This window comes from Blastococcus sp. SYSU D00922 (genome assembly GCF_054050495.1).
Window position 1 is genome coordinate 1 of sequence record NZ_JBJGZL010000009.1, and the last position, 54,686, is coordinate 54,686.

The 54,686-nt window shown below is 74.0% G+C and carries 55 protein-coding genes (1 of these 55 running past the window's edge); 28 read left to right on the forward strand and 27 right to left on the reverse strand.

What is annotated here, in order from left to right:
• Positions 1 to 102 precede the first annotated feature (102 nt).
• The gene (locus ACI78T_RS13885; RefSeq protein WP_456558695.1) at positions 103 to 882 is read right to left on the reverse strand and encodes a hypothetical protein; all 780 of its coding nucleotides are present in this window, start codon (positions 880 to 882) and stop codon (positions 103 to 105) included.
• Positions 879 to 1,808: an ABC transporter ATP-binding protein gene (locus ACI78T_RS13890; protein ID WP_456558696.1), complete on the reverse strand. Its 930-nt coding sequence runs from the start codon at positions 1,806 to 1,808 to the stop codon at positions 879 to 881. The genes ACI78T_RS13885 and ACI78T_RS13890 overlap by 4 nt, the downstream gene beginning before the upstream one ends.
• Positions 1,809 to 1,970: 162 nt before the next feature.
• Between ACI78T_RS13890 and ACI78T_RS13895 the strand changes: the two genes are divergently transcribed.
• On the forward strand, positions 1,971 to 3,251 hold the full coding sequence (locus tag ACI78T_RS13895; RefSeq protein ID WP_456558697.1) for a sensor domain-containing protein: 1,281 nt from the start codon (positions 1,971 to 1,973) through the stop codon (positions 3,249 to 3,251).
• Complete coding sequence (locus tag ACI78T_RS13900; protein WP_456558698.1) at positions 3,248 to 3,895, forward strand: response regulator; 648 nt, start codon at positions 3,248 to 3,250, stop codon at positions 3,893 to 3,895. The genes ACI78T_RS13895 and ACI78T_RS13900 overlap by 4 nt, the downstream gene beginning before the upstream one ends.
• On the opposite strand, the gene ACI78T_RS13905 is transcribed toward ACI78T_RS13900, so the two are convergent.
• Positions 3,892 to 7,104, reverse strand: a complete 3,213-nt coding sequence (locus ACI78T_RS13905) for a BTAD domain-containing putative transcriptional regulator (RefSeq protein ID WP_456558699.1) — start codon at positions 7,102 to 7,104, stop codon at positions 3,892 to 3,894. The genes ACI78T_RS13900 and ACI78T_RS13905 overlap by 4 nt on opposite strands.
• Positions 7,105 to 7,170: 66 nt before the next feature.
• On the opposite strand from ACI78T_RS13905, the gene ACI78T_RS13910 reads away from it, so the two are divergent.
• Positions 7,171 to 7,854: a maleylpyruvate isomerase family mycothiol-dependent enzyme gene (locus ACI78T_RS13910; RefSeq protein WP_456558700.1), complete on the forward strand. Its 684-nt coding sequence runs from the start codon at positions 7,171 to 7,173 to the stop codon at positions 7,852 to 7,854.
• Positions 7,855 to 7,935: 81 nt separating this feature from the next.
• Here the strand turns inward: ACI78T_RS13910 and ilvA are convergent, their stop codons facing one another.
• Positions 7,936 to 9,186 (reverse strand): threonine ammonia-lyase IlvA, encoded by a 1,251-nt coding sequence (ilvA, locus tag ACI78T_RS13915; protein WP_456558701.1) that lies wholly within the window; start codon positions 9,184 to 9,186, stop codon positions 7,936 to 7,938.
• A gap of 104 nt (positions 9,187 to 9,290) precedes the next feature.
• Here ilvA and ACI78T_RS13920 point away from each other — a divergent pair, with 104 nt between their 5' ends.
• Together ACI78T_RS13920 and ACI78T_RS13925 are read left to right on the forward strand one after the other, a co-directional pair.
• Complete coding sequence (locus tag ACI78T_RS13920; RefSeq protein WP_456558702.1) at positions 9,291 to 10,181, forward strand: bile acid:sodium symporter family protein; 891 nt, start codon at positions 9,291 to 9,293, stop codon at positions 10,179 to 10,181.
• A gap of 73 nt (positions 10,182 to 10,254) precedes the next feature.
• Positions 10,255 to 10,794, forward strand: a complete 540-nt coding sequence (locus ACI78T_RS13925) for a hypothetical protein (protein ID WP_456558703.1) — start codon at positions 10,255 to 10,257, stop codon at positions 10,792 to 10,794.
• A 1-nt stretch (position 10,795) separates the two neighbouring features.
• Here the strand turns inward: ACI78T_RS13925 and ACI78T_RS13930 are convergent, their stop codons facing one another.
• Positions 10,796 to 11,194, reverse strand: a complete 399-nt coding sequence (locus tag ACI78T_RS13930) for an ATP-binding protein (RefSeq protein ID WP_456558704.1) — start codon at positions 11,192 to 11,194, stop codon at positions 10,796 to 10,798.
• Positions 11,195 to 11,298: 104 nt separating this feature from the next.
• On the opposite strand from ACI78T_RS13930, the gene ACI78T_RS13935 reads away from it, so the two are divergent.
• The 4 genes from ACI78T_RS13935 (at position 11,299) to ACI78T_RS13950 (ending at position 15,906) form a co-directional block, all read left to right on the forward strand.
• Positions 11,299 to 11,658, forward strand: coding sequence for an STAS domain-containing protein (locus ACI78T_RS13935; RefSeq protein WP_456558705.1), 360 nt, complete (start codon positions 11,299 to 11,301; stop codon positions 11,656 to 11,658).
• A gap of 10 nt (positions 11,659 to 11,668) precedes the next feature.
• On the forward strand, positions 11,669 to 13,864 hold the full coding sequence (locus ACI78T_RS13940) for a SpoIIE family protein phosphatase (protein WP_456558706.1): 2,196 nt from the start codon (positions 11,669 to 11,671) through the stop codon (positions 13,862 to 13,864).
• A 128-nt stretch (positions 13,865 to 13,992) separates the two neighbouring features.
• Entirely contained in the window at positions 13,993 to 15,072 is a 1,080-nt protein-coding gene (locus ACI78T_RS13945; protein ID WP_456558707.1) for a DUF3048 domain-containing protein, read from the forward strand.
• A 72-nt stretch (positions 15,073 to 15,144) separates the two neighbouring features.
• On the forward strand, positions 15,145 to 15,906 hold the full coding sequence (locus ACI78T_RS13950) for a globin domain-containing protein (protein WP_456558708.1): 762 nt from the start codon (positions 15,145 to 15,147) through the stop codon (positions 15,904 to 15,906).
• Between the two features lie 42 nt (positions 15,907 to 15,948).
• On the opposite strand, the gene ACI78T_RS13955 is transcribed toward ACI78T_RS13950, so the two are convergent.
• The 4 genes from ACI78T_RS13955 to ACI78T_RS13970 form a co-directional block, all read right to left on the reverse strand.
• A complete protein-coding gene (locus ACI78T_RS13955; RefSeq protein ID WP_456558709.1) occupies positions 15,949 to 17,112 on the reverse strand; it encodes an RtcB family protein in 1,164 nt (387 codons plus the stop codon).
• A gap of 109 nt (positions 17,113 to 17,221) precedes the next feature.
• Positions 17,222 to 18,076 carry a hypothetical protein gene (locus ACI78T_RS13960; protein WP_456558710.1) on the reverse strand — a complete coding sequence of 285 codons (855 nt, stop codon included), beginning with the start codon at positions 18,074 to 18,076 and terminating at the stop codon, positions 17,222 to 17,224.
• On the reverse strand, positions 18,066 to 18,755 hold the full coding sequence (locus tag ACI78T_RS13965; protein WP_456558711.1) for a hypothetical protein: 690 nt from the start codon (positions 18,753 to 18,755) through the stop codon (positions 18,066 to 18,068). The genes ACI78T_RS13960 and ACI78T_RS13965 overlap by 11 nt, the downstream gene beginning before the upstream one ends.
• A gap of 175 nt (positions 18,756 to 18,930) precedes the next feature.
• On the reverse strand, positions 18,931 to 24,813 hold the full coding sequence (locus ACI78T_RS13970) for a DUF4011 domain-containing protein (protein WP_456558712.1): 5,883 nt from the start codon (positions 24,811 to 24,813) through the stop codon (positions 18,931 to 18,933).
• A gap of 232 nt (positions 24,814 to 25,045) precedes the next feature.
• Between ACI78T_RS13970 and ACI78T_RS13975 the strand changes: the two genes are divergently transcribed.
• The 4 genes from ACI78T_RS13975 to ACI78T_RS13990 all read left to right on the forward strand — a co-directional run bounded on the left by ACI78T_RS13975 (position 25,046) and on the right by ACI78T_RS13990 (position 28,669).
• Positions 25,046 to 25,795, forward strand: coding sequence for a DUF6884 domain-containing protein (locus ACI78T_RS13975; RefSeq protein WP_456558713.1), 750 nt, complete (start codon positions 25,046 to 25,048; stop codon positions 25,793 to 25,795).
• 122 nt (positions 25,796 to 25,917) lie between these two features.
• Positions 25,918 to 27,147, forward strand: coding sequence for a 3'-5' exonuclease (locus ACI78T_RS13980; protein WP_456558714.1), 1,230 nt, complete (start codon positions 25,918 to 25,920; stop codon positions 27,145 to 27,147).
• A gap of 77 nt (positions 27,148 to 27,224) precedes the next feature.
• A complete protein-coding gene (locus ACI78T_RS13985) occupies positions 27,225 to 27,836 on the forward strand; it encodes a DUF1707 domain-containing protein (RefSeq protein ID WP_456558715.1) in 612 nt (203 codons plus the stop codon).
• Between the two features lie 44 nt (positions 27,837 to 27,880).
• Positions 27,881 to 28,669 carry an enoyl-CoA hydratase/isomerase family protein gene (locus ACI78T_RS13990; protein WP_456558716.1) on the forward strand — a complete coding sequence of 263 codons (789 nt, stop codon included), beginning with the start codon at positions 27,881 to 27,883 and terminating at the stop codon, positions 28,667 to 28,669.
• A 4-nt stretch (positions 28,670 to 28,673) separates the two neighbouring features.
• On the opposite strand, the gene ACI78T_RS13995 is transcribed toward ACI78T_RS13990, so the two are convergent.
• Positions 28,674 to 29,930, reverse strand: a complete 1,257-nt coding sequence (locus ACI78T_RS13995) for a hypothetical protein (RefSeq protein WP_456558717.1) — start codon at positions 29,928 to 29,930, stop codon at positions 28,674 to 28,676.
• Between the two features lie 86 nt (positions 29,931 to 30,016).
• Here ACI78T_RS13995 and ACI78T_RS14000 point away from each other — a divergent pair, with 86 nt between their 5' ends.
• The 3 genes from ACI78T_RS14000 (at position 30,017) to ACI78T_RS14010 (ending at position 31,512) form a co-directional block, all read left to right on the forward strand.
• The gene (locus tag ACI78T_RS14000; RefSeq protein ID WP_456558718.1) at positions 30,017 to 30,598 is read left to right on the forward strand and encodes a DUF4234 domain-containing protein; all 582 of its coding nucleotides are present in this window, start codon (positions 30,017 to 30,019) and stop codon (positions 30,596 to 30,598) included.
• A gap of 92 nt (positions 30,599 to 30,690) precedes the next feature.
• Positions 30,691 to 31,158 carry an NUDIX domain-containing protein gene (locus ACI78T_RS14005; RefSeq protein ID WP_456558719.1) on the forward strand — a complete coding sequence of 156 codons (468 nt, stop codon included), beginning with the start codon at positions 30,691 to 30,693 and terminating at the stop codon, positions 31,156 to 31,158.
• Positions 31,159 to 31,308: 150 nt separating this feature from the next.
• Positions 31,309 to 31,512, forward strand: coding sequence for a hypothetical protein (locus ACI78T_RS14010; protein ID WP_456558720.1), 204 nt, complete (start codon positions 31,309 to 31,311; stop codon positions 31,510 to 31,512).
• Between the two features lie 48 nt (positions 31,513 to 31,560).
• Here ACI78T_RS14010 and ACI78T_RS14015 read toward each other — a convergent pair whose 3' ends face one another.
• Complete coding sequence (locus tag ACI78T_RS14015) at positions 31,561 to 33,759, reverse strand: MMPL family transporter (protein WP_456558721.1); 2,199 nt, start codon at positions 33,757 to 33,759, stop codon at positions 31,561 to 31,563.
• A gap of 103 nt (positions 33,760 to 33,862) precedes the next feature.
• Here ACI78T_RS14015 and ACI78T_RS14020 point away from each other — a divergent pair, with 103 nt between their 5' ends.
• From ACI78T_RS14020 to ACI78T_RS14030, 3 genes are all read left to right on the forward strand, one after another.
• A complete protein-coding gene (locus ACI78T_RS14020) occupies positions 33,863 to 34,618 on the forward strand; it encodes a TetR/AcrR family transcriptional regulator (protein ID WP_456558722.1) in 756 nt (251 codons plus the stop codon).
• A 196-nt stretch (positions 34,619 to 34,814) separates the two neighbouring features.
• Complete coding sequence (locus ACI78T_RS14025) at positions 34,815 to 35,789, forward strand: ferritin-like domain-containing protein (protein WP_456558723.1); 975 nt, start codon at positions 34,815 to 34,817, stop codon at positions 35,787 to 35,789.
• A 160-nt stretch (positions 35,790 to 35,949) separates the two neighbouring features.
• The gene (locus ACI78T_RS14030) at positions 35,950 to 36,360 is read left to right on the forward strand and encodes a hypothetical protein (RefSeq protein WP_456558724.1); all 411 of its coding nucleotides are present in this window, start codon (positions 35,950 to 35,952) and stop codon (positions 36,358 to 36,360) included.
• Between the two features lies 1 nt (position 36,361).
• Here ACI78T_RS14030 and ACI78T_RS14035 read toward each other — a convergent pair whose 3' ends face one another.
• The gene (locus ACI78T_RS14035; RefSeq protein ID WP_456558725.1) at positions 36,362 to 36,643 is read right to left on the reverse strand and encodes a DUF427 domain-containing protein; all 282 of its coding nucleotides are present in this window, start codon (positions 36,641 to 36,643) and stop codon (positions 36,362 to 36,364) included.
• A 35-nt stretch (positions 36,644 to 36,678) separates the two neighbouring features.
• Positions 36,679 to 37,062, reverse strand: coding sequence for a PaaI family thioesterase (locus ACI78T_RS14040; RefSeq protein WP_456558726.1), 384 nt, complete (start codon positions 37,060 to 37,062; stop codon positions 36,679 to 36,681).
• A gap of 174 nt (positions 37,063 to 37,236) precedes the next feature.
• Between ACI78T_RS14040 and ACI78T_RS14045 the strand changes: the two genes are divergently transcribed.
• The 3 genes from ACI78T_RS14045 to ACI78T_RS14055 all read left to right on the forward strand — a co-directional run bounded on the left by ACI78T_RS14045 (position 37,237) and on the right by ACI78T_RS14055 (position 39,585).
• Positions 37,237 to 37,683 (forward strand): hypothetical protein, encoded by a 447-nt coding sequence (locus ACI78T_RS14045; RefSeq protein WP_456558727.1) that lies wholly within the window; start codon positions 37,237 to 37,239, stop codon positions 37,681 to 37,683.
• A 193-nt stretch (positions 37,684 to 37,876) separates the two neighbouring features.
• A complete protein-coding gene (locus ACI78T_RS14050; protein ID WP_456558728.1) occupies positions 37,877 to 38,302 on the forward strand; it encodes a YciI family protein in 426 nt (141 codons plus the stop codon).
• Positions 38,299 to 39,585, forward strand: a complete 1,287-nt coding sequence (locus ACI78T_RS14055) for an RNA polymerase sigma factor (protein WP_456558729.1) — start codon at positions 38,299 to 38,301, stop codon at positions 39,583 to 39,585. The genes ACI78T_RS14050 and ACI78T_RS14055 overlap by 4 nt, the downstream gene beginning before the upstream one ends.
• A gap of 2 nt (positions 39,586 to 39,587) precedes the next feature.
• Here the strand turns inward: ACI78T_RS14055 and ACI78T_RS14060 are convergent, their stop codons facing one another.
• The 4 genes from ACI78T_RS14060 to ACI78T_RS14075 form a co-directional block, all read right to left on the reverse strand.
• Positions 39,588 to 39,944: a hypothetical protein gene (locus ACI78T_RS14060; protein ID WP_456558730.1), complete on the reverse strand. Its 357-nt coding sequence runs from the start codon at positions 39,942 to 39,944 to the stop codon at positions 39,588 to 39,590.
• 5 nt (positions 39,945 to 39,949) lie between these two features.
• A complete protein-coding gene (locus ACI78T_RS14065; RefSeq protein ID WP_456558731.1) occupies positions 39,950 to 40,459 on the reverse strand; it encodes an SRPBCC family protein in 510 nt (169 codons plus the stop codon).
• Positions 40,460 to 40,468: 9 nt separating this feature from the next.
• On the reverse strand, positions 40,469 to 41,065 hold the full coding sequence (locus ACI78T_RS14070; protein WP_456558732.1) for a TetR/AcrR family transcriptional regulator: 597 nt from the start codon (positions 41,063 to 41,065) through the stop codon (positions 40,469 to 40,471).
• Positions 41,066 to 41,135: 70 nt separating this feature from the next.
• Positions 41,136 to 41,564 carry a MarR family winged helix-turn-helix transcriptional regulator gene (locus tag ACI78T_RS14075; RefSeq protein WP_456558733.1) on the reverse strand — a complete coding sequence of 143 codons (429 nt, stop codon included), beginning with the start codon at positions 41,562 to 41,564 and terminating at the stop codon, positions 41,136 to 41,138.
• Positions 41,565 to 41,675: 111 nt separating this feature from the next.
• Here ACI78T_RS14075 and ACI78T_RS14080 point away from each other — a divergent pair, with 111 nt between their 5' ends.
• Complete coding sequence (locus tag ACI78T_RS14080; protein ID WP_456558734.1) at positions 41,676 to 42,188, forward strand: SigE family RNA polymerase sigma factor; 513 nt, start codon at positions 41,676 to 41,678, stop codon at positions 42,186 to 42,188.
• On the forward strand, positions 42,185 to 43,558 hold the full coding sequence (locus tag ACI78T_RS14085) for a hypothetical protein (RefSeq protein ID WP_456558735.1): 1,374 nt from the start codon (positions 42,185 to 42,187) through the stop codon (positions 43,556 to 43,558). The genes ACI78T_RS14080 and ACI78T_RS14085 overlap by 4 nt, the downstream gene beginning before the upstream one ends.
• Positions 43,559 to 43,562: 4 nt before the next feature.
• Here the strand turns inward: ACI78T_RS14085 and ACI78T_RS14090 are convergent, their stop codons facing one another.
• Positions 43,563 to 43,865 carry a hypothetical protein gene (locus ACI78T_RS14090; protein ID WP_456558736.1) on the reverse strand — a complete coding sequence of 101 codons (303 nt, stop codon included), beginning with the start codon at positions 43,863 to 43,865 and terminating at the stop codon, positions 43,563 to 43,565.
• Positions 43,862 to 44,314 carry a GNAT family N-acetyltransferase gene (locus ACI78T_RS14095; RefSeq protein ID WP_456558737.1) on the reverse strand — a complete coding sequence of 151 codons (453 nt, stop codon included), beginning with the start codon at positions 44,312 to 44,314 and terminating at the stop codon, positions 43,862 to 43,864. Before ACI78T_RS14095 ends, ACI78T_RS14090 begins: the two co-directional genes overlap by 4 nt.
• Positions 44,315 to 44,422: 108 nt before the next feature.
• Between ACI78T_RS14095 and ACI78T_RS14100 the strand changes: the two genes are divergently transcribed.
• Positions 44,423 to 45,082: a glycosyltransferase family 2 protein gene (locus ACI78T_RS14100; protein WP_456558849.1), complete on the forward strand. Its 660-nt coding sequence runs from the start codon at positions 44,423 to 44,425 to the stop codon at positions 45,080 to 45,082.
• A 4-nt stretch (positions 45,083 to 45,086) separates the two neighbouring features.
• On the opposite strand, the gene ACI78T_RS14105 is transcribed toward ACI78T_RS14100, so the two are convergent.
• The 5 genes from ACI78T_RS14105 to ACI78T_RS14125 form a co-directional block, all read right to left on the reverse strand.
• Positions 45,087 to 45,590: a DUF6328 family protein gene (locus ACI78T_RS14105; protein ID WP_456558738.1), complete on the reverse strand. Its 504-nt coding sequence runs from the start codon at positions 45,588 to 45,590 to the stop codon at positions 45,087 to 45,089.
• Between the two features lie 124 nt (positions 45,591 to 45,714).
• Complete coding sequence (locus ACI78T_RS14110) at positions 45,715 to 46,182, reverse strand: PGPGW domain-containing protein (RefSeq protein WP_456558739.1); 468 nt, start codon at positions 46,180 to 46,182, stop codon at positions 45,715 to 45,717.
• 45 nt (positions 46,183 to 46,227) lie between these two features.
• Positions 46,228 to 46,776: a hypothetical protein gene (locus tag ACI78T_RS14115; protein WP_456558740.1), complete on the reverse strand. Its 549-nt coding sequence runs from the start codon at positions 46,774 to 46,776 to the stop codon at positions 46,228 to 46,230.
• Between the two features lie 90 nt (positions 46,777 to 46,866).
• Positions 46,867 to 47,136, reverse strand: coding sequence for a DUF2277 domain-containing protein (locus tag ACI78T_RS14120; RefSeq protein WP_456558741.1), 270 nt, complete (start codon positions 47,134 to 47,136; stop codon positions 46,867 to 46,869).
• Between the two features lie 44 nt (positions 47,137 to 47,180).
• Positions 47,181 to 47,831 (reverse strand): hypothetical protein, encoded by a 651-nt coding sequence (locus tag ACI78T_RS14125; protein ID WP_456558742.1) that lies wholly within the window; start codon positions 47,829 to 47,831, stop codon positions 47,181 to 47,183.
• Positions 47,832 to 47,972: 141 nt separating this feature from the next.
• Here ACI78T_RS14125 and ACI78T_RS14130 point away from each other — a divergent pair, with 141 nt between their 5' ends.
• Complete coding sequence (locus ACI78T_RS14130) at positions 47,973 to 48,386, forward strand: hypothetical protein (RefSeq protein WP_456558743.1); 414 nt, start codon at positions 47,973 to 47,975, stop codon at positions 48,384 to 48,386.
• Positions 48,387 to 48,441: 55 nt separating this feature from the next.
• The gene (locus ACI78T_RS14135; RefSeq protein WP_456558744.1) at positions 48,442 to 49,341 is read left to right on the forward strand and encodes an SDR family NAD(P)-dependent oxidoreductase; all 900 of its coding nucleotides are present in this window, start codon (positions 48,442 to 48,444) and stop codon (positions 49,339 to 49,341) included.
• 4 nt (positions 49,342 to 49,345) lie between these two features.
• Here ACI78T_RS14135 and ACI78T_RS14140 read toward each other — a convergent pair whose 3' ends face one another.
• From ACI78T_RS14140 to ACI78T_RS14150, 3 genes are all read right to left on the reverse strand, one after another.
• Positions 49,346 to 50,128, reverse strand: coding sequence for a 3-oxoacyl-ACP reductase (locus ACI78T_RS14140; protein WP_456558745.1), 783 nt, complete (start codon positions 50,126 to 50,128; stop codon positions 49,346 to 49,348).
• Between the two features lie 2 nt (positions 50,129 to 50,130).
• On the reverse strand, positions 50,131 to 51,501 hold the full coding sequence (locus ACI78T_RS14145) for an aldehyde dehydrogenase family protein (protein ID WP_456558746.1): 1,371 nt from the start codon (positions 51,499 to 51,501) through the stop codon (positions 50,131 to 50,133).
• A gap of 79 nt (positions 51,502 to 51,580) precedes the next feature.
• Positions 51,581 to 52,939 carry a glutamine synthetase family protein gene (locus ACI78T_RS14150; RefSeq protein ID WP_456558747.1) on the reverse strand — a complete coding sequence of 453 codons (1,359 nt, stop codon included), beginning with the start codon at positions 52,937 to 52,939 and terminating at the stop codon, positions 51,581 to 51,583.
• 225 nt (positions 52,940 to 53,164) lie between these two features.
• Between ACI78T_RS14150 and ACI78T_RS14155 the strand changes: the two genes are divergently transcribed.
• Positions 53,165 to 54,686 carry the 5' portion of an amino acid permease gene (locus ACI78T_RS14155; RefSeq protein WP_456558748.1) on the forward strand. 14 nt of this gene lie beyond the right edge of the window, so only the first 1,522 of its 1,536 coding nucleotides appear in the window; the start codon lies at positions 53,165 to 53,167; the stop codon falls past the right edge of the window.

Consider the following 54,686-nt stretch of genomic DNA (forward strand, 5'->3'; position numbering starts at 1 on the left):
GGCGCGGGCCCCCCCCCCCGCGCGCCCGCCGCCGCGCCGCGCGGCCCGCCCCCCCCCCCCCCCCCCCCCCCCCCCCCCCCCCCCCCCCCCCCCCCCCACCGGCTATCCGGCGTCCCGGCGGAGCAGCGACCAGCCGCCCACCGCGAGCGCGGCTCCGGACCAGCCGACCAGCAGCGTCGTCGCCTGGCCGGCGCTCATCTCCGGCTCGCCGAGCAGCGTCCAGATCGCCGCCGAGCCCGGCAGGAGCTCACCAAGGTCGGCCATCCACTGCACCCCGAACGCCGGCAGCATCGCGGGCAGCACGAGCTGCAGCAGGAACACCGCCGCCAGCGCACCGGCCGTGCTGCGCAGGAACAGCCCCAGCCCCACGGCCAGCGCCCCACCGGCCAGCAGGACAGCGGCGACGCCGCCCACGCTGTCCACGAGGTCGCCGGCCGAGAAGGTCAGCGACGGCGCGAGCAGGGCGGCGACGACGTCGGCGGTCACGGCGAGCAGCACGCCGACGACGGTCGCCACCACCACCGGGACGGCGACCCGCGCGGCCAGCAGCACCCCGCGGCGCGGCGTCCACTGCAGCGTCGGGCCGATCGCCCCGCTGGCGTACTCCTGCGTCACCGCGAGCAGCACGAGGACGAGCAGCGCGAACTGCCCGATCATCACGCCGTACTCCCCGGCGAGGGTCGCCGACGCCACGGACCCCGACGCCTCCGCCATCTCCGCCTCGTCGAGGGCGGTGAGCACCCCGATGCCGAGCACCGCGACCGCGGCGGCCAGCAGGCACCACCACGTCGTCCGGACCGTGCGTAGCCGCAGCCACTCGGCGGACGCCGCGCGCGTGAACACCGGGACCGTGCCCGGCTCCTGGACGGCGATCGCGGTCATGACCGCACCAGCTCCTTCTCGCCCGAGACCTTGTACTGGACGCTGTCGCCAGTCAGGTCGAGGTAGACCTGCTCGAGCGAGGTGTGCTCCTCGGCGAGGCGGTGCACCGCCGCGCCCACCTCGAGGGCGACGTCGCCGACCGTCTCGGCCGACGCGCCCTCGACCAGCAGGTCGCCGTCGTCGGTGGGGTGCACCCGCAGCTTCCGGCGCAGCAGCGCGCCGGCGAGGTCGTCGACGGACGGCGTCCGCACCCGGACCTTCCGGGCGGCGCCGGTACCGGCGAGCACCTCGGCGATCGGCGCGTCGGCGATCAGCCGGCCGCGGCCGATGATCACCAGGTGGTCGGCGGTCTGCTCCATCTCGCTCATGAGGTGGCTCGACAGCAGCACCGTCCGGCCCTCGTCGGCCAGCTCGCGCACCAGCCGCCGGATCCAGCGGACGCCGTCCAGGTCGAGCCCGTTCATCGGCTCGTCGAACAGCAGGACGGCGGGGTCGCCGAGCAGCGCGGTCGCGATGCCGAGCCGCTGCCGCATGCCCAGCGAGTAGCCCTTCACCCGGCGCCGCGCGGCCGGGCCGAGGCCGACCTGGTCGATCACCTCGTCGACCCGCCGCACCGGGAGGCCGTGCGTGCGGGCGGCCACCCGCAGGTGGTCGCGGCCGCTGCGCCCGGGATGCACGGCCTGCGCGTCGAGCAGCGCTCCCGCCGCCCGCAGCGGCTCGCCGAGCGACGCGAACGGCCGCCCGGCCACCAGCGCGCGGCCCGCCGTCGGCCGGTCGAGGCCCAGGATCATGCGCATCGTGGTGGACTTGCCGGCGCCGTTCGGACCGAGGAAGCCGGTCACCTTGCCGGGCGCCACGTCGAAGGTCAGGTCGTCGACGGCGCGCACCGCGCCGTACTGCTTCGTCAGCCCGCGGACCTCGATCATGCGAGCCGCCGGCGGAGGGATGGAGTCATGGCACGGAGCCTGTCGGGGGAGCGGACCCCCGCGGATCACCCCGCAGCGCCCACTTCGGTCCCCCGCGTGGGGGAGGGCAGGAGTGCCCGCACGGGGGAACCGCCCGCCCCGTCAGTCGGTCAGGATCGGTTCGTGCCCTTTCCGACGTTCCCGCACTCCGGGCCCGAGCTCGCCGCCCGAGCGCGGGAGCTGCTCGTCGCCGCCCGCCCCGGCTGGCCCGGCCGCGCCATCTACGCGCTGGCCAGCGTGCCGGTCGGTGTGCTGAGCCTGGCCCTCTACTTCGCCCTGTTCGGCTCGGTGTTCGCCGTCATCTACGGCATCGGGCTGCTGCTGATCCTGCTCGTGCTCGCGGTCATCCGCGGCTTCGCCGGGGTGGAGCGCCAGCTGGCCGGCATCCTGCTCGGCGTCGACATCCCCGTCGGCGAGCGCGTCCGGCACCAGCCGGGCGTCATCCGCAGGGTGCGGCGGCTCGTGCAGTCGTCCGGTACCTGGCGGGCGGTGGGCTGGCTCGGCGCGCGGGTGCTCATGGGAGCGGCGACGCTGACCACCCTGTTCTTCGGCGGCATGGGGTTCGCCTACCTCGGCTGGGGCGCCGACTGGAACGCGCTCACCGCGCTCCCGCTGCTGGCGCTCATGGCCAGCGACGTCGTCCTGACCCTGGTGGTGCTCGAGCTGCTGGTGCGGCTGGCGGCGGCCGTGGCGCCCCGCCTGCTCGGCGCCTCGCCCGAGCAGCAGATCGCCGCGCTGCAGCACAGCGGCCGCCGGCTGGCCGACCGCAACCGGCTGGCCCGCGACCTGCACGACACCATCGGCCACGCGCTGACCGCCAGCCTCCTGCAGGCCACCGCCGCCCGCCGCACCCTCACCCCGCCCGAGGGCAGGCCGCTGCAGCCGGACTTCGCCCGCCAGGCGCTCGAGCACATCGAGACCAACACCCGCACCGCCCTCGCCGAGCTCGACCGGGTGCTCACCGTGCTGCGAGCCGAGGACGACGGCCGTGACCCCGCCCCGTTCGCGGCCCCCTCGCTCGCCGACCTAGAGGAGCTGCTCTCCGGTCTCCGGGACGGCGGCCTGCCGGTGGCCCTGGTCGTCGACGGCGACGTCGACGACGTGCCCGCGGGAGTGCAGGAGCTCGCCTACCGGGTGGTCCAGGAGGGGACGACGAACGTGCTGCGGCACGCCGGCACCCCGCTGACCGTCGCGCAGGTGGTGCGCAGCGGGGACACCCTGGTCGTCCGCGTGTGCAACGAGCGGGCGTCCTCGCTGGAGAGCCGTCCCGGCCCGGGCGGCGGTCGGGGTCTGGCCGGCCTGCGCGAGCGGGCGGCCGCCGCCGGCGGCACGCTGAGCGCCGAGCCGACGCCGTCGGGCGGGTTCGAGCTGTGCGCGACCCTCCCGCTGGCGGGCGCCGCGTGACGCTGCGGCTGCTGCTGGTCGACGACGACGTACTCGTGCGCTCCGGCCTGCGGGTGATCCTGGAGAGCGAGCCCGACCTGACCGTGGTCGGCGACGCCGGCACCGGGCGCGAGGCGGTGAAAGTGGCCGCGGACACCGACCCGGACGTCGTCCTGATGGACGTGCGCATGCCCGACATGGACGGCATCGCGGCCACCCGCGAGCTGGTCGCCCGCAACCCGGAGCGGCCGCAAGTGCTGGTGCTCACCACCTTCGAGGACGACGACTACCTGTTCCGCTCGCTGCAGGCCGGCGCCAGCGGCTTCGCGCTGAAGCGCTCGGACCCCGACGAGCTGGTCGACGCGATCCGGGTCGTCGCGCGCGGGACGTCGCTGGTGCTGCCCGATCTGACCCGCCGGCTGATCGCCGCGCACGCGCCGTCCCGCGCACGGGGTCACGCCGCCCTGCCGGTGCTGACCGGGCGCGAGGCCGACGTGCTGCGGCTGGTCGCCGGCGGGCTGTCCAACGCCGAGATCGCCACCGAGCTGTTCCTCAGCCGCGAGACAGTGAAGACGCACGTCAGCAGCGTGCTGCTCAAGCTCGGAGCGCGGGACCGGACTCAGGCGGTCATCGCCGCCTACGAGAGCGGCTTCATGACGGCCTAGAGGCCGAGGGCGGCGAGCTGCTCCGCGAGGTGCTTCCGCGTCTCCGCCGCGCCCGCCCGGTGAAGCTCGGCTGCCTCGGTGTCGCCGGTCAGCTCCGCCACCTCGGCGAGCGCGTCGTCGACCGGGCCGAGCACGAGGGTGCCGGAGTCCAATCCGGCGATCCGGCCGGCCCACGGCAGCAGCTCCTCGCGGGCGGCGACGGCGGTGTCGATGTCGCCCAGCCGGACGGCGGCGTGCGCCCGCAGGGTGGTGGTCACCAGCCAGTAGTAGTCGCGGGCGATGGGACGGCGGTTCGCCCACACGCGGCGGGCGTCGTCCTCCCGCCCGGCGTCGAGGAAGGTCAGCGCGACGGCGTCACCGAGCGCCCCGGGCATGACGCTGTCCAGCCACTCGAAGTCGGCCACGCTCGGGGTCAGGTCGCCGCGGGCGAACCCGGCGACGAACCGGCCGATCATCGCCATGAGCCCGCCGTTGGTCTGCCCGGTCTCGACCAGCCGCTGGGCGATCTGCTCGTAGCGGGCGAGCCCCTCGTCGACCCGGCCGGCCAGCACCAGCAGCGCCCCTGAGTGGATGCCCAGGGCGCCCAGCACGTGCCCGAGCTGGCCGCTGCCGGACAGCGCCAGCGCCTGATCGCCCTGCCGCCGCGACTCGACGAGGTCGGTGCGCGCGGACGCGGCGAGGAACAGCAGCCAGTGCGCGACCGCCTGGTGGTCGGTGGCGCCAGCGGCGGTCGCGACCGCGCACAGCTCGTCGGCGAGCTCCTCCCGCTGATCCGCGAGGTCGGGCCCGAGCGCGGCGTAGGCGCGGGCGTTGAGCGCGGCGCACAGCAGCCGCCGGTCGTCGGTGCGTCGGGCCAGCCGGAGCGCCTCGGACGACGCCCGCTCGCTGCGTGCGTCGTCCACGCCCTCCACCTCGCGGAACAGCGCGACGAACAGGCGGGCGCGAACGTCGTCGGGCAGACCTTCGCCCGCGGGCGTCTCCAGCAGCTCGACCAGCGGGTCGAGCAGCTCGGGGTCCTGGGCGCCGTCGTCGCGGACGGTCCACACCAGCGGGGCATCCCACTCGGCCAGCGCCGCGACATGCAGGTCCCGCCGGCCCAGCCGGGCGGCGGCCCGCACGGCCAGGCGCTGCTGCTCCCGGGCGACGACGGCGTTGCCGCTGCGGGCGTGCGCGGAGATCGACGGCAGGAGCAGCGCGAGCAACGCCTCGTCACCGCCGGACCGCGGCCCGGCCATGTCGTGCAGCCGCAGTGCGGTGGACCACTGGCGGGCGGCGTCGGCGTGGGCGCCCAGCTGCTCGGCCTCACGTGCCGCGGCGATCACGTACGGGACGGCGTCGGCGGCGGTGGCCGGACTGGCGGCGGCCACCGCGTGGTGGGCGAGCGCGGTCGCGTCGGCACCCCGCTCGCGCAGCGCCTGCAGCGCGGCCGAGTGCACCCGGGCTCGGCGCATGAGCGGCAGATCCTCGTAGAGGGTGTCGCGCACCAGTGCGTGGCTGAACCGCACCTGACCGGGCGCCGGCTCGTCGAGCAGCCCGGCCAGCACCGCGGTCTCCAGGGCGTCGAGCAGCTCGTCGGCGTCCCGCCCGGCGACGGCGGCCAGCAGGTCGACGTCCACGTCGCGGCCGAGGACCGCCGCCTGCCGGAGCGTGGTGACCGCGGGCGCGGGGAGCCGCTCGACGCGGCGCCGGAGCACCTCGCGCACGCCGGCCGGCACCGTCGTCCGCCCGGCCGCGGTGCCCTCGGAGACGATCAGCCGGGTCAGCTCGCGGACGAACAGCGGGTTGCCGCCGGTGCGCTCGCGCAGCAGCGCGACGACGTCGTCGGTCGGGTCGAGCCCGGAGTCGCGGGCGATGAGCGCGACCCCGGCGTCGTCGAGCCCGGTGAGCGAGAGGTGTGCGGCGCTGGCGGTGGTGAGCGCGGCGCGGGTGGCGGCAAGGGCGTCGCTGTCCTCGGTCGGGCGGAAGGTGGCGAGCAGCAGCACCGGGGCGCCGGACAGCTCGCCGACCACCTGGCGGAGCAGTTGGAGGGTGAGCCCGTCGGCACGGTGGACGTCGTCGAGGACGACGAGCAGCGGGTGTTCCTGCGCCCGCTCCGACAGCCGCTCGGCGGCGGCGCGGGCCAGCCAGAAGGCGCTCTCGGCCTCGGGCAGCTCGCCGAGCACCTCGTGCCACGGCCACGCCGGAGGAGCGCCCTCCACCTCGGGGCAGCGGCCCCAGGCGACGTCCCAGCCCTGCTGGCGGAGCGCCGTCGCGGTGGCGTCGACGAGCGTGGTCTTGCCCGCGCCGGCCTCGCCGTCGATCCAGACGACCCGGACGCCGGAACCTGACGCGATGGCCAGCAGCTGGTCGAGCTCGGCGGTGCGGCCGACCTCGGCGGGCGGTGCGGCCGCCGGGGGAGCGGCGGGTGCCGGGGCCGGGGCCGCTGCCGCATCGAGGGACGGGTCGTGGTCGAGCAGCGCGGCCTCGAGCTCGCGCAGCTCGCGGCTCGGGTCGACGCCCAGCTCGTCGGCCAGCCAGGCGCGCGCCCGGCGGAGCGCGGCGAGCGCGTCGCCCTGCCGCCCGCTCCGGTACAGCGCGAGGGCGAGCAGGCGGACGGCCCGCTCCCGGCCCGGGTGGTCGTGCAGCAGCCGCTCCAGCTCCGGGACGGCGGCGTCCGGCCGCCCGAGCTCGAGGTCAGTCTCCGCGCGGCTCTCGCGGGCCACCAGACGCAGCTCGTCGAGGCGCGCGACCTCCGGAGCGGCCCACGAGGTGTCGGCGACCTCCGCGTAGGCCGGTCCCGCCCAGCAGGCGAGCGCCTCGTCGAGCAGCTCGCGCCGCCCGGCCGGGTCGGTGGCGGCCTGGGCCTTGGTGAGGAGATCCTCGAACCGCCACGCGTCCACCGCCTCGCGCGGCAGCTCGAGCGCGTAGCCGGGCGGTCGGCTGACGAGCACCGACGCCGCCGAGCGGGTGCGGCGCTCGGGCTCCAGCGCCCGCCGCAGGTGCGACACGTGCACCTGCAACGAGGCCAGCGCCTTGGGTGGCGGCTCGCCCTCCCACAGGTCGTCGATGACCCGGTCGGTCGAGACGACGTGCCCGCCCGCCACCGCGAGCCGGGCGAGCACCGAGCGCTGCCGCGGCCCGCCGAGCTGGGTGGGGACGCCGCCGACCGTCACCTGCAGTGGCCCGAGCACCGACACCCGGACGGCGGGGGAGTCGGGGTCGGGGGCCATGGCGGGCAAGAACCTAGCTCAGGAACGTGTCGATGGGGTCTCGATTCCGGGCGCTAGGTTCGCCCGGTGACCGAGCAGCAGAGGCAGTGGTGGATCGACGGCGAGCGGGCCGTGGCCCGCATCGTCGAGCAGCTCAGCGACGAGGACCTGCGCGCCGACTCGGCGCTGCCCGGGTGGTCGCGGGCGCACGTCGTCGCGCACCTCGCCCGGAACGCCGACGCGCTGGTCAACCTGCTCACCTGGGCGCAGACCGGCGTCGAGACGCCGATGTACCCGTCCCGCGAGGCGCGCGACGCCGCCATCGAGCAGACCGCGGCCCTGCCGGCCGACGAGCTGCGCGGCTACTTCGCGGCGGCCGCCCGCCGGCTGGCGCAGGAGGCCGACGGGATGCCGGACGAGGCGTGGGACGTCGAGGTCCGCAACGGCCAGGGTGCGACGGTGCCGGCCGCGCTGGTCCCGTGGATGCGCGCCAAGGAGGTCTGGGTGCACGGCACCGACCTCCGCGCTGACCTCGCCTTCCCCGACCTCCCCTCCGGCTACTGCGCCGCCCTCGTCGACGACGTGCTCGGGCTGTTCACCAGCCGCGGCCAGGCGCCGGAGGTGACGATCCGCGCCACCGACGTCGACCGGACGTGGGGGAGCGGCGAGACGCTGATCGAGGGCCCGGTGTCAGCGATCGCCGCCTGGCTGACCCGCGGCGAGCGCGCGGGCCTCAGCGGCGACGTCCCGCCCCCGCCCGTCTGGGTCTAGGCCGAGAAGGCAGTTGCGGTCCTCGACACGCGGGGACACGCCGGCGCGGGCGACCACAACTGCACTCTCGACGCGCCGACCTCAGACGAGGAACCGGTAGGCCGTCGTCCCCGGGGCGACGTGCTGGATGCGCAGCGGGCTCGCCTCGATGCGCGCGAGCAGCCCGCCCAGCCCGTCGGCCGACCCGAGCTCGATGCCGGTGAGCGCCGCTCCCGTCTCGCGGTTGTCCCGCTTCACGTACTCGAACAGCACGATGTCGTCGTCCGGGCCGAGCACCTCGTCGAGGAACCGGCGCAGCGCCCCGGGCTCCTGCGGGAACTCGACCAGGAAGTAGTGCTTGAGCCCGCGGTGCACCAGCGAGCGCTCGACCACCTCGGCGTACCGGCTGACGTCGTTGTTGCCGCCCGACAGCAGGCAGACCACCGTCTGGCCCGGCTCGACGGTCACCAGCCCGCCGCTCAGCGCGGCCGTCGCCAGCGCGCCCGCGGGCTCGGCGATGATCCCGTCGGTCTGGTACAGCTCGAGCATCTCGGTGCAGATCTGCCCCTCCGGGACGGCGAGCAGCTCGGCACCCGAGTCGCGAACCAGCGGGAACGTCACCGCCCCCGCCCGGCGGACCGCCGCGCCGTCGACGAAGGTGTCGATCTCCGGCAGGTCCACCGGCTCCCCGGCGGCCAGCGCCGCCGCCATGCTGGCCGCACCCGCCGGCTCGACCCCGACCAGCCGCGTCGACGGGGCCACCGCGCGCAGCCAGGTCCCGCACCCGGCCATCAGGCCGCCCCCGCCGACGGGCAGGACGACGACCTCCGGCGCCGTCCCCAGCTGCTCGAGGACCTCCGCGGCGACGGTCGCCTGGCCGGTCACCGTGGAGAGCGCGTCGAACGCCGGCACCAGCGTCGCGCCGGTCATCCGCGCCGAGGCGTCCGCGGCGGCCGCCGCCTCGTCGTAGGAGTCGCCGGTGACCACGAGCTCCACCATGTCGCCGCCCAGCGAGGCGATCCGCTCCCGCTTCTGCCGCGGTGTCGTCCCCGGCACGAACACCCGGCCGCGCACCTGCAGCGCCCGGCACGCGTAGGCGACGCCCTGCCCGTGGTTGCCCGCGCTCGCGCACACGACGCCGGCCGCGCGGTCGGCCGCGGAGAGCCGGCTGATCGTGTTGTAGGCGCCGCGGATCTTGTACGAGCGGCCGACCTGCAGGTCCTCCCGCTTGAGCCACACGTCGGCGCCGGTCAGCGCGGACAGCCGGGCGTTGCGCTGCAGCGGCGTCCGCTCGGCCACCCCGGCCAACCGGCGGCCGGCGTCCTCGACGTCGGCGGGGAAGGAGGCGCTCACGCGAGCCATCCAAGACGACGGCGGACGACGTCGCCGCGCCGCCCCGCCACTCCGCCGGGTGGACCTGCTCGCGATGTGACCCGGGTCCCACCAGGATGCACCCCATGGACTCCGCGCTGACCAGCGTCGCCCTGCCGCTCGCCCTCGCCGTCGTCATGTTCGGCCTCGGGCTGGCGCTGACCGTCGGCGACTTCGCCCGCATCGGCCGGCAGCCCAAGGCGGTGGTCATCGCGCTGGTGCTGCAGCTCGTCGTCCTGCCCGCCCTGTGCTTCGGCCTGGTGCTGCTGTTCGACCTCGAGCCGCTGCTCGCCGTCGGCCTGCTGCTGCTCGCGGCCTCGCCCGGCGGGACGACGGCGAACCTGTTCAGCCACCTGTTCCGCGGCGACGTCGCGCTGAACATCAGCCTGACCGCGGTCAACTCGCTGCTCGCCGTCGTGACGCTGCCGCTGGTCACCAACCTGGCGATCGACTGGTTCGACCCGCCGGCCGCCGGCGAGCTCGGCCTGCAGTTCGGCAAGACCGTGCAGGTGTTCGCCGTCGTGCTGATCCCCGTGGCCATCGGCATGTTCGTGCGGGCCCGGTCCGCTGCCTTCGCCGACCGCATGGACAAGCCGGTGCGCATCGCGTCCGCCGTCGTCCTGGCCCTGGTGATCGTCGGCACGATGGTGGCCGAGCGGGACAACGTCATCGACTACGTGCGCGCCGTCGGCCTGCCCGCCGTCGTCTTCTGCGTGCTCAGCCTGACCCTCGGCTTCCTCGTGCCGCGGGCCCTCGGCGTCACCCACCGCCAGGCCATCGCCAGCGCGTTCGAGATCGGCGTGCACAACAGCACGCTGGCCATCGCGGTGGCGGTCAGCGTGCTCGGCAGCGTCGGGCTCGCCGTCCCGGCGGCGGTCTACGGCGTGCTGATGTTCCCGATCGCGGCCCTCTTCGGCTGGGCGATCACCCGCTCCGCCCGCCGTCTGGAGGACGAGCCGGCCGACGTCGTCTCCTGAGGACGCGAACCGCCCCACGGAGGGGGCTCCGGCTCTACCGTCGGACCCCCGGTCGCGAGGCGGTGAGCGAGCCATGGCCCGAGCCCTGGTCGTCTACGAGTCGGTGTTCGGCGACGCGAAGGCGATCGCCATGGCGATCGCCGAAGGCCTGGCGAGCCGCCTCCCGGTGGACGTCGCCTCGGCCCGCGACGCACCGATCCAGGTGTCCGGCGACGTCCGGATGCTCGTCGTGGGCGGGCCCAACCACGCCTTCGGCATGCCGCGTCAGGCCACCCGCGAGGGCGCGGTCAGGGACCAGGGCGCCGACATCCCCGACACGCACTACGGACTGCACGAGTGGCTCGACCGCGTGCAGCTGCCGCGCGTCATCAACGCGGCCGCCTTCGACACGCGGATGGACCACCCGAAGCTGATCACCAAGCTCGACCACGCCGCGAAATCGGAGGAGAAGCTGCTCCGCGGGCTCGGCGCCACCCTCGCGGCGCCGGCCGAGCACTTCTTCGTCGTCGACACCAAGGGGCCGCTCGCCGACGGCGAGGAGGACCGGGCCCGCCGCTGGGGGCAGGCGCTCGGCGAGCTGGTCGCCGCCCGCCCGGCCAACGCCAGCGGCTAGGTCAGGTCGGCAGCAGGCGCAGCCGCGGGGAGGTGACCAGCTGCTTCTCCAGGTGGACGCCGTGCCGGCCGTCCTCGGTGTGCGCGAAGTCGAGCCGGTCGACCAGCGCCTGCATGAGGACCAGCCCGCGTCCGCCGTCGAGCGGGGAGCCGGGCCGCGTCGCGGCGGCCGCCTCCACGTCGAAGCCCTCGCCGTGGTCGAGCACCGTGATCCGGCAGACGTGGTAGTCGATGGTGACGTCGACCTGGTACTCCTCGTGCTCGCCGGCGTGCTGGACGACGTTGGCGCACGCCTCGGACAGCGCGAGCAGGATCTCGTCGATCCCCGAGGCCACGACACCGAGGTACTGCAGGGCCTGCCGGACCAGTCCGCGTACCAGCGGGACGCTCTGCGCGTCCACCGGAAGACGGACGCTGAACGCGACGTTCACCGGCGGCTCACCTCCTTCACCTCGTTGCCCGTACCCTCATCGGAGCAGTCAGTCGCTGACGAGGGAGCCGTTTCGTGCTGTTCGACGTGGAGCGGACGACCCTCGCGGGGCGTCCGGCGCTCACGGTACGGGGTGAGCTGGACCTCGCGACGGCCCCCGAGCTCGGCGCCGCCGTCGACGCGCAGCTCGCCGGTGCGCCGTCCTCGCTCGTCGTCGACCTGACCGACACCTACTTCATGGATTCCTCCGGCGCCCGGCAGCTGGTCCGCATCGCACGGGTCGCCGCCGCGCAGGGGGTCGCCCTGCACGTGGTCGTGCCGCACGAGAACGGACCGGTGCGGCTGACCATCGACCTGCTCGAGCTCGGGGCCGTGGTCCCACTCGTGGAGTCGGTGGCCCAGATCGGGTTCGGCGACCGGGACGCCCGCACGTGACGTCGCGCCGGTGACCACCACCGAACCGGTCGGCGTCAGCGAGGAGGCGCTGCTGCGCTGCGCCGACGAGCCCATCGCGATCCCGGGCGCGATCCAGCCGCACGGCGTCCTGCTGGCGGTGACCGAGCCCGACCTGGCCGTCGTCGTCTCGTCCGCGAACGCCGCCGAGCTGTTCGGCAGGCCGGTGGCCGGCGCCTCCCTCGACGAGCTGCTGGGTCCGGACGACGCCGCCCGCCTGCGGGACGCTCTGGCCGGCGACCTCGCGGAGGCCAACCCGCTCCGCGTGCTCGACGACGTCGACCTCGTGCTGCACCGCGCCGACGGCCTGCTGGTCACCGAGTGGGAGCCGGTCGCCGGCGCCGAGCAGGCCGGCGTCGCCTGGCACCGCCGCCTGCCCACCGTGCTGCAGCGGCTCTCCGCGACGGGAACCCTGGACGAGCTCACCGACGTCCTCGCGCGCGACGTCCGCGCGCTCACCGGATTCGACCGGGTGATGGTCTACCGCTTCGACGCGGAGTGGAACGGCGAGGTCATCGCCGAGGCCCGCCGCGACGACCTCGAGCCCTTCCTCGGCCTGCGCTACCCGGCCAGCGACATCCCGCCCCAGGCCCGCGCGCTCTACGCCACCAACTGGATGCGGCTCATCCCCGACGCCGGCTACCAGCGCGTCCCCCTGGAGCCGCCGGCGGTCGACGGCCGTCCGCTCGACCTGTCCGGCGCGATGCTGCGGAGCGTCTCCCCGGTGCACCTGGAGTACCTGGCCAACATGGGCGTCGTCTCGTCGATGTCGATCTCGCTGATCGACGACGGCGAGCTGTGGGGCCTCATCGCGTGCCACCACTACGCCGGCCCGCACCGCCCGTCCTACGCCGACCGCGTCGCCGCCGAGTTCCTCGGTCGCACCGCCTCGCTGCTGCTGCCCACGAAGGTCGCGGCGGGGGAGCAGTCCGGCGTCGTCGAGGTGGCGCACCGGCAGGCCCAGCTCGCGGCTGTCGTCGGCCGGACCCCGCGGGAGCTGGCCGCCGCCCTGTCCGACGGCGACGTGACGGCGCTGGACCTCGTGCCCGCTGCCGGGGCCGCCGTCCGCGTCGACGGCCAGCTGCGGCTGCTCGGGACGACGCCGCCCGCCGACCGCGTCGAGCCCCTCGTGCGCGCGCTGCTCGCGGCGGGGGCGCCGGTGACCGATGCGGTCAGCCGGGTCCTGCCCGAGGCCGCCGACCTCGCGGACGTCGCCAGCGGCGTGCTCGCCGTCGAGGTGCCGGGTGGGCGTGACGACTTCCTCGCGTGGTTCCGGCCCGAGACGATCCGCGAGGTCACCTGGGGCGGCAACCCGTACACGTCGAAGACGGCGCAGACCGACGCCGGGCCCCGGCTGAGCCCGCGCCGGTCGTTCGACGCCTGGAGCGAGACGGTGCGCGAGACCGCGCAGCCGTGGCGGCCGCACGAGGTCGAGGCCGCGCGCACGCTCGCCGCCGACCTCACCGACGCGGCGCTGAGCCGGGCCGCGGAGGACAACCGGCTGGTCACCGCGCTGCAGCGCACGTTGCTGCTCGAGGAGCTGCCGAAGGTCGCCGGGTTCGACCTGGCCGCCCGCTACCTGCCCAGCGCGCAGGACGTCGTCGGCGGTGACTGGTACGACCTCGTGCCGCTGCCCGGCGGGCGGATCTCGATCGTGCTCGGGGACGTCGCCGGCCACGGGCTGGCCGCCGCCGCGATCACCGCCCAGCTCCGGCACGCCCTGCGCGCTCACCTGCTGCGGGCGTCCGGGCCGGGCGTCGCGCTGGACGGGCTGAACCAGGTGATCGCCGCGCTGCTGCCGGGGGAGATGGCGACGGCCGTGGTCGTCGATCTCGACCCGGCGACCGGCGAGGTCGTCGTCGCCAACGCCGGGCACCTCCCGGTGCTGCACGCCACCGCCACCGGCGCCGACTACCTGACCGCGGCCCGCGGTCCGGCGCTCGGCCTGCTCGACGCCGCGGGATACCGCGAGACGCGGCTGCACCTGGCGGCCGACGACCGGCTGCTGCTGTTCAGCGACGGCCTCGTGGAACGCGGCCGGGAGGGCATGGCCGCGGGCCTGGAGCGGCTGCGTTCGGCCGCCGCCGCCGCGCCTGCCGACCCGCAGGAGCTGCTGGACTCGGTGCTGACCGACCTGGACCCGCCGGCCACCGACGACGTCACCCTGCTCGGCATCGCGCGAACCTGACCGTTCCGGGCCGGATCGGAGCACCATCTCGCTGCGGCAGCGGTACCTCTCGGTCGCCGGACCGCCGATGACGTCATCGGCTGGGGCGCCGACCGGGACCTCCGCCGCTCGGCGGAGGGAGGTGCCCCGTGGACGGCTCTGCCCGGAAGACGCGCGCGCGTTCCCGCGGACGTCGGCGCGCGGCCCAGGTGCTCGTGGTCGCCCTGCTGGTGGGTGTCGTGGTCGCTTGCGGCGCGAAGCCGGTGGCCGAGCCCGCGGCCGCCCCGACGACCACGACCCCACCGCCACCTCCGCCCCCGCCGCCGGTCTACTGGCCGCTGACCGGCGTGGAGAGTGGTCCGGTGCCCGCTCGCCCGGCCCTGGCATTGAAGATCGAGAACTCGGTGGACTCCCGCCCGCAGACCGGTCTGAACTCCGCGGACATGGTGTGGGAAGAGGTCGTGGAGGGCGGGATCACCCGCTTCGTCGCCGTCTACCACTCGACCATCCCCGGGCAGATCGGGCCGGTGCGGTCGGTCCGGCCGATGGACGCCGCGATCGTCGCCCCGCTGCACGGCCTGCTGGCGTTCTCCGGCGGGCAGCGTCCCTTCGTGGACGCGATCGCCGCCGCCGGGGTGCAGGTCATCAGCCAGGACGCCGGCGCCGCGGGGTTCTACCGGCTCAACACCCGCTACGCGCCCCACAACGTCTACGCCGACCCGAACGTCTTCCTCGGCCAGGCCGACCCCGCGCACATGGCCCCGCCCGCCCCGCAGTTCACCTTCGCGACGCCGGAGCAGCGGCCGACGGCGACCGCGACCGGTGTCCCGACCGGCGTGGTGAACCTGAAGCTGTCCGGGGCGAGCCGTCCGTCGTGGACGTGGAGCGCGCCGGCCGCCGCCTGGCTGCGCGCCGAGGGCAGCACGCCGGCCACCGAGTCCGACGGCACGCCGCTGCGGGCGGCCAACGTCGTCGTGCTGCGGGTGCAGGTAGTCAACACCCGCTTCACCGACCCGGCGGGCAACCCGGTGCCCGAGACCCAGATGGTCGGGTCAGGGGAGGCGCTCGTCGCCAGCGGCGGCGCGACGGTCGGGGCCAGCTGGTCGAAGGCGTCGATCGACGCCCCCGTCGTCCTCACCGACGCGGCCGGCCAGCCGATCCTGCTCGCCCCCGGCACCACGTGGGTCGAGCTGGTCCCCACGGTAACCGGCTCGGTCACCGTCGGCTGAGCGAAGTGCCTGGACCCGCCGGTCCGGCTGTGCGAGCGTGTCGCCCGCGCGTCCGACGGACCAGGGGGCCCGATGATCGTCGAGTACATCCGCTACCGGATCGACGAGGAGCGCCGTGAGGTGTTCGTCGCCGACTACGCCCGGGCCGCCGAGGTGCTCGCGCGAGCGCCGCAGTGCGTCGACTACGAGCTCAGCCGCAGCGCGGACGAGCCGGCATGCCACGTGCTGCGCATCCGGTGGACGTCGGCGCAGGACCACCTGCAGGGCTTCCGCGGTGGCGAGCTCTTCCCCGAGTTCCTCGCGGCGATCCGCCCGTACGTCGGCGACATCGAGGAGATGCGGCACTACGAGGTCACGCCGGTGGTCGGTGCCGGCGGTTCGGTGCCGTCGCTGTACGACTGGGCCGGCGGGCTGCCCGCCCTCGAGCGGCTGACCCGGCTGTTCTACGAACGCGTGCACGCCGACGACCTGATCGGCCCGCTGTTCGCGCACATGGACGCCGACCACCCGCGGCACGTGGCTCTGTGGCTGGCCGAGGTGTTCGGCGGACCGGATCGGTACACCCGCGAACGGGGTGGCTACCCGGCGATGTTGGCCCACCACCTGGGGAAGGGCATCACCGAGGCGCAGCGCCGGAGGTGGGTGTCGCTGCTGATGGATGCCGCCGACGCCGCGGAGCTGCCCGACGACCCGGAGTTCCGCGCCGCCTTCGTGAGCTACATCGAGTGGGGCACGCGGCTTGCCGTCGCGAACTCCCGGCCCGGCGCGGCCGTCGTGCCCTCCGCGCCGGTCCCGCGCTGGGGCTGGGGCGTCGCCCCGCCGTGGCAGGGCTGAGCCCGCGCGGGCCGGCGTTCCTGCGGAACGCCGGCCCGGCGGTCAGTCGCCCTTGACGTTGACGATCTGGCGCAGCGTGTGCCGCACCTCCACCAGGTCGGCGGCGTCGGCCATGACCTGGTCGATCGGCTTGTACGCGTCGGGGTGCTCGTCGAGGAACGCGTCCGAGTGCCCCCACGCGATTCCGGTCATCCGGGCGTCCAGGTCCGCCCGGCTGAACAGCCGTCGTGCCGCCGACCGCGAGTGGTTCCGGCCCGCGCCGTGCGGCGAGGACATCAGCGACGGCACGTTCCCCTTGCCGACGACGACGTAGGACGCCGCGCCCATCGACCCGGGGATCAGGCCGAGCTGGCCCTCCCGTGCCGAGATCGCGCCCTTCCGCGACAGCCACACCTCACGCCCGAAGTGCGTCTCGCGCTCGGTGTAGTTGTGGTGGCAGTTCACCGTCTCGGTGCGCTCGACCTCGGTCCCGAGGAACCGGCCCAGCTGGTCGACGCAGCGGTCCATCATCTCCTCGCGGTTGAGGTAGGCGAACCGCTGCGCCCAGCGGAGCGCCTCGATGTAGGCGTCGAACTCCGGCTCGCCCTCGACCAGGTAGGCCAGGTCGCGGTCGGGCAGCTCGACGAACCGCTTGCGGCATTGCTCCTGCGCGACCTTGATGTGCTTCTGCGCCAGGCGGTTGCCCACGCCCCGCGAGCCCGAGTGCAGGAACAGCCACACCCGGTCGACCTCGTCCAGCGACACCTCGATGAAGTGGTTGCCCGACCCCAGGGAACCCAGCTGCTGCGGCCAGTGCGCCGCGGCCGCGTCGGCCTGCTCGGCTCCGGGCATCGCGCGCAGCTCGGCGATCCGCGGCTCGGCGCTCGCCCGGATCTTCTGGTTCCGGTTGCCGGCCGACAGCGGGATCGACCGCGAGATCTGCGCGTGCAGCACGTCGAGGTCGCGGCCGGCCATGTCGTCGGCCGTGAACTGCGTGCGGACGGCGATCATCCCGCAGCCGATGTCGACCCCCACGGCGGCGGGGATGATCGCGCCGTCGGTCGGGATGACCGAGCCGACGGTCGCGCCCTTGCCCAGGTGGGCGTCGGGCATCAGCGCCAGGTGCGGGCGGATGAACGGCATCGACGCGGTGCGCTCGGCCTGCTCCCGGGTGGTGTCCTCCAGGATCGATGCCCAGTTCAGCAGGCGTCCGTTGATCTTCTCCATCGTCCTTTCTCTCGCTCGAATGCGGTCAGGGGTGCTGCGCAGCCGGTGCAGTCAACACGTGCCTCCGGAACCGCGCAGCTCCTTTGCCCAGGCGGGAACGGCGGATCGCTCAGGCCAGGTCTCCTGAGGGGTCCAGGAAGGGAGCCAGGTCTTCTCGGTGCTGCGCCACGAAATCGTGCAGTGTCTGTCCTTCGCGCCAGAGGAACTCGAAGTGGCTCCTGAGCTGGTCGAAGTAGGAGGGCCCGGCGCGACCGTGCGTCGGGCTCAGCTGAAGCGCAAAGAACACGTTCTCGAGTCGATCCCCTACGGCCCCCAGGTGGTAAGGGTCGTAGATCATCTCGTGGTCCGAGTAGAAGACCGAGCAGTACACCTCGGTCGTGAGACGCACCTCGAAATTCGAGTAGCGCTGCGTGAGACGGATGACGTTGGCGAGGTCCAGTTTAGGGTCCAGGAGCGTGCGGACACCGTTCAGGCGGTTGCGCAGCTTCTTGGAGTCGGAGAACGGATCGGTGAGCAGCAGACGAAACGTGGCGCCGGAGTCCAGCCTGCGTTTTACGTTCGGCCAGTGCCGGTGCGTCGCCGGATCCACGTAGGAGGCTCCGGTGCTCCCCGACAGGGCGAACGAAGTCCCTCTGTCCACGATCTGTCGACAAATGTCATTGCGCTCGTTCACCTGATCGACGTCCTGCATGTCGAACCAGCGCACCACACCGCACGCCGTCAGCCGTCGTACGAGCTCGGTCTGGCGGCGCTCGAGTTCCTGCAGCGTGCGGATGCCCGGGCCGGATTCAGCGACGCGCAGCACCGCGAACAGGGATGCGCACACCACTGCCACCACCCCGAACCACCACCACAACCCGTTCTCCGAGAGTGCGGCGAGCGCGACGGTGCTGCCGGCGAATAGGACGATCTCCAGCGCGACCTTCGTCTTCTGAATGCGGGACGCCAAGCCGCTAGACGCCATGTTCGATCACTTCGTCGAGCGCTTCCCGGACGAGGGCGGGCGAGCCGGCGGTCGGAACCACTTCGTGCTGTGGTCGACGACCGGTGCGGAAGACTCGAGAGATTGATTTGGATCGGGGCCATTCCACAACAAGTGTCATCGCTGGGAAGGGTGGCACAGGTGCGGAGCGGTGAAGTGTGTCGGCGTCCATCCAGTACGTTTCACCGCTCGCGTAGTGGCGTACGGCGCTTGGTACTAGGCCGCCCTTTCCAACCGGGGTCAGGCGATGAACACCTCCCACGAGTTCGTCCCGAAGCTCGACGTGCGGGGTCGCGGTCGAGGACTCCTCGACGGTGAAGACCTCGTCGCTCAGATTCCCGACCAGTACGCGAGAGGCGAAGGGGCCGCAATGGTCGTGGATGTCGTTGAACTCGCCGCCGGGGGCTGCACGCCAGATATGGAGCCGGAGGGCCCATGCGCCTGGCGAGTGCAACAATCGGACCTTGGTGAAGCCGTTCGGGTGTCTGTAAGACGCCGCCGCCTGCTCGGCAGCGAGCCCCTCGTCGACAGCGCTACGCCGCCGGAGGTCCTCGAACAGTGCGCGAGCGTCCCAGGACCCCAGCTTCCGGCGAACCTCGTCCGAGGCTGCCTGGGTTGCGACGAGTCGATCGATGTCATGTGCAACAAGATCGGCTGACACGCCGGTCCTTCCGTCATCCGTGCTTGGCCAGGCGCGTGGTGTTGCGGCCCGACCGTGGTAGCAGTCCGACCATGCTGGCACGGCTAGGAGTCCGCGACTGGGAGCAGTGACCAAACACCGGCGGATGCCGCCATGGTCTCTCCCCAGTCAGCGCCGGGCGGGCCGCGACAGCGCGTCAGACGGTGAGGAGGCCCGACGGCTGCTCGGTGAGCTTGCCGCGGTGCAGGGCCAGCTTCAGCGCCGCCTCGAGCGCAGGCGTGATGGCCGGCGTGCGCCGCTTGTAGCCGAAGATCGCCGCCGTCTGCGTCAGCAGCTCGTCGGCCATCATCCCGGCGCTCGCCCGGCACAGCGCCACCATCGCGTTGCCGATCTCCTCCGGCGCGACGTGGTCGATCGGCCGGTCGGTGCTCGACGTCTGCCGGCGGAAGCCCTCGTAGGTGTCCGGCGTGACGCCCTCGGGCCACAGGTAGTCGCCCACCACCGCGGACGGCGGCAGCAGCGACAGCAGCGTGTTCTTCCGCCCCTCCGACGCCCGGTTCAGCCCGAACGCGTTCACGGTCAGCTTCGCCAGCCGGTCGACGTGGATCGGCCCCTCGGCCTTCACCCCGGCCGTCATCACGCGGCGCACCGGGCGGGCGGCCTTCGACGCCGGCAGCTCGTCGAGCACCGTCTTCTCACCGGCCGGCTTGGGCAGCCACGGCACGAACGGCGTCTCGCCGTCCATCGCCGCCGGGGCCGACGGCTTGCGAGGGGCAGCCGCCTTGGCCGGCTTCGGCGCGGCCGGGACGGCGACCGACGCGGTCACCGACGAGCGCAGCGCGGCCACGCCCTTGAACGACTCCTGGGCCGCCGTCGGCAGCTGGATCGGCTCGGCCACCGGCTCCGACGGGATCGCGTCGACCGCCTCCACCAGCCGCTCGAGCACCGCGTCGCGCGAGGCCAGCCACGACGGCAGCCACACCCGCTCGACCACCGGCCAGCGCAGCATGTCGCCGAGCACCTCGACCGGCAGGCCGTCCCGGTCGCCGACCGTGCCGCGGCGGGCCCACGCCGGGCCGTCCAGCAGCACGGCCATCAGCGGCGTCTCGGGGTCGGAGGCTCGCGCGACGGCGAGGTCGACCTTGAACTCCGACAGCCCGACGTCGGTGCGCACCACGAGCCCGCGCTCGCGCAGCGCCGCCGCGATCTCCTCCCGGTGCCGGTCGACGACGGCGGTCGAGCGCGCGTCGCGGGGGAGGACGTCGGTGCCCTGCGCCGCCATGTCGAGGTAGGCGCGCAGGTGCTTGATGCCGACCGACGACGTCTCCTCCGCCCGCAGCTGCTCCGGGTCGAACGACGAGAAGACGACGACCTGCCGCCGCGCACGGGTGACCGCGACGTTGAGCCGGCGCTCCCCACCCACCCGGTTCAGCGGGCCGAAGTTCAGCGGCAGCTCGCCCTTGGCGTTGGGGGAGAAGCCGGTGGAGAAGAAGACGACGTCGCGCTCGTCGCCCTGCACGTTCTCCAGGTTCTTCACGAACAGGCCCTCGCCGTCGGTGCGGTCCAGGGCCGCGGCCAGCCGCTCGTCGTCGGCGTCCCGGAGCAGCCCCTCGATGTAGGCGCGCTGCTGGGCGTTGAACGTCACGACGCCGATCGAGGGCACCGCGTCCACGCCGTCCCACTTGGGCACCGCGTCGAACCGCCGGCGGATCTCGGCGACGATCGCCTTGGCCTCGATCGGGTTGGTGCGCAGCAGCCGGCCGGCACCCGAGCGGTGGAAGGTGCCCGGCACCCGCACCAGCGCGACGCCGCGGCCGTCGGGCTCGGACGAGGGCCGCCCGTGCGTCGGCGCCGGGAACGACGACAGCCGGTTGCCGTAGTACTGGGCGTTGGAGAACGCGATCAGCGACTCGTCCTGGCTGCGGTAGTGCCATGACAGCCACTGCCGGGGAACCCGCGCCTGAACGCACTCGGAGAGGATCGACTCCTCGTCCTCGACCGCGGTCTCGGCCAGGTCGGCGGCGTCGTCGGACACCGACGACGGCTCCGCGAAGGACGTCGGCGGCATCTGCTTCGAGTCGCCGACCACCACGGCCGCGCGAGCCCGGCCCAGCGCACCGACCGCGTCGGCCACCCGGATCTGCGACGCCTCGTCGAAGACCACCAGGTCGAACTGGTTGGAGGCGGCCGGGAAGAAGCGGGCCACCGAGTCCGGCGACACCAGCACGCACGGCATGACCTGGGTGATCAGCTCGCCGTAGGTGGCAAGCAGCTGGCGGACACCGAGCCCGCGCCGCTGCTTGGCCAGCTCGCGCTGCAGCGCGCCGACCTGCCCCGATCCCGAGGCCGCGTCGAAGGGGCGGGCGGCCAGGACGCGGGCCGGGAGCGCCGTCGTCAGGTGGTCGCGCACCGACCGCGAGGCGCGGGTGAACCGGCGGATCGACTTCTCGTGCGCGCCCGCGTCGAACATGTCGAGCCCGGTCGCGTCGAGCCGCTCGGACACCGACGCCATCGCCAGCCCGCGGTCGAACGCGCGCACCGCGTCGTCGGCCTTGATCGCCCCGGTGAGCAGCAGCGCCCGGGCGTCGAACAGGCCGGCGAAGCGCAGCGGCTCGAGGGTGTCGAGGAAGGAGACCCAGCGGCGCAGCGACATGAGCACCGAGCCGTCACCGCCGCGCTCGGGGCGGGTCATCGACCAGCGCAGGACGAGGCCGTCCTCGCCGGCCCACCGGGCCAGCTGGTCGGAGCTGGTGCGGCACGCCGCGATCAGCTGCCGGACGGCGTCCCGCAGGTGCCCGACCGCCGTGGCCGCGGCCGGGCCGGCGGGGACGCCGGCGACGATCAGCTTGCGCAGCTGCACGTGGAAGAGCGACGAGCCGTCGACCGCCGCGCCCGCGGCGCGCAGCCAGTCGACCTGGCGGGCCAGCAGGTCGCCGTCGGTGAACGGGTTCCAGCCCTCGGGTACCGACAGCCCGGAGATCGACTCGGCGCGGGTCGCGATCGCCTGCACGGCGGTCTGCACCCGCCACAGGTTCTCGACGATCGCCGGGACGTCCTTCGGCCGCACCTTGGCGTCGGGGCGCAGGTAGGGCGCCAGGTGGTCGCGGACGGCGATCAGCTTGCGCCGCCGTCCCCACCAGGACGACGCCGCCGCGGTCTGCGCGGCCACGTAGATCTCGGCCAGCGGCAGCCGCAGCACCTCGGGCGTGCAGACGTCGAGGCCCGGGTGGCGGAACGCGGTGAAGGCGGCGATCTCGCCGAGCACGGCCGACGTCGCCGCCGTCCAGAACGCGCCGAACGTCTCGTCGAGGACGTCGAGGCCGACCGGCGGGCCGCTGAGGACGTGTACCAGCGCGTCCAGCTCCTCGGCCGTCGACGTCCGGCGCAGCACGCCGCCCAGCTCGGGCACGGCCTGGACCTCGCGGACGGCGGCGTCGACCGCGGCGGCCGCGGCCTGGGTGGCGGGGAGGTCGATCTCGGGGGAGTCGACGAACGCCCACGGGTGCCGGGGCGAGGGGCGGGTCAGGTCGGCGATGTCGGGCAGCAGCGCGAGCTCGACCCGCACCGAGCGCAGTACCTCCGCCGGCGCGTTGGCCGCGAAGGGCAGCGGCACCGGCAGCGGCTCGACGTCGGTGCCGGCCGCGAGCTCCGAGGTCCGGGCCGTGTACAACGACAGCCCGACGGCGTTCTGCTCGTGCAGCCGGTCGGCGTAGCGGGCCAGCAGGCGGCGGGCCGAGCGCAGCGACTCGCCGTCGGCGGCCAGGCCCTGCTCGTCGACGGAGACGGCGTGCTCCAGCGCCAGGCGGATCTGCGCCCGCACCATCGAGGCGCGCGAGCCCTTGTCGTGCAGGTCGAGGGCGAACATGCCCATGCCGACCGCGTCCAGCCGGCGGGCGACGACGTCCAGGGCGGCCCGCTTCTCGGCGACGAACAGCACCCGCTTGCCCTCGGCGACCGCGCGCGTCAGCAGGTTGGTGATGGTCTGCGACTTGCCCGTCCCGGGCGGGCCCTCCAGCACGAACGTGCGCCCTGCGGTGGCCTCGGCGATCGCCCGCAGCTGCGAGGCGTCCGCGGGCGCGGGGAGCTCGGCGGCGAGCTCGTCGAGGTCGACGTAGGGGCCGGTGTCGCGGGCCGGGTCCTCGAACGCCTCGGTCGGCTCGTGCACGAGGTGGTGCACCAGCGGGTTGTCGGTGAAGTCCGCCCAGTGCTCGTCGAGGTCCTTCCACAGCCGGAACTTCGCGAACTGCAGGATCGCGAGGTCGGCGGTCGACTCGACCCGGTAGGGCAGCCCGTGGCCGACGAGCGCCGACCGCATCGCCTCGAAGGCGGCGTCGAGGTCGAGCGTGCCGTCGACCGCCTCGGTGAGCGTCGGGACGGTCAGTCCGTGCAGCTGGCGCAGCTTCTCCAGCAGGCAGTAGTTCGGCGTGCTCGACCCGGACTCGTCGAGCGAGAGCCGGTAGGAGCCGGTGCGGCCCAGCGGCGCCAGCACGACGGGGATGAGCACCAGCGGCGAGCGCAGCGGCCGCCCGTCGAGCTCCCACACCAGGCTGCCCAGCGCCAGGTAGAGGTTGTTCGCGCCGGTCTCCTCGAGCACCGTCTTCGCCTTGTAGGCGAGGTTGCGCAGCTTGGGCAGGTAGCCGCCGCTGGTGACGTCGGCGTGCACCTCGCGCCGCTCGACCAGCAGCTCGGTCAGCTGGTCGGCCGGCAGCTCGCGGGCAGTCGTGATGCCGCGCTCGGCCTGGACGGCGGCCAACTGGTCGCCCGGCAGCAAGGTGATCGGCGTCCCGTCGTGGACGAAGTTCTCCAGGACGCCCAGCGCCGAGCCGGGGATGGTCAGCGCGAGGCCGGAGCGCTCGGTGTAGTTGATCAGCCGGTTGCGCAGGCTGAGGTCGAGCAGCGCGTTCTTCCACTGCTGCACCCGCGGCGGCGGCTCGGGCTTCGACGACGGCGCCGGGGCGGGCGGCGCGGGCTTGGCGGGCGCGCTGTGCAGCGCCGGCCGGTACTCGACGACCTGCAGGACGCCGTCCTCGTCGCGGGCCCGGGCCGGCAGCGGGAAGATGCCGTCCTTGCGCGCCCGGTGCACGTCGGTGACGCCGAGGACCCGGTCCAGCTCGCCGGACAGCCAGTCGCTGTAGGCGGGGGTGTGCAGGTCGGCGGCGAGCTCGCCGGTGCTGGTGAGCAGGATCGTCTCGACCAGGCCGATCAGCCCGAGGTCGACGAGGTTGACCAGCGGGGCGGCGTCGGTGGTCGCGGCCGACTCGGCCGACCGCTCCTCCCGCCAGTACCCGAGGAACGCGTGCCCGTCGGCCAGCCACAGCAGCGGCCGGACGCCGGCCTGCTCCAGGGCGGCGGCCATGAGGACGACGAGGTCCAGCGGGGTGCCCACGCGCCAGGTGAGGACGTCGCCCGGCGAGCGCACCTGCTGGCCGAGGTCGGACCAGCTCAGCGGCGGCTCGCTGTAGCGGATGCCGCGCCGCTGCAGCGCGGCGGCGATCGCGGCGACGATCTCGTCGACCCGCTCCGGCCCGTCGGCGTAGCCCTGGATCGACCCGCGCCCGGTCCGCTGCTCGAGGAGGTCCGCGGCCTCCGACACCACCGCGGTGACCGCGGGGTGGTTGGGCATGACGTGCGCGGCGAGCATCTCCAGCGCCAGGGGCAGGGGAGTGGCCAGCCACTGCTGGGCCGCGAGCACCTGGACGACGCGGCTGCTCTCGCCCAGGACCTCGCCGTCGGAGAGCACCTCGACGTCGATGACGCCGGGCCGCTGCTCCTCGACGTGCAGCATCGCCGCCGGGTCCATGACCAGGCCGAGGTCGGTGAGCACCGTCGTCCGGCCCTCGTCGAGGTCGGCGAGCAGTTCGACGGTCTGCGCGATCGGGCCCTCGGCGTCGCGGACCCCCAGCCGCACCGTGGCGGCGCGCACCGGGCCGCCGAGGTTGGTGATCGCCAGCCGCGACACCACCGGCACCCGGTTGTGCGCCAAGGCGTAGCTGAGGACGGGCGTCGACGTGATCTCGATGGAGACCGCCGCCCGCGGGGCGACGGCGTCGCCCACCTGGATGTCGGCAGTGCTCTCCATGTCACCTGTCTACCGGAGGGGAACGATCGGTCCTCCCATGCTCCCCGACGGATGGGACTCGTGTGACCCGTGGGCCGGTTCGTTGCCCCGGATCACAGACCCGGGCGCCGCGACCGGTGCGGTCCGGGCGAGATCTGCCGATCCGCGCGGTATCGGAACGGGTGTCCACCGATGGTGCGGTTCTGCGCCCGGACCGGGTCCACGGGCGACGGGACGGCGTTAGCGTCCCCGGATGAGCACCGCGGGGCTGCCCACGATCTGGGAGCTGATCGCCGAGGGCGCGGCCACGCTGCCCGAGCCGTTCAGCCGTGCCGCCCTCATCAACTGGGTCAGCGCCCGCCGGCCCGACGTGGGGGTCTCCTCGATCGCGACGCACATCCAGCTCGCCACCGGCAACGCCGGGCACCCGCCGTCGGGCCGGGCACCGCTGCTGCACCGCGTCGACCGCGGCCGCTACGTCCGCCACCGCGAGGTGCGCCCCGGCGAGTCGGCCGACGTCGGCGCGCGGCTGGTCCTGATCGGCTCCTCCGGCGCGACGGCGACCGAGCCGGTCCCGGTCGCCCGTCTCTTCGCCAGCCCCGGCTTCGCCCGCGCCCGCGACGCCGCCGTCCGCGCCCGGCTCCCGTGGTTCGTGCTCAGCGCCAAGCACGGCCTGCTCGACGCCGGTGACGTGGTCGGCCCGTTCGACGTCCAGATAGGCGACCAGTCCGCCGGCTACCGCAGCGCCTGGGGCGAGTGGGTCGTCGCGCAGCTGGCGGAGCGGGTGCGGCTGGACGGCGTGACCGTGGAGGTGCACGGCGGCGTCGACTTCGCCCAACCGCTCCGCCAGCCGTTGGCCCGTCGCGGCGCCGCGCTGGATATCCCGCTGCCGGGCGCCTGGCACGAGCCGGACGACCACGACGAACCGCACGCCGCCCCCCTGGTGCGGACGGCGCTCGGCAAGCTGCGGCACCTCGTCGCCCGGGGCGCCAGCGCGTCCTGATCCGGGACGCCCGCGACGGCTGTGACGGCTGCGGCGCGTCGCAGCCCCGCCGTCACCCGCCGGTGCCGCCCAGCCCCGATGCTGCCGATTGCCTCGTCGCGAGGTCATCAGGGGAGGGTGAGATGTTCGGGGTCCCGATCGAGGTCCTGGTCGGTGGATCTGCCGTCGCCGGGCTCGTGCTGCTGCTGGCGCTGTTCCTGGCCGTGCGGGCGTCCGGCCGCCGGGCGGCGCGCCGCCGCCAGGGCGCGGCGCCGGTGCGCGGTGCGAACCCCGCGATCCCCACGCCCCGCCGTCCCGTCGACGTCGCCGAGCCCGAGGGCCCCGTCCCCTTCGCCGAGCCGGGCATGCGCGGCCGGCTGTTCCAGTACGGCGGCGACGGTCCCGGCTTCCCCGTCGACGCGCCGTTCGCCATCGTCTCGATCGAGACCACCGGCCTGTCGCCGGCCAAGGGCGACCGGATCGTCGAGATCGCGGTCGTCCGCGTCGACGCCGACGGCCGGATCGAGGACGAGTACGTCACCCTGCTCGACCCCGGCCGGGACGTCGGCCCGCTCTTCGTGCACGGGATCTCCAACAGCGAGGTGCTCGACGCCCCGGTGTTCGGCGACATCGCCGGCGACCTGCTGGACCGGCTGGACGGCGCCGTCGTCGTCGCCCACAACGCGGCGTTCGTGGAGCGCTTCCTCGCCGCCGAGTTCGCCCGCATCGGGATCGCGCTGCCGCTGAACCCGGCGCTGTGCTCCCTGTGGCTGGCCCGGCGCACGCTGCGCGCCCCGAACCAGCGGCTGGACACCCTCGCCCGCGTGGTCGGCCTGCCCGTCGCCGATGCCCCCACCGCCCTCACCGACGCCCGGCTCGTGGCCGCCCTGCTGCCGAACCTGCTGGCCGCGCACGGCGAGCCGCCGCGCTTCCTGACCGGCCTCCGCCCGATGCCGGAACTGGCCACCGAGGCGGCGCCGAGGACGCGCTCCGGCGAGCCGCGGGCCGGCGGCGGCTGGATCGCCTCGATGGTCGCCGGCCTGCCGCGCGCGGTCGTCGACGCGCCGTACGCCGACGCGCAGCGCTACGTCGACGCCGTCGCCTCGGCGCTCACCGACGGCCGGATCCTCGGCGGGGAGGGGCAGCTGCTGGCGCGGCTGGCCGCCTCCGCCGGCATCGGCGCCGAGCAGGTGCTGACCCTGCACCGCCGGTTCCTCGGCCACCTGCGGGCCACCGCCCTGGAGAACCCCATCCTCACCACGGCGGAGCTGCGCCAGCTCAAGACGGCGGCGGGCGGCCTCGGACTGCCCGACTTCTTCGACGACCTGCGCCCGACCTCGCCGCAGGACCTCATGGCGGCGCGTCTGCGCTGACCCCGGGAGAACGTGCCGAAGGCGTTCCGCAAGGGCCGCCCCCGTGCGACGATGCGGTCCTCCAGCGAGGGGGCGGCATGACGGCGGCACACCACATCCGGGTCTCCGACGCCGAACGGCAGGCTGCCGCGCAGCGGATCGGCGCCGCCTGGGCCGAGGGCCGTCTCGACGACGCCGAGTACGACCGGCGGGTCGCGCAGGCCTTCGCCGCGGTGACCTACGGGGACCTCGACCGGCTGTTCACCGACCTCCCCGCACCGCAATCCGTGTACCGCCCGCCCGCACCGCCGCAGTGGCCGGTCGTGCAGTGGCCGGTCGTGCCGCGCCGCGGAGCGCTCGGCGAGGTCCGTGGCACCGGCCTGCAGATGCTGCTGTTCGTCGTCACCCTCGGCATCTGGGGCTACGTCTACTTCTTCCAGACGCACGAGGAGATGAAGCGGCACACCGGTGACGGCATCGGCGGCGTGCTCGCCCTCGTGCTGGCGCTCTTCTTCTGGCTCGCCTCGCCGTTCCTGCTCAGCCACGAGGTGGGCCGGCTGTACGAGCGGCGGGGGCAGCGGGCGCCGGTCACCGCGCTCACCGGCCTCTGGGTCTTCCCTGGCATCTTCCTGCTCGTCGGGCCGGTGATCTGGTTCGTGCTGACCAACCGGGCGCTCAACGGCTACTGGCGGAGCGCCGGGGCGCGCTGACCGCGGAACTTGCCGTCCCGCCGTCCACCGGTGAGGTTGCAGGGATGAGCGAGCCCTTCCGCCACGAGTCCGGACTGATCGTCGAGACCCGCGGTCACGTCCGCGTGCTGACCCTCGACCGGCCCGAGCGCCGCAACGCGCTCTCCTCCCCGCTGCAGGCCGACCTGGTCGAGGAGCTGCTGCGCTCCGGTGAGGACGACGAGGTGCGCGCGATCGTCCTCACCGGCAACGGGCCGGCCTTCTGCGCCGGCTTCGACCTCAAGGAGATCCGCGAGCGCGACCAGCGCGGCGAGCGCTTCCGCCCGCCGATGGACCGGCCCTGGCGCTCGTTGTTCGAGGTGGTCACCGAGACGCCGGTCCCGATCGTCGCCGCGCTGCAGGGCGCCGCGGTCGCCGGCGGCTTCGAGCTCGCGCTCGCCTGCGACCTGCGGGTGGCGGCGCCGGGCATCAAGCTCGGCCTGCCCGAGGCCGCGATCGGGATGGGCGCCAACTTCGGGTCCGTCGTCCTGCCCAAACGCATCCCCATGGGCATCGCCCTGGAGATGCTGCTGACCGGCGAGTACGTCACCAGCGAGGACGCGGAGCGGTGGGGCCTGGTCAACCGGCTCACCGACGACGTCCTGCCGATGGCGATGCAGCTGGCCGAGCGGATCGCCGCCAACGCCCCGATCAGCGTCCGCAGGATGAAGGAGACCGCCGTGAAGGGGCTCGAGCTCCCGCTGTGGCAGGCGCTGCGCCTGGACGTCGGCCCGAACCCGTACCTGAGCGAGGACCGCAAAGAAGGCATCGCCGCCTACCTGGAGAAGCGCGCGCCGCGGTGGTCGGGGCGCTGAGCGCTCACGGCTCGAGGAACCACAGCATCTGGGTGTCCTCGCGCGGGCTGTCGCACTCGCCGATGGCCAGCGCTCCGGTGGCCGCCGGGTAGAGGGCCCGGACGTCGAGCTTCCGGAAGCACCCGAAGCCGACGGGCCGCAGCGCCTCGCCGGTGGTGAGGTCGACCGGGCGGACACCGACCGGCGAGGGCAGCCCTGCCCACACCTGCGCCGGCTCCACGACCAGCGCGTAGCCGTACACGCGGTCGTCGAGCTGGGCGAGCAGGGGACCGGCGCCGCCGCCGTCGGGCACGGCGAGCAGCCACGACCCCTCGTCGACCGCTGCGAGCAGGAACACCGTGCCGTCCGCCGCGCCGGCGACCGACTGCGTCTCGGCGCCCTCGGACAGATCCGTCGCGCGCGCCGCCCGGCCCGCCGGCTGGAGGTCCGCGTCGTAGCGCGCCAGGGTGGGGATGCGGTCCTCCGGGACCTCCGTCGGCGAGGCGTCGAAGACCACGGTGACCCCGCCGGCGGGCCGGGGGAGGAGGCCGGCCAGCTGGTCGCCGACCGGGTGGGCCGAGACGGCGGCGACGTCCTCGTCCAGGTCCCGCTCGGCCAGCACGCGACCGGTGGCCACGTCCACAGCCAGCAGCGCCTCGCGGACGCCGCCGTCGGTGGTGACGCTCAGGAGCAGGAACAGCCGCGACTGCGTGCCCAGGGCGGAGCCGCCGGTCGAGGAGCGGACGTCGTCGCCGGCGGAGAGGACGACCGTAGTGCGCACGGCTCCCGTCACCGGGTCGACCACCCGCAGGCCGTAGCCCTCGCCCGGCAGCCGTCCGGTGACCACCACGGTGCCGTCGTCGAGGAGGTGCATGCCCCAGACGTCGTCGACGCGGGGGAGCGGCACGGTGCCCGCGACGGCGTCGCCGCGCAGGCTGACCAGCGTCTGCGGCAGGGTCCGGTCGACCGGGCTGAGCAGCGCGAACGCGCCGCCGTCGGGTGCGGCCACCGCCGCTACGACGCGCGCGAACGTGCCGGGCGTCGCCGAGGTCAGGTCGACGGCGGCGCGCACCCGCGCGAGCGGCCCGGCGCTGGGCGGCCCGTCGGCGGGCGGTCCGGTGTAGGGAGGCAGGTCCGTGGAGGGATCGGTGGGGCGCGCCGGCCCGAGGTCCGCGGCCGACGGCTCGGGGGAGCGGTCGGGGTCGCCCACCGGGCAGCCGGCCAGCGCCAGCAGCAGACCCCCGGCGAGCACCGCCGCGGCCGGCCGGCGCCACCGGGTCATCCCCGAGGTCTAGCACCTCGCGCGCGAAGGGGCTCCCGGAATCGGTGCGGCGGAGGACGATGGCTCGCTGCCGAGAGGAGCAGCTCATGACCACGCCGCAGGGTTCGCCGCCGCCTCCGCCGGATGCCGGCCAGCCGTCCGAGAGCGGTCCGTACGGGTACGCGCCTCCGCCGCCGCCCCCCGGGTACGGGGCACCGGGCTCCGCGGCACCCGGCTACCCGCCGCCGGGGTACGGCGGCTACCCGCAGCCGATGCCCTCGGTGCCCGGGTACGCGCAGTACGGCCAGCCCCAGGGTCCGGTCGGTCAGATCCGCCCGACCGGGATGATCATGCTGCTGTTCTTCGTGACCCTCGGGATCTGGGGCTTCGTCTACTACTTCCAGACCCAGGAGGAGATGAAGCGGCACAGCGGCGAGGGCCTCGGCGGCGTGCTGGCGCTGATCATCGCGATCGTCTTCGGCCTGGTGTCGCCGTTCTTCCTCAGCCACGAGGTCGGTCAGCTGTACGAGCGGCGCGGCCAGGAGAAGCCGGTGTCGGCGCTCACCGCACTCTGGTTCTTCCCCGGGATCTTCATCCTGGTGGGCCCGTTCGTCTGGTTCGTGCAGACCAACAACGCACTGAATGCCTACTGGCAGAGCCTCGGCCAGACCCGGACCACGCTCGTCTGAACCGACGGGGTGCGCCGATGCGCCGTTCCACCGCCCGGAACGACGCATCCGCGCACCCTGTCGGCCGCGTGGCGGTGCGGTAAGCAGGTGCCGTGCCGAGGACGAGCGCGGGGATCCTGCTGTACCGGGTGCGAGACGCAGGACCCGAGGTCCTGCTCGGGCACATGGGCGGGCCGTTCTGGGCGAGGAAGGACGACGGGGCCTGGTCGATCCCCAAGGGCGAGCACGACGCGGACGAGGAGCCCCTGGCCGTCGCGCGCCGCGAGTTCGAGGAGGAGCTCGGCTCGCCGGTGCCCGCCGACGTCCTGGTGCCGCTGGGATCGGCGAAGGTGACCAGCAGCAAGGTGCTCGCGGTCTGGGCCGCCGAGGGCGACCTCGACGCCACCGCGACCCGGAGCAACACCTTCTCGCTCGAGTGGCCGCCGCGATCGGGCCGGCTCCAGGAGTTCCCCGAGATCGACCGGGCCGCCTGGTTCGGCCTGGACGAGGCGCGGTCGAAGCTGCTGAAGGGGCAGGTGCCCTTCCTCGACCGGCTGCGGGACGACGTCCTCGGCGGGTGACGTATGGGCAGGCTGTGGCCGGGATCTCGAGGTAGGTGACGGTCGGATTACAGGTCGTCCCACGGGACGAGAAGTGTCCAGATCCGTCGTCCCGACCTGCCACTGTCCCCGTCGAACGCCCGCGGGGGACGTCGAGTTCGAGGAGGCACCATGACGTGCACGCACTGCAACGCCGTCGAGCAGCGCGGCCGGTACTGCGTCGGCTGCGGCAAGCTGCTGCCGCCGTCGCCGCTGCCCGTCCGCCGGGTGCGCCTGGCGCCGCGCCACCTCATGGACGACGACACTCAGCCGGTCCTCCGGTTCCGGGTGAACCCGCGCCTGTCGGTCGAGAACGAGGCGCCCGCGACCGTCTGACCCCGCCGCCTCCGGGGACTTCCGGTACAGGAAGTCCCCAGAGGTCGGTCAGTGCGTGCCGGCGAGCTCGGGCTCCCGGCGCTCCACCACCGGGTCGCCGTCGGACTCGCGGATCCCGTAGCGGGCGTAGAGCCGGCCCAGCGGTCCGGGCGCCCACCAGTTGGCCCGGCCGAGCAGCCGCATGGTGGCCGGCACGAGCAGGATCCGGACGACGGTCGCGTCGATGACGATCGCGATCAGCATCGCGACGCCGATCATCTTGATGAAGGTGATCCCCGACAGCGAGAAGGCGCCGATCACCACGAGCAGCAGCAGCGCCGCGCTGGTGATGATGCCGCCGGTCCGCTGGAGGCCCGTCGCCACCGCCGTCGTGTTGTCGCCGGTCAGGTCGTACTGCTCCCGGATCCGCGACATCAGGAACACCTCGTAGTCCATCGACAGCCCGAACACGATGGCCAGCACCAGGATCGGCTGGGTCGCCTCCACGAAGCCGGTGGGCGTGAAGTCGAGGAACCCGCTCAGGTTGCCGTCCTGGAAGATCCAGACCAGCGCGCCGAACGAGGCGCCCAGCGACAGCACGTTCATCACCACGGCCTTGACCGGCAGCACCACCGAGCCGAAGGCCAGGAACAGCAGCACGAACGTCGTCGCCACCACGAACAGCGCCATCCACGGCAGCAGCGACCCCAGGCTGTCGAGCAGGTCGGCGAGCACCGCGGTCTGCCCGCCGACCAGCGCCTCGCCGCCGTCGGGGGCCGGGACGGCGCGGATCTCGCCGACCAGGTCCCGGGCGTCGGTCGACAGCGGGTCGCCGGCGTAGGCGATGTCGACCCGGGCGGTGTTCCCCGCCGCGTCGGCCACCGTCGCGCCCTCGACGCCGGGCACCGCGGCCACGTCGTCGACGTAGGCCTGCAGCGCCGCGCCGCCGGCGGGGGAGTCGACGGCGTCGGGCAGGGTCACGATCGCGTCGATCGGTCCGCGCTCGCTGGTCGGGAAGTCCGACTTCAGCGTCTCGGACACCACCCGGCTCTCGGTGCCCGCGGGCAGGGCCCGCTCGTCGATGCCGCCGAACTGGACCCGGAGGAACGGCAGGGCGAGCGTCACCAGCACGGCCGTGACGACGACGGTGAACACGACCGGGCGCCGCATCACGACGTGCGCGATCCGCGCCCACGCACCGTGCTCGTCGTCGACGACCCGCTCCCGGCGGCCGAAGACCCGGCGCAGCCACGGCCGCACCGACAGCGCGTCGACCTTCGGGCCGAGCATCGCCAGCAGCGCCGGCAGCAGGGTGAGCGCGGCGACCATCGCGATGAGGACGGCGCTCATCCCGCCGAAGCCCATGGAGCGGAGGAACACCTGCGGGAAGATCAGCAGCCCGGCGAGCGAGATCGCCACGGTGACGCCGGAGACGGCGACGGTGCGGCCGGCGGTGGCCATCGTGCGCGCCAGGGCCGTCTGGGTGTCGGGCTGGCGGCGGATCTCCTCGCGGAACCGGCTGACCATGAACAGGCCGTAGTCGATCGCCAGACCCAGGCCGGTGATGGTGACGACGTTGACCGCGAAGATCGAGACGTCGGTGACCATCGAGAACCCGCGCAGCGCCGCGAACGAGCCGAGGATCGCGACCACGCCGATCGCCAGCGGCAGCCCGGCCGCCGCGAAGCTGCCGAAGATGATGACCAGCAGCACCGCGAGGATCGGCATCGAGATGGTCTCGGCCCGCGCGATGTCGGCGCTCACCCGCTCGTTGATGTCGCGGTTGATCGTCGTCCCGCCCCCGATCTGCGTCTCCAGACCGTCGGCGGTCAGGTCGTCCTCGATCAGCTCGAGGCCGTCGGTGCGCTGGTCCTCGTCGCCCGCGAGCGTCAGCAGGGCGTAGGTGGACGTGCGGTCGTCGCTCACCAGCTGCGGCGCGCCGGTTCCGAAGAAGGTCACGGTCTCCTCGACGACGGCGTCCGGCAGGGCGGCGAGGCTCTCCTCGACCGCGCTCGCGTAGGCCGGGTCGTCGACGGTCATCCCGTCGCTCGAGTAGAGGACGACGACGTCGCCGCCGCCACGGCCCAACTCGCGGTCGGCCACCTCGCCGGCGAGCGTGCTCTCGCTGTCGGGGTCCTCGAAGCCGCCGCCGGTCATCGCGCCGAACACGCCCGTGCCCCACACGCCTGCGAAGGCGACGAACGCGAGGGAGAGGGCGACCACCCAGCGACGACGGCGGTACATCACTCGCCCGAGGGCCTCGAACATGGCGTCTCCAGTGCTAGCGTCGGGTCCGGGGTGAACGGTGTTAGCGAACGGTGGTCACTCTGCTAACGGTGTTCACCGCTGTCAAGGGGAATCGCGAGGAACGATGAGCGAACTGCCGATGGAGCCGGTGAGCCGCCGCGACCGCCTGCGTGCCGACACCGTGCGCGAGATCAAGGAGAAGGCGCGGAAGGTGCTGGTCGAGCAGGGGGTCGACGGCCTGGCGCTGCGGGCCGTCGCGCGCGAGATGGGCATGACGGCACCCGCCCTGTACCGCTACTTCCACAGCCGCGAGGACCTCGTCGAGCACGTCGTCGCCGACCTCTACGACGAGCTCAGCGACCACCTGGAGCAGGTCCGCGACGCGGCCGAGCCGGCGACCCCCGGCGTCCAGCTGATGTCGGCGGCCCGGGCCTTCCGCGCGTGGGCGACGACCCACCACGCCGAGTTCGGCCTGCTGTTCGGCAGTGCGGGCCAGGGGGTCATCCCCGCCGCGGACCTGCACGGCCCCGGCGACCACCCGCCCCAGGTCGCCAGCCGGCGCTTCGGCGGCGTGTTCGCGGAGCTGATCTCGCGCGTCTACCTGGAGCAGGGCTTCCCGGTGCCCGACGAGGAGGACCTCGAGCCGGCGCTGCGGGTGCAGCTGACCGAGTGGTGCGCCAAGCTGCCCGTCGCGCTGCCGCTCGGCGTCGTGCACGTCTTCCTGTCCTGCTGGATCCGGCTCTACGGGATGGTCTGCATGGAGGTGTTCGGCCACCTGCGGTTCGCGCTGGAGGACGCCGCCCCGATGTTCGAGTCCGAGCTCCTGGCGCTGGGCCGGATCCTCGGCATCGCCGACGAGTACCGCCCGCCGGCCGCCTGACGTCCGCGAGGGCGGGGATATGGGGGCTCGCGCGGCCTGCTGGAGCCCCGTTCCCCCGCCCTGGCGAGCGCGGCGACGGCGAGCGAGTGACGAGGCTCACTGCTAGCAATCCGCTTGCAGGAGTTAGCACTGCGGGTGAAGGGGGCATGGAGGACGTGTCAGGTCATCCCCGAATCCTTGGAGTTGTTCCTTCGTCATGACCGACACCAACGCCACGCTCATCAACCAGTTGCGCGCCCTCGTCCTGCTCACGCAGACCGAGGAGCAGGTCGCACGCACCCGCATCTCGCAGGCCCGCACGGACGCGGTGCGCCGGGAGCTGACGCAGAACGCCGACAACGCCGCGGCCCGCTCGCTCGAGATCACCGAGCAGCTGCGCGCCCTCGGCGGCGTACCCGACGTCGTCACCCCGACCGTCGGCCGGCTGTCCGCCGTCATCAAGGCCACGTTCGAGCAGGCCGCCCCCGTCGAGGAGGCGCTGCTGACCGACCTGCAGCTCGAGCACCAGTTGCTCGACCGCGCGACCTACGTGAAGGTGCTCGCCGACCAGGCCGGCAAGGCCGACGTCCGCCGGCTCGCCGAGAAGCTGATCGACGCCCACAAGGCCACCGTCGAGTGGCTGACCGTCGTCCTGGCCGAGGAGGCCCTGGGTGGCCCGGCCGCCCTGGTGCCGACCCCGGTGCAGAAGGTCGCCGGTGGTGTGGCGCGGGCCGTCAACGCCCCCGTCCGCTTCTGGGCCAACACGGTCAACAACGCCGTCGACTCGGTGAAGAGCGCCGGCGAGGAGACCTCCGACCGCTTCGCCGCGGTGACCGACCGGGCGCACGCGCTGACCGAGGCCGTCCGCGAGACCCTGACCGCCGGCCGGAGCGCCACCCTGCGCCGCGCCGAGCAGGTCGCCAACCGCGAGGGCAACAAGGACGCCGCCAAGGCCGCCCGGTCCGCCCGCGAGGAGCTCGGTGACGTCTCGTCCGACGAGCTGCCGATCAAGAACTACGACAACCTGTCGGTCGGCGACGCCGTCAAGGCCATCAAGGGCCTGAAGACGCCGCACGACATCAACGTGGTGATCCGCTACGAGGAGACCCACAAGAACCGCTCCAACGTGGCCAGCGCCGCGCAGACCCAGCTGGCCGCCCTGGCCAAGGAGGCCGTGGGCGTCACCAGCTGACCCCGCTGACGCCGAAGGCCCGCCCCTCCCTCTGAGGGTGCGGGCCTTCCGCGTGTCCGGCCGCCCGCGCTCCGTAGCGCCCCGCCAGCAGCGGCGAGGTATCCGGTGTCACGCCCCGGAGGAGTTTGGCCCGCCCGCGCCGACGGGGAAGTCTCGGGGCATGAGCATCACCCCCGAGGCCCTCGAGGCGGAGTTCTCGCTCCCGACGGCCGCCACCCGCCTGGACTTCCTGAGCCGTCGCGACAGCGGCGACACCTCCCTGAACACCGTGCAGGATCAGGCGCAGGACGACTGGGCGACCTCCCTCAAGGACATCGACACCTCGCTCGACACCTACGAGGCCCTCGAACTGCTCGCCCTCGGCGAGGTGGTGTCGCGCAAGGCGCACGACAGCCAGCTCATCGGCATCCGCGCGGCCCTGCGGGGAGGCGCCGACTGGGCCGAGATCGGCACGGCGCTGGGCACCACGCCCGACGCGGCCTACGACGCCTTCCAGGAGGCGATCGCCGAGCAGCTCGACGCCGACGCCGCCGAGGCGGCGCGCGAGCTCGCCGGCGCCCGCCCGCGCTGACTCAGCGGACCTCGACACCCCGCCAGAAGGCGACCCGGCCGGTGATCTCCGCCGCCGCGTCCTTCGGGGTCGGGTAGAACCAGGCGGCATCGCGGTTGACCTGCCCGTCGACCTCGACGTGGAAGTAGGACGCGGTGCCCTTCCACGGGCAGACGGTGTGGGTGTCCGACGGGCGCAGCACGTCGTCCCGCACGGCGTCGCGCGGGAAGTAGGCGTTGCCCTCGACGGTCACGATGTCGTCGGACTCGGCGAGGACGGTCCCGTTCCAGGTCGCTGTCGTCATGGGTCCGATGGTGCCCGCTCGCGCCGACCGACACGTCACGGGTGCAGGAGGGCGAACGTCGCGACGGCGTGGACGAGGCTCTTCCCGTCCTGCTCGACGTCGGCCTCGGTGACGGTCAGGTGCTCGCCGCGGGTGCGGACCCGAGCCGTGACGGTGAGGTCGCCGGGCTTCCCGGGCCGCAGGTAGGTGACGGTCAGCTGGCTGGTGGCCGGGACGTCGCCCTCGCCGACGGCGGAGCGCACCGCGGCCCCCATCGCCGTGTCGACCAGCGTGGCCAGCACGCCGCCGTGCAGGGTGCCGGCCTGGTTGAGGTGCTCGTCGCGCGCGGTGAACGCGACCCGGGCGGACCCGTCCTCGGCGACCTCCGCCCGCGCGCCCAGCCGCTCCGCGAATCCGCCCGTCGCCCCGTCGTCGCTCATGACGGCGTCCCTACCCGCCCGCTCACCGCCCACTCGGGCGCGGCGCCCGGGGCCGGTGGGACGACGGGAACAGTTCGTTACCGGTTCGTCGCCGGCGTACCCCCTGGTGGACGGACCGGTCGGTGATGATCGTCCGCGATCCGCACCCCACCCAGCGAACTCCCAGGAGCACCCGTGACCTACCCGTCCGACCCCGCCGCTCCGGCCCCGCAGCCCGGGCCCCCCGGCGGTGCCTGGGCGCCGCCGCAGGGTGCCGCTCCGACCGGTGCGTACACCGAGCCGCAGCAGAGCGGTGGCAAGAAGTGGCTGAAGATCGGCGGGCCGATCGTCGCCGCCGGCATCGTCGGCGTCGGGGCCCTGGGCCTGTTCGGTGCCGGTGACCCCGAGGTGGGCGACTGCGTCCGCATGGTCAGCGACACCGAGTTCGAGAGCGCCGACTGCAAGTCCGACGAGGCGGAGTTCAAGGTCGTCGGCATCGACGAGCAGGAGATGACCTACGACGAGTTCGAGGCCGCGTCCGTGGAGGACATCTGCGTCGACTTCCCGGCCACCGAGGCTGCCCTGTGGATCGGCGACCTGGTCACCGACCCGGGCACGATCTACTGCGCCGCGGGCGTCTGACCGCGCTCTCCGCCGCTCACGAGCGCCCCGCCGGACCCGTCCGGCGGGGCGTTCGCCGTCTCCGGGTGGGCGTGGTGAAAAAATCCTCGCGGGACGTGTCGATTCCGGCGAGCGCCGTTCGACGTGTCAGCAGAACGGGGTTCGAGCCGGTCGGCAGGACCGGCCTCCGTTCGACCGACAGGGAGATACCGCGATGCGTTTCATGGTGATCGTCAAGGCGACCGAGGACAGCGAGCGGGGCGCGCTGCCCAGCACCGAGCTGCTCGAGGCGATGGGCGCCTACAACGAGGAGCTGGTCAAGGCCGGCATCATGCTCGACGGCGACGGCCTGCGCCCCAGCAAGCACGGCGCCCGGGTGCAGTTCGACAAGGACGGCAACGCGACCGTCATCGACGGGCCGTTCACCGAGACCAAGGAGCTGGTCTCCGGCTACTGGGTCTTCGAGGTCTCCTCCCGCGAGGAGGCGATCGAGTGGGCGAAGAAGGCGCCGTTCCGCGGCGGTGAGCTGGAGATCCGCCAGTTCTCGGTGGCCGAGGACTTCGGTGAGGCCTTCACCCCCGAGCTGCAGGAGAAGGAGAACCAGCTCCGCGAGGCGACCGCCGCCCAGCGCGACGCGTGAGCACGCCTCCGGCCCAGGCGGCGTCGACGGACCTGCACAAGGTCGTCGACGCCGTCTGGCGCATGGAGTCCGCGAAGATAGTCGGTGCCCTGACCCGCGTCACCGGTGACGTCGGGCTGGCGGAGGAGCTGGCCCAGGACGCCCTGGTGGCCGCGCTGGAGCAGTGGCCGGAGAGCGGCGTCCCCGCCAAGCCCGGGGCGTGGCTCATGGCCACGGCCAAGCACCGGGCCATCGACACGTTCCGCCGGGCGGACACGCTGCGGCGCAAGACCGAGCAGCTCGGCCGCGAGCTGGACGAGGCCGAGGAGCCCGACTGGGCGGCGGCGCTCGACGAGACGGTCGAGGACGACGTCCTGCGGCTGATCTTCATCGCCTGCCACCCGGTGCTCTCCCGCGAGGCGCGGGTGGCGCTGACGCTGCGGCTGGTCGGCGGTCTGACCACCGACGAGATCGCCCGGGCGTTCCTCGTCCCGGAGAAGACGCTGGCGCAGCGGATCGTGCGGGCCAAGCGCACGCTCAGCGCCGCGCACGTCCCGTTCGAGACGCCGTCGGGACCCGAGTTCACCGCCCGGATCGAGTCGGTGCTCGAGGTGCTCTACCTGGTCTTCAACGAGGGCTACTCGGCGACGGCGGGCGAGGACTGGATCCGGCCGTCGCTGTGCCAGGAGGCGATGCGGCTGGGCCGCATCCTGGCGGGCCTGGTGCCCGGTGAGCCCGAGGTCCACGGCCTGGTCGCCCTCATGGAGATCCAGGCCTCGCGGCTGGCGGCGCGGGTCGGGCCCGGGGGAGAGGCCGTCACGCTCACCGACCAGGACCGCAGCCGCTGGGACCGGGTGCTGATCAAGCACGGGCTGGCCGCCCTGGAGCGCGCGGAGGAGTCCGGCACCGCGCTCGGCCCGTACGCGCTGCAGGCCGCCATCGCCGCCTGCCACGCGCGGGCGGCGACGGTCGAGGACACCGACTGGGCGCGGATCGCCGCGCTGTACGAGGCGCTGGCCGAGCTGACGAAGTCCCCGGTGGTCCAGCTCAACCGCGCGGTCGCGGTGTCGCGGGCGTACGGCGCGGCCGCCGGGCTGGAGATGGCCGACGCGCTCGCCGACGAGCCGGCGCTGCGCGGGTACCACCTGCTCCCGACGGTGCGCGGGGACCTGCTCGAGCAGCTGGGCCGGCTGGACGAGGCGCGCCAGGAGTTCGAGACCGCCGCGTCGCTCACCCGCAACGAGCGGGAGCGGACCCTGCTGCTGGACCGCGCGGCCGCCTGCGCCCGGCGGCTCGCTCCCTGACCTCAGCTCCGCACGAGCCGGCGCGCGTGGGACTGCTCACCGGCGTCGACGGGGGAGGGGAAGGAATCGACCAGGTCCCAGCACGTCCGCCCGTCGGGCGTGTCCCCCCAGCCACGGGCGAGCGCGTCCTCGAGCAGCCGGCGGACCCGCTGCTCGTCGGCGGGCTCGGCGGCGAAGAGGATGCGCAGGGCGAGCTCGCCGCCGACCCGGTGGGCGCGCGTGTGGTGCGGCGCCAGCGGGCAGGGCGGCTCGTGGGAGACGCTGCCGCACAGCGCCACGGTGATCGCCGCCCCCGGGGCGCGCTCGTCACCGCCGTCCTCCAGGACGACGACGGCGTCGTGGGCGAATGCCTCGCGCATGCCGGTCAGCGTGCCCTCGGAGGCGGGTCGGTGGAAGCGGTGCGCTCCTCCGCGGCCGCGCGCAGGCGCTCGAGCGTCGTCCGCATGCCGGCGTGCAGGGCCTCGCGGCGGTCGCCTCCCCGGAAGACCTTCTCGATCACCAGCCAGCCCAGCCGGATCACCGGCCGCTGCACCTCGTAGCTCTCCACCACGCGCGTGCCGCCATCGGCGGGCTCGAAGCGGTAACGCCACGCGATCGTGCCGGCCAGCGGCGCGGTGCGCGTGAACGCGAACTCGCGCCCGGGCTCGGCCACCGTGACGACCGGGCGGTTCCGCCAGGTCCGCCCGCCGGCCGCCCGGTTGACCGCCTCGAACCGCGCGCCGATCGCGGGACCGGTGGCGCCGTCGAGCCAGTGGCAGGCGAGGACTTCGGGGCTGAACTCGGGCGTGCGCGTCACGTCGGACACGAGGGCGTAGACCTCGATGGCGGGAGCGGCGACGACGGTGCTCACCTCGTCGCGGTCGAGCGTCTGCACGGCGACTCCTCAGCTGGCGTAGGCGGAGAGGAACTGGTCGATCGCGGTGTCGGTGAGCCGGCTGAAGACGCCGTCGGCGAAGGGGACGCCGGGCTGGTTGGCCAGCTGCTGCGAGATCAGGCCGCTGAGGACGACGGTGTAGAGGCGGACGGCGTCGTCGGAGTCGGCCTCGGTCCGGAGCTGGCCGAGCCGGACCGCCTCGGCGAACTCGGCGCGCAGGTCGGTCATGTCCGTGACGGACCGCTCGAAGACGGTGGGGGAGGGCTCGTACCCGGGGACAGCTCGCCAGTGCAGCAGCTGCGCGAGCGCGGGGTTCTCGACCGCCCAGCGCACCACGGCACGGGCCCCCGCCCGGACGGTGGGGACTCCCGGGCCACACCCGTCGACCGCGGCACGCACGGCCGCCTGCTCCGCAGCCAGACCGCGCGCGAACAGCGCGTCGTAGACCGCGTGCCGGGACGGGAAGTACTTGTACAACGACGGCCCACGGATGCCCATCCGGCGGGCGACCTCCGAGACGCTCAGCGCGCCGACGCCCTCCTCGGCGATGAGCGCGAGCGCGTGGTCGAGTGCCTCGTCCATGACCGCGGCGCGGCGCCGCGCCACCCGCGATCCGACGCTAGCGGTCGTAGCCGCGGCTAGAGGGTCTAGCCGATGGGCATCGGCGTCAAGAGGGTCAGTCCGGCCGGCTGTTCTCCAGGAGCTGGTCGAGCAGTCGGCGGAGCTCGACGAGGTCGCCGTCGCCGAGCCCGGCGCGCAACCTCCCGTCGAAGGACGCCGCGGCCCGGCGCAGGCGCAGGAACAGGGCCCGGCCGGTTTCCGTCACTGTGACGTGCTGGACCCGGCGGTTGCCGTCCTCGCGGTCCCGGGTGACCAGGCCGGCCCGTTCCATGGCGTCGAGGTGGTGGGTGAGCGTCGGCTGCCGGACGCCGATCGCCGCCGCGAGCTCCGCCTGGGTCCGGTGGTCGCCGGCGTCGAGGGCGCGCAGCACCTGCCAGGTGGGGGAGGAGCCGCCCGCGGCCGCCAGCACGTCGTCGAACGACCGGCTCAACTCCTTGGCGACGCGGCCGATCAGGAGGCTGAGGGAATCCTCGTCGAGCGTCACGGGGCCAGCTTAGGCATCTAAGAGTTAGACGTCTCATCGATGTGGGCGGGGGCTCTGTCAACCTTCCGCGGCGCCCGCGGCGTGGAAGAGGCAGACGGGGAGAGGAGCGCGGTGGGGATCGAGGGCGAGGCGGGCTTCCGCGAGTTCGTGCTGCGCCAGCGGGCCGCGCTGCTGCGGACGGCCTACCTGCTCACGGGCGACAGCGGCCACGCCGAGGACCTCGTGCAGACGGCGCTGCTGAAGACCTACCGGCACTGGGACCGCATCCAGGCCCGGGGCGAGCCGACGGCGTACGTCCGCCGCGTCCTCGTCACCACCGCGACCAGCTGGCGCCGCCGGCTCCTGTCGACCGAGCAGGTGATGGACGCCGTGCCCGAGCAGGCCCACTACGACCGCTACCCGGAGAGGAGCGCCGCCGTGATCGACGCCCTGCGCGCCCTGCCGCCGCGGATGCGCGCGGTGGTCGTCCTCCGCTACTACGAGGACCAGACCGAGGTGCAGACGGCGGAGCTGCTCGGCTGCTCCGTCGGCACCGTGAAGACCCAGTCGTCCCGGGCGATGGCCCGGCTGCGGGAGGCGCTCGCCGCCGACCCGTCGCTCCGGCCGGCGGGAGGTGTGGCGTGAACGAGGACGACCTGCGCGACCTGCTGCACGCCGCCGCGGGCCGCGGCGGCCTGGCGCTGATGGACGACGACGCGGCCGTCGACGCCGTGGTCGAAGAGCACAGCACTCAGCGGCGCCGGCGCGTCGCCCTCCTCGCCGTCGCCGCCTGCCTCGTGCTGATCGCCGTCGTGGTGCCGTCGGTGTGGCCGTCGGGCCGGGCGGCGCCGGACCGGGACGTCGCCGCGGCGCCCGCCGCGGTCCTCGACTGGCCGACGCGCGGATCGCTCGCGGGCGACGAGGGCGCGCTCACCGCGGTGCGCGGGCTGCCGTGGTCGGACCCCCAGTGGGCGCCCGACCCCGACCGGCGTCGGGTCGCCTTCCTCGGCGACGTGCCGGGCAGCCGGCGCGCCCTCGTGGTCGGCCCGACGGACGACGGCCACGTGACGGGGCAGTGGTTCAGCGGCGCGGTCGGCGCCGACCCCGCCGTGCTCGCGCCGCAGGGGGCCGTCGAGGTGCTCGACGACGCCAGTTCCGCGAGCTCGACCATCGCGCCCGGCGACGTGCTCGTCGTCCTGGTGGCCCCGGGTGACGGCGTCGAGCTCTCCGAGCGCGTCGAGGTGGGCGTCGACGGCTCGGTCAGCCGCGAGTTCCACCCCGTCGAGGCCCCGGACGGCGTGGCCGTGACGACGGTCGACCTGCCCAACGCCACGGGGAGCCCGGGGATCGTCCGGGTGCTGCACCGCGGTGCCGTGGTCGACAGCCGCCCCGTGCCGGTGAGCTTCGGCGTCGAGGAGGTGTGGGACCCGCCGGTGCTGGTGCCCCTCGACCCCGACAGCGCGCCACCGGTGCCCGAGGCGGTCGACCTGGCGCTGGGCGACGTCCTGGCGCACACCGGGCTGGCCCGGGAGGAGGTGCGGCTGGACCTGCTCTTCTCCGGGCCGGTGCCCGAACCCCCGGGCGCGGGCGAGGCCGTGGACGGCGTCGTGCTGGCGGTGACGCTGCCGAACGGGGCGGTCGTGGTGAGCCTCGCCTGGGCCGACATGGCTGCCGACGGATCCGGCAGCGGTGGCACGTGCGGGATGCAGGCGCACCCGGCGGGCACTCCGGTGGACCGGTTGGCCGTAGGGGCCACCTGCCTGATCACCGGCTCCCCGGGCGACCCGTCGGTCCTCGTCCACTACGCCACGCCCGCCTACGACGAGGTGGAGGTCGATGCCCAAGGCGGCGGCGGCAGCGGGATCCGCAGCCTCGGGTTCGGGTCGATCACCCCGGCTCCCGGCGCGGGCGTCCTGCGGGCCACGGGGACCGGCGTGGAGCCGCTCGAGCTCGCCCTGATCGACACGACGCCGGACGGGATCGTCGACCGCCAGGGGAAGGGGCCGCAGGGCTGAGCCGTCAGGGCAGCCGGTCGAGCAGGATGCCGGCGAACTGCGCGGCGGCCGGGTCGTCGTCGCCGGCCGACCGGAGCCAGGCCACCAGGGCGGGGGCGACGGCGGGGGACAGGGCGGCGATCCACTCGGCCGTCCTGGCGCGCGCCTCGGCGACGTGCTCGGTGCCGCCGTCCGGCGCGTGCGCGACCACCTCCGGCCGGGTGGCGAGCAGGCCGGCGAGCCGCCAGTCCCCGCCGGTGGTCCGGGCGACCAGCGCCTCGAGCCGGTCGGCGGCGTCCCGCAGCCGGGCGGGGACGTCCGGGCTCATGCCGCCTCGCGCAGCATCGGCACGTGCGGGATGCCGTCCTCCACGTAGCCGGGGCCGCTGAGCCGGAACCCGAACTGCTCGTACCAGCCCTGCAGGTGGGCCTGGGCGCCGAGCGTGATCGGGAAGCCCTCGCACAGGGCGATGCCCTCGTGCATCAACCGCGCGGCCAGCCCCCGGCTGCGGAAGCCCGCCGCGGTCGCCACCCGGCCGATCGCCCGGGTGGCGCCGTCGTCGAGCACCCGGATCGTCGCGGCGACCTCGCCGCCGGACTCGAGCCACAGGTGCTCGGTCGCCGGCTCGGTGTCCCGGCCGTCCAGCTCCGGGTAGGGGCACTCCTGCTCGACGACGAAGACGTCGACCCGCAGCCGGCACAGCGCGTAGACCTCGAACGGGGTGAGGTCCGCGAAGCGGGCGCGGCGGAGGCGGAACGGGTCGGCGGGGGTGCTCATGCAGCAGTTCTAGCCCATGCGGTTCACCGTCCCGACTTCCGCCAGACGGGAGACGGCTGGCCCGGCGTCGGTCCGCTGTGCTGAGCTGGTCAGGAACAGGGGGTGGCCATGGACGGCGCCGGGGCGCGGGTCTCCGTCGTCGTCCCCGTGCGCGAGGACGCCGGGACGCTGCGGCCGCTCGCCGACCGGCTCGCCGCAGCCCTGGCCGGTCGCGACTGGCACCTCCGGCTGGTCATCGACGCCTCGACCGACGAGAGCACCGCCGTCGCGGGCGCGCTCGCGGCCGGGAGCCCGCGGATCGCCGTCAGCGGGCTGACGGTCAGCGAGGGTGGCGACGACGCGCTGGTGCGCGGGCTCGCCGCCGAGCCCCGCGCCGACGCCTGGGTCTGCCTCGACGCCGGGTTGAGCGACCCGCCGGAGGAGGTCCCGGCGCTGCTCGACCGGCTGCTTCGCGGCGACGTCGGTGCCGTCTTCGCCGCGCGCCCGGGCGGCTGCCCGCGTCCGCTGCTCGGCCTGCGGCACCGGCTGACCGGGTTGCCCGCCGGCGCCGGGCGGTTCCTGGCCATGGCGGCGGACGTCCGCGACGCGGTGCTGGCCGCCGTCCAGGACGCCGGAGCGCCCAGCGTGGCCCTCGCGGTGACCCGTTCCGGGGCGGCGCTGGCGACGGTCCCCGTGCCGATCGGGCGTCCACCCGCACCCCGCGGTCTGGCCGGGCTGCGGCACTCGGCGCGCTCGGTCGCGTGGGCCGTGCGGGCGCACCAGCGCTGAGCGGTCAGTCCTCCCGCTGCTGGTCGCGGGCCCGCTGGGACAGCGGCGCGACCACCCACCACCAGGCCAGGAGCGCCGCCACGACGCCGGCCGTCACCCAGGCCTGGGTGCGGGAGAACAGCACGTCGGTGACGAGCAGCAGCGCGGACGAGATCGCGACGGCGAGCACGACGAGCCCGGCGAACGCCGTGCGGTTGCTGCGCCGGAGCAGCGCCTCCTTGTCCGCCTGCCGGAACAGCACCCGGTGCTGCGCGGCCGGTGCGATGAGGAGGGCGGTGGCGACGGCGGCCGAGAGCAGCGCGACGAAGTAGACGTCGCGCTGGAACTCGGTGATGTCGTCGGCCACCTCCTGGAACGGCACGATCAGGAGGAACGCGAACAGGAACTGCACGCCGGGCAGCGCGACCCGGAGCTCGTTGAGCAGCTCCATGAGCTCGCGGTCGACCCGTTCCTTGCGCGTCTCGTCGTGGCCCGCGCTGCCGGCGGGCCGCCCGTACGGCGCAGCCATGGGCACCCCCTCGTCCCCGGCCGGGACCGGCTGCCCCGGCTGTCCCGGAGGTATGCCCGGGACTGCGGCCGACGGCACGAGGAGTGCGAGAAGGAGTGATCCCTCGACGTGGCGACGCGGGTGGTCAGATGCCGAGCGCGACCTTCGCGTGGTCGACGAGCTGGAAGTGCCCGACCGCCCAGAAGGCGACGCCGGCCGCGGCCAGGCCGCCCACGGTGACGGCGGCGGAGGAGACCGGGTGCTGCTTCGCGTGCCGCCAGGCGTCCTGCGCCTTGCGCTTGAAGACGGCGAAGAATCGGGCCGCCCACTGGAACTCGCTCGACCAGATCCAGAGACCGATGAGCACCGGCGGGATGGTCAGCGGCCCCGGGAGGGCGGTGAGCGCGATGCCGAGCATGACGAAGAGCAGGCCGGCGACGAAGACGGCGATCCGCCACGGGAGCAGCAGGCTGGGGTTGGCGTGCATCCGCTCCCGGAACGATCCGGGCTTGACCGGACGCGGCTTGCCGAGGCCGTCGGTGCAGTCGGGGCAGCGGGTGGCGCCCTCCGACCGGGTGGCCGGACGGCTGTCGTGCGCGAGGTGGGTGGTCATGGGCCTTCCCCGTGTGGTCGTGCGGAGTGGTCGGACGTGGAGTCGTCAGCGCGCGCTGACGCCCTTGGCGACCTCGGAGGGGCGCTGCTGCTCGCCGGCGTAGGAGCTGAGGGCGACGAGGGCTCCGGTCAGCGCCGGGATCACCCACTGCAGCCGGTCGAGCTGCTCCTGGGCGGCGGCGACGTCGGCCTTGGCCACCTTCGTGCGCTTGCTGGGCCTGGTGCCCGACTTCGAGGGCACGGCACCCGCGGCGGACACGCGCTGGCCCAGCACGCGGCTGTACGCGGTGGCGCCCAGCGCGGCGGCCGTGAGCAGGGTCTTGAGCGTCGACATGGCGGCGACGCCCTGCTGGGCAGCCACCCGCGCCTTGTCCGCGCGGAGCTGGCCGACGCTGCCGATGAGGTGCGCGCCGATGGCTGCCGCGTTCACCGGCGTCCACCGGTCCCAGCCGGCGTTCGCCACGGCACCGGTCGCCGAGTCGGTGCCGGCCTCGCCGGCCGCCGCGTTGAGGGCGACGGCGTTGGCCAGCGTGCCGCCGAACCAGGCGGACAGCCCGAGGTCGTGCAGGGACCGGGACAGGGTGTGGCGCGCCATGGCGGGGCTCCTAGGAAGGGGGAGTGGTGCACCTCTCCCTACCCGCGAGGACCGGCGTCATGCCGGTTGTGCGCAACGCAATCGCTCGGCTCAGGTCCCGTAGCGCAGCGCGGCCCGCTGCCGGGCCTTCGCCGCCTCGACCTCGCGGTCCTTGGGCGGCGCCGTCGTCACCAGTGCGTCGAGCAGCCGCGTCGACGCCGCGGCCACCTCCTGGACGGCGCGCTCGAAGGCGTCGGCGTTCGCGCGGGACGGCTTCGTCGTCCCGCTGATCTTGCGCACGAACTGCAGCGCCGCGGCCTGGATCTCCTCGTCGGTCGCCGGCGGCTCGAAGTTTGACAGCGGGCGGATGTTCCGGCACATGCCCGGCAGCCTAGGAGCGCCGCCGGGCCGTGCCCAGCCCTCCGTCAGGCGTCGAAGCCGGCGCGGTCCACCTTGCGGTGGTAGCGCTCGCCGAGCTTGCCGCCGATCACCGCGCCGAGGAGGGTGACCACCAGGATGGCGACCAGGGTGACGATCCCGGCGACCGTGGCGGTGCCCTCGTCGATGGGGATGCGCGGCAGGTTGAGCTGCTGGAGCACGTTGTACTGCGCCCCGGCGATCACCCCGACCGCCCCGAGCACGAGGACGACCAGCAGCCCGATCAGCCAGACGGCCAGGCCCTGGCGGGCGCCGTCGAAGCGGGACATCCGGCCGGCGACGTACCCGCCGGCGAGGTAGGCGACGAAGAGGACGACGAGGATGGCGATGCCGCCCCCGATGCCGATCTGCTCGGCCTGCTGGGCCGCCTCGTCGGCGGTGTCGACGCCCTGGGCCAGCCCGAGCGCGACGCCCGCGGCCGAGAGGAGGGCGATCAGCAGGACGGCGAGGCCGTTGGCCGACAGCCAGCCGAAGAACGCCGCGCCCCACTTGATGCCGCCGAAGACGGCGCGCTGGGCGGCCACCGCCTCGCGCGGCGTCGCGCGGGACACCGTCGCGCCCTCGGTGCGGATGGGCGCCGTCGGCTGCGTTCCGTCGTGCTGGGACCCGTCGTGCCGGGTGGGCTGGTTCTCCGCCATGCTGAATCTCCTCCGTGCCGTCGGGCCTTCGTCGATCCCCCTGCCATCCGGCGCCGGATGTCCGCGGGGCGCACGGGCAAACCGCCACGACGAGCCGGTCGCCCGTCCGGGTGACGCGCGCCACCCGGACGGAGGACGGCGATGACGGTGCTCCTGGTCGACGCGGCCAACGTCGTCGGCTCCCGTCCCGACGGCTGGTGGCGGGACCGCGCGGGCGCGGCGGCCCGGCTGCTGAGCGGGCTGGCCGCGCTGCCCGGCCGGTCTGTGACGGGTCCGGACGGCGGTGAGCTGGTCTGCGACGACGTCGTCGCCGTCGTCGAGGGGCGGGCGCGGGACGTCCCCGCGCCCGACGGCGTCACGGTCGAGCGGGCCGCCGGCAGCGGGGACGACGCCCTCGTCGCCTGCGCGGACCGGCTGGTGACCGAGGGCCGCGACCTCCTCGTCGTCACCGCCGACCGCGGCCTGCGCGACCGCCTGCCGGCCGGTGCCGCGGTGACCGGCCCAGGGTGGCTGCTGGAGCTCCTCGACGAGATAGGTCGTGCACGACCGGCATGACGGCGCGGCGGCTCGGGTAGCCCGACGGCCACGTCGTCCTGGAGGAGCTGAGCCCGTGCCCACACCCACCGACCCCGACGGCCCGCAGCGGGTCCTGATCACCGGGGCCTCGAGCGGCATCGGTCGCGCGACCGCGATCGAGCTGGCCGGCCGGGGGTCCCGCCTGGTCCTCGTGGCCCGCGGGCGCGAGTCGCTGGAGGAGGCGGCGGCCGAGGCCCTGTCCGCGGGGGCGGCGGAGGCGCTGGTCCGGCCCGCGGACGTGACCGATCCCGACGCCGTCCAGGCCGCGGTCGACGACGCCGTCGCCGAGTTCGGCGGGCTCGACGTCGTCGTGCACGCCGCCCAGGTGATGGCGTACGGGCGGATCGAGGACGTGCCCCGGGAGGTGTACGAGCGGACGGTCGACACCGCCGTGCACGGCACCGCGAACGTGGCCCGTTCCGTCCTGCCGGTCTTCCGGAAGCAGGGCGCCGGTCACCTCGTCGTCGTCAACTCGCTGCTGGGCAACATCGCCGCCCCGCTGATGGGCAGCTACGTCACGGCGAAGTGGGGTCAGCTCGGCCTCATCCGCGTGCTGCAGCAGGAGACGCGCGACGAACCGGGCATCTCGGTCTCGGCGGTGCAGCCCGGTGGCGTCGACACCCCGATCTACTTCCAGGGCGCGACGTGGGCCGGCAGCACGGGCCGCCCGCCGCCGCCGGTGTACTCGCCGCAGCGGGTCGCCCGGGCGGTGCTGTCCACGGTCGACCGGCCGCGGCGGATCGTGCAGTCGGGGATCTTCAACCCGCTCATCACCGCCGGTTTCCGGCTGGTGCCGGGCGTGTTCGACCTGCTGGTCGGGCCCCTGCTCCAGCGGATGGCGATCGCGGGCGACGACGCGCCCCCGACGGAGGGCAACGTCTTCGAGTCCAAGCCGGCCGGCAACGCCACGGAGGGTCGCTGGCGCAGCATCTGACCGGCTACAGCGGCGTCACGTAGGCGCCGCTGATCCCGCCGTCGACCAGGAACTCCGACGCCGTGATGAACGAGGAGTCGTCGCTGGCCAGGAACGCCACGGCCGCGGCGATCTCCTCGGGCTCGGCGAACCGCCCGAACGGGATGTGCACCAGGCGGCGTGCGGCCCGCTCGGGGTACTTGGCGAAGAGCTCCTGGAGCAGCGGGGTGTTCACCGGCCCGGGGGAGAGCGCGTTCACGCGGATGCCCTCGCGGGCGAACTGCACGCCCAGCTCGCGGGACATCGCGAGCACGCCGCCCTTGGACGCGGTGTAGGAGATCTGCGACGTCGCCGCACCCATGCGGGCCACGAAGGACGCCGTGTTGATGATCGAGCCGCGGCCCCTCGCCTGCATGTGCGGGATGGCGGCCTTGCAGCACAGGTAGACCGAGGTCAGGTTGACCTCCTGCACCCGGCGCCAGGCGTCCAGCCCGGTGGTGAGGATCGAGTCGTCGTCCGGCGGCGAGATGCCCGCGTTGTTGAACGCGACGTCGAGCCCGCCGTAGGTGTCGACGGCGGCCTGGAAGAGGGCGTCCACCTGCTCGGGAGACGTGACGTCGACCTGCACGAAGGTGCCGCCGACCTCCTCGGCCGCCGCCTTGCCGGTGCCGGGGTCGATGTCGCCCACGACGACGTGCGCGCCCTCGCTCGCGAACCGCCGCGCCGTCGCCAGCCCGATCCCGCTCGCCCCGCCGGTCACCACGGCAACCCGGTCCACCAGCCGGCGCACCACTGCCTCGTCGGCCACGCTCATCCTTCCGTCGACAGGAACACGTTCTTCTCCTCGGTGAAGGAGTGCAGCGCGTCCGGGCCGAGCTCCCGGCCGAGGCCGGACTGCTTGAAGCCCCCGAACGGCGTCGAGTAGCGCACCGAGGAGTTGCTGTTGACCGACAGGTTGCCGGCCTCGATCCCGCGGGAGACCCGCAGCGCGCGGCCCAGGTCGCGGGTCCAGATCGACCCGGACAGGCCGTACTCGCCCTGGTTGGCGATCCGCACGGCGTCGTCCTCGTCCTCGAACGGGACGACGGCCACGACGGGTCCGAAGATCTCCTCGGTCACCGCCCGGTCCTCGGGGTCGACCGGCGCGAGGACGGTCGGCGGGAACCAGAACCCGGGGCCCTCGGGCGCCGTGCCGCGGAACGCGACCGGGGCGCCGTCGGGTACGTAGGAGGCGACGCGGTCCCACTGGCCGCGGCTGATCAGCGGGCCCATCTCGGCGGTGTCCAGCGACGGGTCCTCCACGCGGAGGTTCGTCACCGCCGGCTCGAGCAGCTCGAGGAACCGATCGTAGGCCGAGCGCTGCACGAGGATCCGCGAGCGGGCGCAGCAGTCCTGCCCGGCGTTGTCGAACACGGCGTAGGGCGCACCGGCCGCCGCCTTCTCCAGGTCGGCGTCGGCGAAGACGACGTTGGCGCTCTTGCCACCGAGCTCGAGGGTCACTCGCTTGACCCGCTGCGCGCAGCCGGCCATGACGCCCTTGCCGACCTCGGTGGAGCCGGTGAAGACGATCTTGCGGACGTCCGGGTGCTCGACCAGCCGCTGCCCGACGACCGAGCCCTTGCCGGGCAGCACGGTGAACACGTCCTCGGGCAGGCCCGCCTCGAGCGCCAGCTCGCCGAGGCGCATCGCGGTCAGCGGGGTGAGCTCGGCGGGCTTGAGCACGACCGTGTTGCCGGCGGCGAGCGCGGGGGCGAACGCCCAGCCGGCGATCGGCATCGGGAAGTTCCACGGCACGATCGCGCCGACGACGCCCAGCGGCTCGTGGAAGGTGATGTCGACGCCCCCGCTCACCGGGATCTGCTTGCCGATCAGCCGTTCCGGTGCCGCGCTGTAGTAGGTCAGGACGTCGCGGACGTTGCCGGCCTCCCATCGGGCGTTGCCGATGGTGTGCCCGGAGTTGCGCACCTCGAGCTGCGCCAGCTCCTCCACGTGCGCGTCGACCTGCTCGGCGAACCGGCGCAGCAGCCGCCCGCGGTCGGCCGGGGCGACCCGGCGCCAGTCCTCGAAGGCGCGACGGGCCCGCGCGACGGCGGCGTCGGTCTGCTCGACGTCCGCAAGCGGGACGGTGGTCAGGACCTCTTCGGTGGCGGGGTTGACGACGTCGTAAGACGTACTGCTCACAGCGTCACCGGTTCGCTCCCGCGGGGCGCTCCGCTCCTCGCTCGCTGGCGCTCGCTGCGATGCTCACGCCCCTGTCCGCTCACAGCCGCTCGAACCCCCGGAACCTCTCCCAGTCGGTGACCGCACGCCCGAAGGCCGCCAGCTCGACGGCGGCCATGTTGGCGTAGTGGTCGACCACGTCGTCGCCGAATGTAGTGCGGGCGAAGTCGCTGGCCACCCAGAGGTCGCGGGCCTCGCCGAGGCTGGTCGGCACGTGCTCGGCGGAGGGGTCCTCGTAGGCGTTGCCCTCGAACGCCGGCTCCAGCTCGAGCCGCTCCTCGATGCCCGCGAGCCCGGCCGCGACGATCGCCGCCGTCGCCAGGTAGGGGTTCACGTCGCCGCCGGGGATCCGGTTCTCCAGCCGCAGCGAGGCGCCGTGCCCGACCAGCCGGAACGCGCAGGTGCGGTTGTCGCGGCCCCAGCGCAGCGCGGTGGGGGCGAAGGAGCCCTCGACGAAGCGCTTGTAGGAGTTGATGTTGGGCGCGAGCAGCAGGGTGAGCTCGCGCACGTACTTCAGCTGCCCGGCGACGAACGACCGGCCGACGTCGGAGAGGCCGTCCCCGTCCGCGAGCACCAGCGCGCCGTCGGTGCCGCGGAAGCTGCAGTGGACGTGGCACGAGTTGCCCTCGCGCGCGTCGAACTTCGCCATGAAGGTCAGCGCCATGCCCTCCTGGGCGGCGATCTCCTTGGCGCCGTTCTTGTAGATGACGTGGCCGTCGCAGGTGCGGCACGCCTCGTCGTAGAGGAAGGCGATCTCGTGCTGGCCGAGGTTGCACTCGCCCTTGGCCGACTCGACGACCAGCCCGGCACCGGTCATGTCGTTGCGGATGCGCCGCAGCAGCGGCTCGATCCGCGCGGTGCCCAGGACGGAGTAGTCGACGTTGTACTGGTTGGCCGGCGTGAGGTCCCGGTAGCCGGAGCTCCACGCCTGCTCGTAGGTGTCCCGGAAGACGAGGAACTCCAGCTCGGTCCCCACGAAGGCCTGCATGCCGGCCGCGGCCAGGCGACCGGTCTGCCGGGCGAGCACCTGCCGCGGCGAGGCGACGACCGGGCTGCCGTCCTCCCAGCGGAGGTCGGCGAGCACCATCGCCGTCCCCGGGTTCCACGGCACCGGCCGCAGCGTGGAGAGGTCCGGCTGCATCACGAAGTCGCCGTAGCCGCGCGACCACGACGACATCGCGTAGCCCTCGACGGTGTTCATGTCCACGTCCACGGCGAGCAGGTAGTTGCAGCCCTCGGTGGCGTGCTCCAGGACCACGTCCAGGAAGTACCGGGCGTGCAACCGCTTGCCCTGCAGACGGCCCTGCATGTCGGTGAACGCGACGAGCACGGTGTCGATCTCGCCGGAGCCGACCTGCCGGCGCAGCTCGTCCACGCTGAGGACCGGCTCCGAGCTCATCCGCGCACCTCCGTCCGGGCTGACCCGGCGGATGGGTCAGAGGCGGACCCTAAGCGCCCGTCGCCGCGGGCCACAAGCCGCGACCCGTCGGCGTGACCTGGCCGTTTCCGTCCGGCCACGGTCCTGCATCGGTCCGGTCGCAGGTACGTCCGCCTCTTGACCAGCGGCCGTCCACGGCCCACCCTGACCGGCCACCGAGCAAGCCGACCTCCCAGGGAGACGCGCATGTCCGCACCTCAGCCCCGCGGCGCCTCGGGCGTCACGTACACGCACGCGGCGGAGGGCTACTTCGACAAGCGGGGGCTGACCCGGACCGCCGGGTTCTGGGGGCTGTGGGGCCTCGGCGTCGCCGCGGTCATCTCCGGCGACTTCTCCGGGTGGAACTTCGGCATCGGCGGCGCCGGCTGGGGCGGCTTCCTCATCGCCACGGTCGTCGTGACGCTGATGTACGTCACGATGATCGGCAGCATCGGCGAGATGTCGGCGGCCATGCCGCACACGGGAGGGGCCTACTCCTTCGCCCGATCGGCGATGGGCCCGTGGGGCGGCTTCGTCACCGGGCTGGCCGAGACGATCGAGTACGTCGCGACGACGGCGGTGATCGTCTACTTCTCCGCCTCGTACGCCGACAGCATCACCGACGAGCTGTTCGGGCTGTCGATGCCGAGCTGGGTGTGGTGGCTGATCCTCTACGCGATCTTCCTGCTGCTGAACATCGCCGGCGCGGAGGTGTCGTTCCGCTTCGCCGTCGTCGTCGCGGTGCTCTCGCTGGCGGTCATCGCGCTGTTCGCCGTCATGGCGCTGTTCTCCGGCGCCCTGGACTTCGGCAAGCTCTTCGACACCGACCCGACCGGCGGCAACAGCGAGTTCGTGCCGTTCGGCTGGTGGGAGGTCGTCCTTGCGATGCCGTTCGCCATGTGGCTCTACCTCGGCATCGAGGAACTGCCGCTGGCGGCCGAGGAGTCGCACATGCCCGCACGCGACATCCCGCGCGCCGGCATGTGGGGCCTGGGCACGCTGATCATCAGCGGTGGCCTCGTCCTCGTGCTGAACCCGGCGGTGGTCGGTGCCTCGGCGATCGGGGAGGCCGGCGAGCCGCTGCTGGACGGCTTCCGGGCGATCCTGCCCAACAGCGACGTCGCGGCGATCCTGTCGCTGTTCGCGCTGATCGGCCTGTTCGCCTCGCTGCAGGGGATCATGTACGCCTACGGGCGCAACATCTACTCGCTCTCGCGGGCCGGCTACTACCCGAAGGTCCTGTCCCTGACCGGCACCCGCAAGACCCCGTGGATCGCCCTCGTGGTCGGCGCGGTGATCGGCGTCGTGGCGCTCGTCCTGGTCGACACCGGCGGCGAGACGGCCGGCGCGATCGTCCTCAACATCGCCGTGTGGGGCGCGGTCATCGCCTACCTGCTCCAGATGGTCGCCTACGTGATGCTGCGCCGGAAGTTCCCGAACGCCAGCCGTCCCTACCGCAGCCCGTTCGGCGTGCCCGGCGCCGTCTTCGCCGGTGCCGTCGCGGCGCTGATCTTCGTCGGCGTCATGCTGAACGAGGCCTACCGCGAGGCGATCGTGGCGATCGCGGTCATCTACGTCGTCGCGCTCGTCGGCTTCGCGGTCTTCGGCCGGCACCGGCTCGTCCTCTCGCCGGAGGAGGAGTACGCGATGTCCGGTGGGCTGCACGGCGACCCGCAGGAGGAGGGATACGGCGCCATCGACGTCGAGGACATCGACCCGGAGGCGCGCT

Coding starts and splice junctions, on each gene's coding strand:
- ACI78T_RS13955 (WP_456558709.1), bottom strand. CDS start 17,112: ATGGAGAAGATCAACGGACGCCTGCTGAACTGGGCATCGATCCTGGAG.
- ACI78T_RS14050 (WP_456558728.1), top strand. CDS start 37,877: ATGCGTTTCATGGTGATCGTCAAGGCGACCGAGGACAGCGAGCGGGGC.
- ACI78T_RS14125 (WP_456558742.1), bottom strand. CDS start 47,831: ATGGCGGAGAACCAGCCCACCCGGCACGACGGGTCCCAGCACGACGGA.
- ACI78T_RS14025 (WP_456558723.1), top strand. CDS start 34,815: ATGACCGACACCAACGCCACGCTCATCAACCAGTTGCGCGCCCTCGTC.
- ACI78T_RS14010 (WP_456558720.1), top strand. CDS start 31,309: ATGACGTGCACGCACTGCAACGCCGTCGAGCAGCGCGGCCGGTACTGC.
- ACI78T_RS13995 (WP_456558717.1), bottom strand. CDS start 29,930: ATGACCCGGTGGCGCCGGCCGGCCGCGGCGGTGCTCGCCGGGGGTCTG.
- ACI78T_RS14035 (WP_456558725.1), bottom strand. CDS start 36,643: ATGACGACAGCGACCTGGAACGGGACCGTCCTCGCCGAGTCCGACGAC.
- ACI78T_RS14000 (WP_456558718.1), top strand. CDS start 30,017: ATGACCACGCCGCAGGGTTCGCCGCCGCCTCCGCCGGATGCCGGCCAG.
- ACI78T_RS14030 (WP_456558724.1), top strand. CDS start 35,950: ATGAGCATCACCCCCGAGGCCCTCGAGGCGGAGTTCTCGCTCCCGACG.
- ACI78T_RS14020 (WP_456558722.1), top strand. CDS start 33,863: ATGAGCGAACTGCCGATGGAGCCGGTGAGCCGCCGCGACCGCCTGCGT.
- ACI78T_RS14110 (WP_456558739.1), bottom strand. CDS start 46,182: ATGACCACCCACCTCGCGCACGACAGCCGTCCGGCCACCCGGTCGGAG.
- ACI78T_RS13990 (WP_456558716.1), top strand. CDS start 27,881: ATGAGCGAGCCCTTCCGCCACGAGTCCGGACTGATCGTCGAGACCCGC.
- ACI78T_RS14100 (WP_456558849.1), top strand. CDS start 44,423: ATGGACGGCGCCGGGGCGCGGGTCTCCGTCGTCGTCCCCGTGCGCGAG.
- ACI78T_RS14150 (WP_456558747.1), bottom strand. CDS start 52,939: ATGAGCTCGGAGCCGGTCCTCAGCGTGGACGAGCTGCGCCGGCAGGTC.
- ACI78T_RS13960 (WP_456558710.1), bottom strand. CDS start 18,076: ATGGCGTCTAGCGGCTTGGCGTCCCGCATTCAGAAGACGAAGGTCGCG.
- ACI78T_RS13980 (WP_456558714.1), top strand. CDS start 25,918: ATGTTCGGGGTCCCGATCGAGGTCCTGGTCGGTGGATCTGCCGTCGCC.
- ACI78T_RS13950 (WP_456558708.1), top strand. CDS start 15,145: ATGATCGTCGAGTACATCCGCTACCGGATCGACGAGGAGCGCCGTGAG.
- ACI78T_RS14115 (WP_456558740.1), bottom strand. CDS start 46,776: ATGGCGCGCCACACCCTGTCCCGGTCCCTGCACGACCTCGGGCTGTCC.
- ACI78T_RS13920 (WP_456558702.1), top strand. CDS start 9,291: ATGGACTCCGCGCTGACCAGCGTCGCCCTGCCGCTCGCCCTCGCCGTC.
- ACI78T_RS13985 (WP_456558715.1), top strand. CDS start 27,225: ATGACGGCGGCACACCACATCCGGGTCTCCGACGCCGAACGGCAGGCT.
- ACI78T_RS13970 (WP_456558712.1), bottom strand. CDS start 24,813: ATGGAGAGCACTGCCGACATCCAGGTGGGCGACGCCGTCGCCCCGCGG.
- ACI78T_RS14120 (WP_456558741.1), bottom strand. CDS start 47,136: ATGTGCCGGAACATCCGCCCGCTGTCAAACTTCGAGCCGCCGGCGACC.
- ACI78T_RS14090 (WP_456558736.1), bottom strand. CDS start 43,865: ATGAGCCCGGACGTCCCCGCCCGGCTGCGGGACGCCGCCGACCGGCTC.
- ACI78T_RS13925 (WP_456558703.1), top strand. CDS start 10,255: ATGGCCCGAGCCCTGGTCGTCTACGAGTCGGTGTTCGGCGACGCGAAG.
- ACI78T_RS14015 (WP_456558721.1), bottom strand. CDS start 33,759: ATGTTCGAGGCCCTCGGGCGAGTGATGTACCGCCGTCGTCGCTGGGTG.
- ACI78T_RS13885 (WP_456558695.1), bottom strand. CDS start 882: ATGACCGCGATCGCCGTCCAGGAGCCGGGCACGGTCCCGGTGTTCACG.
- ACI78T_RS14105 (WP_456558738.1), bottom strand. CDS start 45,590: ATGGCTGCGCCGTACGGGCGGCCCGCCGGCAGCGCGGGCCACGACGAG.
- ACI78T_RS13975 (WP_456558713.1), top strand. CDS start 25,046: ATGAGCACCGCGGGGCTGCCCACGATCTGGGAGCTGATCGCCGAGGGC.
- ACI78T_RS13890 (WP_456558696.1), bottom strand. CDS start 1,808: ATGATCGAGGTCCGCGGGCTGACGAAGCAGTACGGCGCGGTGCGCGCC.
- ACI78T_RS13905 (WP_456558699.1), bottom strand. CDS start 7,104: ATGGCCCCCGACCCCGACTCCCCCGCCGTCCGGGTGTCGGTGCTCGGG.
- ACI78T_RS14095 (WP_456558737.1), bottom strand. CDS start 44,314: ATGAGCACCCCCGCCGACCCGTTCCGCCTCCGCCGCGCCCGCTTCGCG.
- ACI78T_RS14130 (WP_456558743.1), top strand. CDS start 47,973: ATGACGGTGCTCCTGGTCGACGCGGCCAACGTCGTCGGCTCCCGTCCC.
- ACI78T_RS14040 (WP_456558726.1), bottom strand. CDS start 37,062: ATGAGCGACGACGGGGCGACGGGCGGATTCGCGGAGCGGCTGGGCGCG.
- ACI78T_RS14060 (WP_456558730.1), bottom strand. CDS start 39,944: ATGCGCGAGGCATTCGCCCACGACGCCGTCGTCGTCCTGGAGGACGGC.